Annotated in this window: 55 protein-coding genes (2 of these 55 running past the window's edge); 29 read left to right on the forward strand and 26 right to left on the reverse strand. The window is 70.2% G+C overall.

Going from position 1 to position 56,517, the window contains the following annotated elements:
- Positions 1-150, forward strand: partial view of a formaldehyde dehydrogenase, glutathione-independent gene (fdhA, locus tag G401_RS0102870; protein WP_027341318.1) — the 3' end only. It extends 1,065 nt beyond the left edge of the window; only the last 150 of its 1,215 coding nucleotides appear in the window; its start codon lies off the left edge, out of view; its stop codon occupies positions 148-150.
- 413 nt (positions 151-563) lie between these two features.
- Here fdhA and G401_RS0102875 read toward each other — a convergent pair whose 3' ends face one another.
- The 3 genes from G401_RS0102875 to G401_RS0102885 form a co-directional block, all read right to left on the reverse strand.
- Positions 564-977 (reverse strand): hypothetical protein, encoded by a 414-nt coding sequence (locus G401_RS0102875; RefSeq protein ID WP_034590711.1) that lies wholly within the window; start codon positions 975-977, stop codon positions 564-566.
- Between the two features lie 152 nt (positions 978-1,129).
- On the reverse strand, positions 1,130-1,921 hold the full coding sequence (locus tag G401_RS57465) for a hypothetical protein (RefSeq protein ID WP_245601589.1): 792 nt from the start codon (positions 1,919-1,921) through the stop codon (positions 1,130-1,132).
- A 240-nt stretch (positions 1,922-2,161) separates the two neighbouring features.
- Positions 2,162-2,920, reverse strand: a complete 759-nt coding sequence (locus G401_RS0102885) for an ATP-grasp domain-containing protein (protein WP_027341320.1) — start codon at positions 2,918-2,920, stop codon at positions 2,162-2,164.
- Between the two features lie 172 nt (positions 2,921-3,092).
- Here G401_RS0102885 and G401_RS55555 point away from each other — a divergent pair, with 172 nt between their 5' ends.
- Positions 3,093-3,803, forward strand: a complete 711-nt coding sequence (locus G401_RS55555) for an HAD family hydrolase (RefSeq protein WP_157545245.1) — start codon at positions 3,093-3,095, stop codon at positions 3,801-3,803.
- A 139-nt stretch (positions 3,804-3,942) separates the two neighbouring features.
- On the opposite strand, the gene G401_RS43055 is transcribed toward G401_RS55555, so the two are convergent.
- The 3 genes from G401_RS43055 to G401_RS0102910 form a co-directional block, all read right to left on the reverse strand.
- On the reverse strand, positions 3,943-5,181 hold the full coding sequence (locus G401_RS43055; RefSeq protein ID WP_034590617.1) for a VOC family protein: 1,239 nt from the start codon (positions 5,179-5,181) through the stop codon (positions 3,943-3,945).
- Between the two features lie 394 nt (positions 5,182-5,575).
- Positions 5,576-5,824, reverse strand: a complete 249-nt coding sequence (locus G401_RS56600) for a helix-turn-helix domain-containing protein (RefSeq protein ID WP_027341322.1) — start codon at positions 5,822-5,824, stop codon at positions 5,576-5,578.
- A gap of 224 nt (positions 5,825-6,048) precedes the next feature.
- Complete coding sequence (locus G401_RS0102910) at positions 6,049-6,237, reverse strand: tautomerase family protein (RefSeq protein WP_211240658.1); 189 nt, start codon at positions 6,235-6,237, stop codon at positions 6,049-6,051.
- A 76-nt stretch (positions 6,238-6,313) separates the two neighbouring features.
- Here G401_RS0102910 and G401_RS0102915 point away from each other — a divergent pair, with 76 nt between their 5' ends.
- Positions 6,314-7,219, forward strand: coding sequence for a LysR family transcriptional regulator (locus G401_RS0102915; protein WP_027341324.1), 906 nt, complete (start codon positions 6,314-6,316; stop codon positions 7,217-7,219).
- 33 nt (positions 7,220-7,252) lie between these two features.
- Here G401_RS0102915 and G401_RS0102920 read toward each other — a convergent pair whose 3' ends face one another.
- Positions 7,253-7,552: an EthD family reductase gene (locus G401_RS0102920; protein WP_027341325.1), complete on the reverse strand. Its 300-nt coding sequence runs from the start codon at positions 7,550-7,552 to the stop codon at positions 7,253-7,255.
- Positions 7,553-7,761: 209 nt separating this feature from the next.
- Between G401_RS0102920 and G401_RS0102925 the strand changes: the two genes are divergently transcribed.
- On the forward strand, positions 7,762-8,106 hold the full coding sequence (locus G401_RS0102925) for a winged helix-turn-helix transcriptional regulator (protein ID WP_027341326.1): 345 nt from the start codon (positions 7,762-7,764) through the stop codon (positions 8,104-8,106).
- A 226-nt stretch (positions 8,107-8,332) separates the two neighbouring features.
- Positions 8,333-9,178 (forward strand): PhzF family phenazine biosynthesis protein, encoded by an 846-nt coding sequence (locus tag G401_RS0102935; RefSeq protein ID WP_245601590.1) that lies wholly within the window; start codon positions 8,333-8,335, stop codon positions 9,176-9,178.
- 248 nt (positions 9,179-9,426) lie between these two features.
- Here the strand turns inward: G401_RS0102935 and G401_RS0102940 are convergent, their stop codons facing one another.
- On the reverse strand, positions 9,427-9,933 hold the full coding sequence (locus tag G401_RS0102940) for a hypothetical protein (protein WP_027341328.1): 507 nt from the start codon (positions 9,931-9,933) through the stop codon (positions 9,427-9,429).
- Between the two features lie 19 nt (positions 9,934-9,952).
- Complete coding sequence (locus tag G401_RS43060) at positions 9,953-11,194, reverse strand: MFS transporter (RefSeq protein ID WP_051366058.1); 1,242 nt, start codon at positions 11,192-11,194, stop codon at positions 9,953-9,955.
- Positions 11,195-11,291: 97 nt separating this feature from the next.
- Here G401_RS43060 and G401_RS0102950 point away from each other — a divergent pair, with 97 nt between their 5' ends.
- Positions 11,292-11,807, forward strand: coding sequence for a winged helix-turn-helix transcriptional regulator (locus tag G401_RS0102950; protein WP_027341329.1), 516 nt, complete (start codon positions 11,292-11,294; stop codon positions 11,805-11,807).
- Positions 11,808-11,885: 78 nt separating this feature from the next.
- A complete protein-coding gene (locus G401_RS43065) occupies positions 11,886-12,323 on the forward strand; it encodes an SRPBCC family protein (protein WP_034590620.1) in 438 nt (145 codons plus the stop codon).
- Positions 12,324-12,407: 84 nt separating this feature from the next.
- Here G401_RS43065 and G401_RS43070 read toward each other — a convergent pair whose 3' ends face one another.
- Complete coding sequence (locus G401_RS43070) at positions 12,408-13,739, reverse strand: AI-2E family transporter (protein ID WP_084556756.1); 1,332 nt, start codon at positions 13,737-13,739, stop codon at positions 12,408-12,410.
- Positions 13,740-14,272: 533 nt separating this feature from the next.
- Here G401_RS43070 and G401_RS52275 point away from each other — a divergent pair.
- The 6 genes from G401_RS52275 to G401_RS43090 all read left to right on the forward strand — a co-directional run bounded on the left by G401_RS52275 (position 14,273) and on the right by G401_RS43090 (position 17,938).
- Positions 14,273-14,938, forward strand: coding sequence for an RAD23 family protein (locus G401_RS52275; RefSeq protein ID WP_051366059.1), 666 nt, complete (start codon positions 14,273-14,275; stop codon positions 14,936-14,938).
- A gap of 50 nt (positions 14,939-14,988) precedes the next feature.
- Entirely contained in the window at positions 14,989-15,330 is a 342-nt protein-coding gene (locus G401_RS52280) for a hypothetical protein (protein WP_027341330.1), read from the forward strand.
- Positions 15,331-15,445: 115 nt separating this feature from the next.
- Positions 15,446-16,204, forward strand: a complete 759-nt coding sequence (locus tag G401_RS0102975) for an ANTAR domain-containing protein (protein WP_027341331.1) — start codon at positions 15,446-15,448, stop codon at positions 16,202-16,204.
- 197 nt (positions 16,205-16,401) lie between these two features.
- The gene (locus tag G401_RS0102980) at positions 16,402-16,917 is read left to right on the forward strand and encodes an STAS domain-containing protein (protein WP_169734135.1); all 516 of its coding nucleotides are present in this window, start codon (positions 16,402-16,404) and stop codon (positions 16,915-16,917) included.
- Between the two features lie 39 nt (positions 16,918-16,956).
- Positions 16,957-17,361 carry a LapA family protein gene (locus tag G401_RS43085; protein WP_084556759.1) on the forward strand — a complete coding sequence of 135 codons (405 nt, stop codon included), beginning with the start codon at positions 16,957-16,959 and terminating at the stop codon, positions 17,359-17,361.
- 1 nt (position 17,362) lies between these two features.
- Complete coding sequence (locus tag G401_RS43090) at positions 17,363-17,938, forward strand: DUF5994 family protein (protein ID WP_051366061.1); 576 nt, start codon at positions 17,363-17,365, stop codon at positions 17,936-17,938.
- On the opposite strand, the gene G401_RS0102995 is transcribed toward G401_RS43090, so the two are convergent.
- On the reverse strand, positions 17,925-18,446 hold the full coding sequence (locus G401_RS0102995) for an inorganic diphosphatase (protein ID WP_027341333.1): 522 nt from the start codon (positions 18,444-18,446) through the stop codon (positions 17,925-17,927). The genes G401_RS43090 and G401_RS0102995 overlap by 14 nt on opposite strands.
- Positions 18,447-18,862: 416 nt before the next feature.
- Here G401_RS0102995 and G401_RS0103000 point away from each other — a divergent pair, with 416 nt between their 5' ends.
- The 7 genes from G401_RS0103000 (at position 18,863) to G401_RS0103030 (ending at position 26,274) form a co-directional block, all read left to right on the forward strand.
- Positions 18,863-19,585, forward strand: coding sequence for an ANTAR domain-containing protein (locus G401_RS0103000; RefSeq protein WP_027341334.1), 723 nt, complete (start codon positions 18,863-18,865; stop codon positions 19,583-19,585).
- A 63-nt stretch (positions 19,586-19,648) separates the two neighbouring features.
- The gene (locus G401_RS0103005) at positions 19,649-20,365 is read left to right on the forward strand and encodes a GAF and ANTAR domain-containing protein (protein ID WP_027341335.1); all 717 of its coding nucleotides are present in this window, start codon (positions 19,649-19,651) and stop codon (positions 20,363-20,365) included.
- A 140-nt stretch (positions 20,366-20,505) separates the two neighbouring features.
- On the forward strand, positions 20,506-21,420 hold the full coding sequence (locus G401_RS0103010) for an aminoglycoside phosphotransferase/kinase family protein (protein WP_064741687.1): 915 nt from the start codon (positions 20,506-20,508) through the stop codon (positions 21,418-21,420).
- 145 nt (positions 21,421-21,565) lie between these two features.
- Complete coding sequence (locus G401_RS43095) at positions 21,566-23,800, forward strand: helix-turn-helix domain-containing protein (protein WP_084556761.1); 2,235 nt, start codon at positions 21,566-21,568, stop codon at positions 23,798-23,800.
- A 136-nt stretch (positions 23,801-23,936) separates the two neighbouring features.
- Positions 23,937-24,623, forward strand: a complete 687-nt coding sequence (locus tag G401_RS0103020; RefSeq protein ID WP_034590621.1) for an alpha/beta fold hydrolase — start codon at positions 23,937-23,939, stop codon at positions 24,621-24,623.
- A 14-nt stretch (positions 24,624-24,637) separates the two neighbouring features.
- The gene (locus G401_RS0103025) at positions 24,638-25,468 is read left to right on the forward strand and encodes an alpha/beta fold hydrolase (protein ID WP_027341338.1); all 831 of its coding nucleotides are present in this window, start codon (positions 24,638-24,640) and stop codon (positions 25,466-25,468) included.
- A 146-nt stretch (positions 25,469-25,614) separates the two neighbouring features.
- Positions 25,615-26,274 carry a nitroreductase gene (locus G401_RS0103030; protein WP_027341339.1) on the forward strand — a complete coding sequence of 220 codons (660 nt, stop codon included), beginning with the start codon at positions 25,615-25,617 and terminating at the stop codon, positions 26,272-26,274.
- 26 nt (positions 26,275-26,300) lie between these two features.
- On the opposite strand, the gene G401_RS0103035 is transcribed toward G401_RS0103030, so the two are convergent.
- The 3 genes from G401_RS0103035 to G401_RS0103045 form a co-directional block, all read right to left on the reverse strand.
- On the reverse strand, positions 26,301-27,581 hold the full coding sequence (locus G401_RS0103035; RefSeq protein ID WP_084556763.1) for an MFS transporter: 1,281 nt from the start codon (positions 27,579-27,581) through the stop codon (positions 26,301-26,303).
- 140 nt (positions 27,582-27,721) lie between these two features.
- A complete protein-coding gene (locus G401_RS0103040; RefSeq protein WP_051366064.1) occupies positions 27,722-28,321 on the reverse strand; it encodes a hypothetical protein in 600 nt (199 codons plus the stop codon).
- Positions 28,321-28,896 (reverse strand): TetR/AcrR family transcriptional regulator, encoded by a 576-nt coding sequence (locus tag G401_RS0103045; protein WP_027341342.1) that lies wholly within the window; start codon positions 28,894-28,896, stop codon positions 28,321-28,323. The genes G401_RS0103040 and G401_RS0103045 overlap by 1 nt, the downstream gene beginning before the upstream one ends.
- A 156-nt stretch (positions 28,897-29,052) precedes the next feature.
- On the opposite strand from G401_RS0103045, the gene G401_RS0103050 reads away from it, so the two are divergent.
- Positions 29,053-29,589 carry a barstar family protein gene (locus tag G401_RS0103050; protein WP_027341343.1) on the forward strand — a complete coding sequence of 179 codons (537 nt, stop codon included), beginning with the start codon at positions 29,053-29,055 and terminating at the stop codon, positions 29,587-29,589.
- Positions 29,590-29,600: 11 nt separating this feature from the next.
- On the opposite strand, the gene G401_RS0103055 is transcribed toward G401_RS0103050, so the two are convergent.
- The 4 genes from G401_RS0103055 to G401_RS0103070 form a co-directional block, all read right to left on the reverse strand.
- Positions 29,601-30,107, reverse strand: a complete 507-nt coding sequence (locus tag G401_RS0103055) for a hypothetical protein (RefSeq protein ID WP_157545247.1) — start codon at positions 30,105-30,107, stop codon at positions 29,601-29,603.
- 495 nt (positions 30,108-30,602) lie between these two features.
- Positions 30,603-33,062: an NHL repeat-containing protein gene (locus G401_RS0103060; protein ID WP_027341345.1), complete on the reverse strand. Its 2,460-nt coding sequence runs from the start codon at positions 33,060-33,062 to the stop codon at positions 30,603-30,605.
- Between the two features lie 289 nt (positions 33,063-33,351).
- Positions 33,352-34,833 (reverse strand): SigE family RNA polymerase sigma factor, encoded by a 1,482-nt coding sequence (locus G401_RS54030; protein WP_064741668.1) that lies wholly within the window; start codon positions 34,831-34,833, stop codon positions 33,352-33,354.
- 198 nt (positions 34,834-35,031) lie between these two features.
- Positions 35,032-36,012, reverse strand: coding sequence for a zinc-dependent alcohol dehydrogenase family protein (locus G401_RS0103070; RefSeq protein WP_027341346.1), 981 nt, complete (start codon positions 36,010-36,012; stop codon positions 35,032-35,034).
- Between the two features lie 80 nt (positions 36,013-36,092).
- Between G401_RS0103070 and G401_RS0103075 the strand changes: the two genes are divergently transcribed.
- A complete protein-coding gene (locus G401_RS0103075) occupies positions 36,093-36,452 on the forward strand; it encodes a winged helix-turn-helix transcriptional regulator (protein WP_027341347.1) in 360 nt (119 codons plus the stop codon).
- A gap of 15 nt (positions 36,453-36,467) precedes the next feature.
- Here the strand turns inward: G401_RS0103075 and G401_RS0103080 are convergent, their stop codons facing one another.
- From G401_RS0103080 to G401_RS0103090, 3 genes are read right to left on the reverse strand one after another with little or no spacing between them, the layout of a single operon-like run.
- The gene (locus tag G401_RS0103080; protein ID WP_034590623.1) at positions 36,468-37,118 is read right to left on the reverse strand and encodes a response regulator; all 651 of its coding nucleotides are present in this window, start codon (positions 37,116-37,118) and stop codon (positions 36,468-36,470) included.
- Positions 37,115-38,245 carry a sensor histidine kinase gene (locus G401_RS0103085; RefSeq protein ID WP_027341349.1) on the reverse strand — a complete coding sequence of 377 codons (1,131 nt, stop codon included), beginning with the start codon at positions 38,243-38,245 and terminating at the stop codon, positions 37,115-37,117. Before G401_RS0103085 ends, G401_RS0103080 begins: the two co-directional genes overlap by 4 nt.
- Complete coding sequence (locus G401_RS0103090) at positions 38,242-39,066, reverse strand: CPBP family intramembrane glutamic endopeptidase (protein ID WP_245601592.1); 825 nt, start codon at positions 39,064-39,066, stop codon at positions 38,242-38,244. Before G401_RS0103090 ends, G401_RS0103085 begins: the two co-directional genes overlap by 4 nt.
- 607 nt (positions 39,067-39,673) lie before the next feature.
- Here G401_RS0103090 and G401_RS52285 point away from each other — a divergent pair.
- Positions 39,674-40,090 (forward strand): cupredoxin domain-containing protein, encoded by a 417-nt coding sequence (locus tag G401_RS52285; RefSeq protein ID WP_157545249.1) that lies wholly within the window; start codon positions 39,674-39,676, stop codon positions 40,088-40,090.
- Between the two features lie 86 nt (positions 40,091-40,176).
- Here the strand turns inward: G401_RS52285 and G401_RS0103105 are convergent, their stop codons facing one another.
- Complete coding sequence (locus G401_RS0103105; protein ID WP_034590626.1) at positions 40,177-40,719, reverse strand: YbhB/YbcL family Raf kinase inhibitor-like protein; 543 nt, start codon at positions 40,717-40,719, stop codon at positions 40,177-40,179.
- Between the two features lie 148 nt (positions 40,720-40,867).
- Between G401_RS0103105 and G401_RS0103110 the strand changes: the two genes are divergently transcribed.
- Positions 40,868-41,713, forward strand: coding sequence for a helix-turn-helix transcriptional regulator (locus G401_RS0103110; protein ID WP_027341352.1), 846 nt, complete (start codon positions 40,868-40,870; stop codon positions 41,711-41,713).
- Between the two features lie 74 nt (positions 41,714-41,787).
- Here the strand turns inward: G401_RS0103110 and G401_RS0103115 are convergent, their stop codons facing one another.
- Genes G401_RS0103115 through G401_RS0103130 form a run of 4 tightly spaced genes read right to left on the reverse strand, consistent with a single transcriptional unit; the run spans position 41,788 to position 44,559 of the window.
- The gene (locus tag G401_RS0103115; protein WP_157545251.1) at positions 41,788-42,609 is read right to left on the reverse strand and encodes an ABC transporter permease; all 822 of its coding nucleotides are present in this window, start codon (positions 42,607-42,609) and stop codon (positions 41,788-41,790) included.
- Positions 42,575-43,345 (reverse strand): ABC transporter permease, encoded by a 771-nt coding sequence (locus G401_RS0103120; protein WP_027341354.1) that lies wholly within the window; start codon positions 43,343-43,345, stop codon positions 42,575-42,577. Before G401_RS0103120 ends, G401_RS0103115 begins: the two co-directional genes overlap by 35 nt.
- Positions 43,342-44,280, reverse strand: a complete 939-nt coding sequence (locus G401_RS0103125; protein WP_027341355.1) for an ABC transporter ATP-binding protein — start codon at positions 44,278-44,280, stop codon at positions 43,342-43,344. The genes G401_RS0103120 and G401_RS0103125 overlap by 4 nt, the downstream gene beginning before the upstream one ends.
- 60 nt (positions 44,281-44,340) lie before the next feature.
- The gene (locus G401_RS0103130; protein ID WP_034590627.1) at positions 44,341-44,559 is read right to left on the reverse strand and encodes an MbtH family protein; all 219 of its coding nucleotides are present in this window, start codon (positions 44,557-44,559) and stop codon (positions 44,341-44,343) included.
- 110 nt (positions 44,560-44,669) lie between these two features.
- Here G401_RS0103130 and G401_RS43110 point away from each other — a divergent pair, with 110 nt between their 5' ends.
- The 5 genes in view from G401_RS43110 to G401_RS0103155 are tightly spaced (at most 5 nt apart) and all read left to right on the forward strand, a layout consistent with a single transcriptional unit that may run on beyond the window.
- On the forward strand, positions 44,670-46,064 hold the full coding sequence (locus G401_RS43110) for a diaminobutyrate--2-oxoglutarate transaminase family protein (protein ID WP_084556768.1): 1,395 nt from the start codon (positions 44,670-44,672) through the stop codon (positions 46,062-46,064).
- Complete coding sequence (locus tag G401_RS0103140; protein ID WP_027341357.1) at positions 46,061-47,254, forward strand: class-II aminoacyl-tRNA synthetase family protein; 1,194 nt, start codon at positions 46,061-46,063, stop codon at positions 47,252-47,254. Before G401_RS43110 ends, G401_RS0103140 begins: the two co-directional genes overlap by 4 nt.
- A 5-nt stretch (positions 47,255-47,259) precedes the next feature.
- Entirely contained in the window at positions 47,260-48,252 is a 993-nt protein-coding gene (gene sbnA, locus G401_RS43115) for a 2,3-diaminopropionate biosynthesis protein SbnA (RefSeq protein WP_211240660.1), read from the forward strand.
- A gap of 3 nt (positions 48,253-48,255) precedes the next feature.
- The gene (locus tag G401_RS0103150) at positions 48,256-54,834 is read left to right on the forward strand and encodes a non-ribosomal peptide synthetase (RefSeq protein WP_027341358.1); all 6,579 of its coding nucleotides are present in this window, start codon (positions 48,256-48,258) and stop codon (positions 54,832-54,834) included.
- Positions 54,834-56,517, forward strand: the 5' portion of a protein-coding gene (locus G401_RS0103155; RefSeq protein WP_027341359.1) for a non-ribosomal peptide synthetase. 1,445 nt of this gene lie beyond the right edge of the window; only the first 1,684 of its 3,129 coding nucleotides appear in the window; the start codon lies at positions 54,834-54,836; its stop codon lies off the right edge, out of view. Before G401_RS0103150 ends, G401_RS0103155 begins: the two co-directional genes overlap by 1 nt.

Consider the following 56,517-nt stretch of genomic DNA (forward strand, 5'->3'; position numbering starts at 1 on the left):
ATGGCGATTCTGAGCGGACGCACCAACATCGCCCGCAACGTGAACGCGACGGTGATCTCACTCGATGAGGCACCGCAGGGCTATACCGACTTCGACCACGGCATGGCCAAGAAGTTCGTGCTGGATCCACACGGGCTGGTCCGCTCCTGAGGCAGGTTCACGGATTCGCGTACGAAACCGCCGCCGTCGAGGTCTGCGACAACGTGGCCAACCGTCGGCCGCGCTTCGATGTCGTCGTCCAATATAGACTGACCCGCTCCGCTCAGTGGCCAGCCGAGGCCGGCGCGGTCGCGTCGGCCCGCTCCGTCGTGGTCCGCCAAGAAGATGCCGACTCTTGATTCGCCGAAAGCCCGGCTCGATGAGCTGGGCTTTCGTGTCTGTTTACGGTGTCGCTCGCCTGATTCCTGAAGTACGCATGGTCGCGGAGAGCTGGTCGTCGAGGTCGCCATTCTTGTAACGACCGTCCCGAATTCCCAGCCGGAGTTGGCGGCGCGGTCTGTGGCCGAGCGTGTTGCGAGACGGAGAAACCGTTCGCCTTTGGGCGTGCCGGAGTCGGCCGCTGGTCAGTGCTCTGGCGCCCGCAGTTCCTCGATCAGCGCCACGATCGCGGGCTCCATCTGCACTCGTAACTCAGCGGGACGCGTGATCTCGTCGCCCTGAGGGTCGTAGATGGTGAGGCCGTGCCGGCGGGCGAGTTCGTCGATCAGCTGCAACGCAGCGTCGCCGCGTTCACTGAAGGTCAGATGCATGCCGACGTGGTCGATCCCGACATTCAGTGGCATGTCCATCCACGGAGAATCAGGACCGTAAGGCGGGAAGTCCGGGTAGCGAGCGCGCAGGCTCTCGTAGAACCCGACGATGCGCTCGTCCAACTCGCCCTCGCGATGATGAAGACTGCCGCAGTGCTCCGCCATGACCCGTACCTCGGCGTCGGTCGCGCCAGGATCGGCAGCCAGCATGACAAGACCAAAGCTCATGCGCATATGGTGCCCGATCGGCGCGGCCGCCGAGCAAAGCCCGTCATCCCCTCAGCGCGGTCTTCGAAACCGGGGAAGATCAACCAATCCGTGAAGCGGAGAAAATACCGACGTGCACAGTCTGATCTGTGGGGAGATGTTTGACGTAACGGCTACCAGCAGCCGCCCTGCACAAAAGGTCGCACAGCCCAGGAGCGAGCGGCGTCCGCCGGCACCGAGTCGACGGCGAGAACCCATTCGTCGCCGAGCACACCGACAACGAGGTCCCGCTTGTCGAACCGCAGCACGAGACCAGCGGCGACCGCGTCCCCGTCGTGGCCGACGATCACAGCGCCGTCGGTGAGCCGGGCGCCGACAAACCCGGACAGCACATCCGGAGGCTGTGCCGGGCCGACCCTGGCCTCTCCAGACTCGCCCATGTCATAGGACCCGTACGGATCCTCCGCCGCAAGGAGGAGTTGATCGCCATGGCCGTGCAGACCGACCGGCATCGCGTACTCGAAGAACAGCCAAGCGTGCAAGAGGCTCTCGGCGTCCGGTTCGCGCCGTCGCCCGTACCAGTGCCGGGCCTCCGTCACGGCGTCGAGCCGACGGCCCACCATCCCCTTCAGCCACGAGGCGACCATCGCCGAATCGTTGAAGTCCACGTACGACGTCCGGTGCTCGACGCGCAGCGCCTGCCACACAGCGCGGGCAGTGGCCTCGTAGACGTCGCCCACGCTGGTGTCGGCCCCGGCCGTGACCACGCCGGTCACGATCACCCTCGCCGCCACGGGTTGTCCACGCAGAGCACGCCGAGCGCCCAGTTCCGCCTCCCACCGGTGTTCTTCCACCACGACGGCGGTCACCTCCACCTCGGACCGGCTCGATGCCGTGACCTCGACGGTGACCTGGGCGAACCGCGAGGAGCGATTCGTCTGCTGCAGCAGGCGGAAGGTCGTCATGACTCTGATCGTTCCAGGCGGATTCCCGGCCCGAGGGATGGTCCCTACCTGCTGCCTACCAACCTGGCAATATCTGCTTCTCAGCCGTAGTACAGGTAACGGTCGTGCAGTTCCGGCTGATCTACGAGGCGCTCCATCGATCGCCCCGGGCAGAACGTCGACGACGACCGGTAGCTTCACTTTCGGCGCCGCCGGGCAGATGCTGACCAGCGCTAGTCTGCACGGTCAGGTTGGTCGGTCTCACGGAACGGCGACGTGGTTACGCACGAACGGTCTGTCCCGGTCGAGGACTCGGCCGGCTGGCAAGGCGGCACGAAGCACCACATCGAGCACCTGTTCGGGGGCAGCTTGGTAGCAACCGCTGGCCCAGGCCGCATTCGGTTCGATGACCGCCCACCCGTCTTCGGTATCGCCGACGTCGATGACCACCGCGCTGGGAAGGCTCGCGCCGACCTCGGCCAAGAGTTCGACACCGAAGGCGAGCGCATCGGCAGGCGCCTCGGCGATGTGCAGGCGACCGCCCTCGGCGTACTGGCTGGCCGCGTGGATCTGCCCGTCGAGGATGAACAGCCGGTGTTCGCTGGACAGATCGATCAGGTCGCTGACCAGCACCACGGTGTCAGCATCCACGGCGTCGGAGCCAGGCAGCCGGGTCCCGTCGCTGTAGATCATCGCCTTGATGTTCTTGTCGTTAGGTGACTTGATGAAAGCGGGCGAGCGTAGCTGCCACGCGTGGCTGATCGGCACCGCCTCGACTCGGCGGCGGACCAACGCGCGCGGCAGCCGGGCCAACCAGTCCGCCGGCGCCTCCAGCAGCGCGATATCCAGCTTGCCGGCGACAGCATCGGCGAAACCAGGTCCGGCGTGCAAATGCTCAGCGGTCAAACCAGCTGGAACAGCGAACGTCGACAACTGCACGGTCGCCAATCCCCGCTGCACCGCAGTCGCTCGGATCGCCTCCGCGGATGCAGTCAGCCGGGGCGGAAACACGATGGTCACCAGCCGAATCATGCCCAATCGTCGGCAGACTCACCAGGGAGTTCCATTCCTCTCGGGCCGACGCCGCTGACGGGAAACCTGTTGAAGCCGGGCACGGACTCCTGTCATGATCTTGCAGGTTGGCAGGATCCACGGAACGACTCATTCAGTTCCAAGGTCGGACGGGGTGGTCATGGCTGATGTCGATCCAGGGCAGCCGCGAGTACGTCCTCACGTCGGCCGGGCCGTCAACCGCGCGCGCCGCGTACTCCTCGACTTCGACGGTGTGATGTTCAATGTCCGCGACTCGCTGGGACATGACCGCCGGGAGCAGGCGGTCGCCGCGTTGCTGGCGAATCGGGACTACCGCCCCCGACCGGTGCCGATCACCTTTGCCTGGTTCGGCGTGCATCAGACATTGGCGTTCCTGGCAGAGCGTGAGCCTGACCATGCCATCGAGGCGGAGGTAGTCATTTCGACACTCGAACTGGATGCCGCCCTCACGGCCTGCCCCGCACCCGGTCTGCAGCAGCTCCTTGCCGCCTGCACGGCCAGCGGCCGTGACGTCGCCGTGATCAGCGATCTCTCCGAGTCCGCTGTCCTCGCAACGCTGCAGGCACATGGCATGAGCGGACGTATTGCAGCGGTGGCGGCCCGGCAAGGACTCGACCTGTCAGCATGCGACGCTTCGCGTACTGCTGAGCGAGCAGCTGGCTTGCTCGGCGTCGGCGTGGCGAACTGTCTCGTCGTCAGCGGAAAGGCCGGGGTACTCACCGCCGCCCACCGAATAGGCGCCAACGGTCTTGGCTGCGAGTGCGGCCGGGACCGGCGAAAACATCTCGCGCAGACAAAGGCTCCCGTCGTATCCGGCCTCGTAACCCTGACCCAAGCACTGCTGAGCTGATGACCAGCCGCAGGACTCGGCGCCGGTACCACGCTGTCGTGCCAACGCCCGGTCATCAGGCTGAGTGCAGGCAGTCAGAGGCCGACCGCGTCGCGCGCATTGTGGTAATGCCGCACGTTGATCGCGTTCGGTGAACTGTCTACGCCCGGCGGAAGGAAACAATGTCCACTTCGTTGCCTTCCGGGTCGACGAGAGTGCAGCACTCCGGAGCATTCTCGTTGACGATCCGGCCCCCGGCTGCCACAGCCGCATCGATGCGGGCTTGGGCCTGATCGTCAGGGACGAAGAGCTCGAGGTGGACACGGTTGCGATGCTGCCGCCGGTCCGTGTCCGACGCGTCCATCGACTGGAAGAACAGGACCGGATTGAGCCGCCGTGGATCGTAGATGTCGGTCACGGATGCGCGAACGTCGTGCTGGTAGCCGAGTACGGACGTCCAGAAGGCTCGCAGCATGGGAACGTCGACCGCGTCCATTCCGAGCTGGACGAAGCGCGGACGCGTTGCGTCCGCAGACAGCCCCAGGTTTCGGGCTGCGGTCTGGATCCGGCCGGCCAGGTCCACGAACCGGCTGGTGGCAGACCCCTCCCCGTCCTCCCACTGGTCCTTCCCGCTGTCGATCGTGACACCGTCGGGCCGCAGGTCCACCATCAACGGCAAGCCTGCGTCGTCGGCCAGGCCCGCGACAGCCGACGCGAGTTCACCCGCTCGGGCAGGCGAATCGGCGGCGTAGAACGCCATCGCGCCGAACAGCACTTGCCAGTCGGCGGTCTCCGGCCCTTCCGACAGCATGTCACCGGGAACCAGATCGACCACGTTCCCGTCGTCGTCGGCGAGCGCGACCCCGTACGCGCCGAACGGCTGCTGTCCGACCGCGGCCCTGACTGCTTCCACCGCGTCCGACGCGCGGACCACGTCGACATGGATCCGATCGCGTAGCGGCCGGGGCCGGCTCTTGTGGAACGAGAACACGGGATCTCGTCGCGACGGATCCCCGATCCGGCTGGCACCGACGGGCTCGTAAGCGAGCACAGTCTGCCAGAACGACACGAGCGACGGCTCGTTCCCGGACTCGATCACGAGCCGCACGGTCTGGAGTACCGACGGGTTCGCAGCCAAACCCAGGTCGTTGGCTGCCGCCGAGATCGAACACGCGAGCTCAACCTCGGCTCGGGTCAGATCCCCCACCGGGGCGATCCGCACGCGTACCCCGCCGGGTCGCAGGTCCAGGTCCGGCAGACCGGTGGTTGCCGTCAGCCCGGCGATGCGGCGGACGAGTGCTGCACCTGCGGTCATCGACGGCGCATCGAACCAGGCACTGGCGCCGGTGTCCAGGACGCGCCAGTCCCCGACACCATCGGCTTGCTGGAACTCGGTCATTGTGACTCGATCCATCGGCTTCCCTTCAACGTCCGGCCCGCGACACCAGCACCGCCTCGCATCGCGATGCGCCGATCCGCGAGGTCGGCAACGGCGCCTCAGGCATCGAGGGTAAGCCCCGGCCGTCGATTCACAGACGTCCGTCTGTCGGCGTACGCGGATTCATGCGTGGCCGACGGCGTACGACCAGTGAGATCGTGAGCGTCCCAGCGCTCTGACCGGAGCCTCGCCCGATCGCCCGGCGCGTCACAGCGCCGGGCGATCGGCGGCCGGCTCGACGGGAAGGACGTGCCCGCGGGCCTGGGCATGGAGGATGGCCTTGGCGGTCGGCGCGAACGATCGGCTTCGCATCAGTGCCGCACACCCGCGATCAGGCGTCAACACATGTCAATGGCTATTCGGCGAGGTCCATGATGGCGCGCCGCTCGGGACCGAGCAGCCCGCAGGCGTTGAGCCAGCCGTAGACGAGCCGGCCCGGGATCGGCTGGTCGCCGCCTTCGACGGCCGCGATCTCGGCGGCAGTGATGCGCAGCCGGCCCGCGAGCTGGTCGGTGGACAGCTCTGCCTGCTCCCGCTGCTGCCGCAGCAGGGCGGCGAGCTCCCGCCGCGTCGCCTCGCTGCCGTGGCCTTCGGTGTCCCCCATGCCCTTCGCCCCCGTTGCCGTGCCCGTCCAGGACGCCCGGAGGAGCGGTTGCCTGCCACTGGGCGGCAATGCCCTTGGCGACACATAGTACCAACGTACGCCCGGCAATTCGACCATAACGACACTAACCATTAAGAAGCTCGCCCCGATCTCGGGCATGCCAGGCGAAGAGGGTACGCATCATCAGAAGGGCCCGGGATTCGTGTCGACGCTGCGGGCCGTATCTACGAGGGGTCGGTATCCGACTGCAGGCGACCTCCGATCGCCCAGTTGTCCGTTGTGACGTCCCGCAGGACGATCCACACCCCGGATCGGTCGCCACCGCAGGTCTCGAGGAACACATCGGTCAACTGGCGGACGAGCGCCTTCTTCTGCTCGTCGGTACGCCCGGCGCACATGTCAACGGTAATCATCGGCATGACCCCATGCTCCATCGAGCGATAGGAAAGGTCCAGTTGCAGTTACTTCGCAAGATCGTAGGATTTGCTTATGCTTGACCTACGGCGGCTTCGCCTCCTGCACGCCTTGTCGCGGTATCAGACGATCGCCGCGACGGCCCAGGCGCTGCACCTGACCGGGCCGGCGATCTCCCAGCAACTGGCCGCGCTCGAAAAGGAAGCGGGCGCACAGTTGCTCGCCCGCAACGGCCGGCGGCTGTATTTCACCGAGGCGGGCGCCGTCCTCCTCGCGCATGCCGAGATCATGCTGGACCAGATGGCCACGGCCGAAGCCGCCCTGGCCTCCCTCGGCGACGAGATCACCGGCACCGTCCGGGTCGGTATCTTCCCGTCCGCAGCGGTCGCACTCCTGCCGACGGTGTGGGCCTCGGTACGCGCGAACCACGGAGAGCGCTTGCGTCTGCAGGTGACGGAGCTGGATCCCGGTGACAGCCTGCGTGCGCTCACCCGTGGAACTGTCGAACTCGCGGTGGCTCACTCCTATGACCTGCTACCGCGTACGCTTCCCCCGAACTGTGTGGCCGAACAGCTGCTCACCGATCCTGTGCTCGTTGCAGTTCCCCAGACTCACGCGGCCGGCCCGATCGACCTCCTCGATCTCGCGGAACTGGACTGGATCACCACAACCGCCGGCTCGTCCTGCCACGAGATGATCCAACGGGCCTGCGGCGTCGCCGGTTTCGTCCCGAACATCACGGCGAGCTTCAGTGACTATCCGGCCATTCTCGCCATGGTCGGCGCCGGTGCCGGTGTCACGCTGCTGCCCCGCCTGGCCGCCGAGCACCTACCCGACGGCGTGTCGGTCCGCGTACTGCGTAACCCGGTGAACCGGAACATCTTCGCTGCGATGCGTGCCAACGGCTACCACGCGCCTGCGGTCCGAGTGGTCCTGGACGAGTTCAAGGCGGCCTCTGCCGTACGAGATCAGTACCCGTGAGCCATCCGCCGGGGTTCAGGATCAGCCGGTGCCTTATTGCACCGCATAGTGGATGACGACCGCACCGCCGGTGGCGTAGTTGGCGACATCGGCGGACACCTGCAGGCCCTGCGGAGACGCCCTCGCCGCGGTCATCGCCGCAGCGTCAGCGAACTCGGCTTCGAAGACCGCGAAGTACGGCGTCTGACCCTGCGCCGCCGTGACGTCGAAGCTGTAGCGCCACGCGAGCAGGCCGGGCAGGCGCGTGACCAGCGGGAGGTGATTGGTCACGTAGTAGTCGCGGAAGTGGTCGGGATCGACGGGTGTGGGATACAGGACGACCAGCTTGTGCATGACAACCTCCGTTGAGGTGATCCAATGCCGAGAGTCGGCACTCGTTCGATTCCCTTGGACCACCACGATCGGCAGGTCAGTACCCATCCGGTCAGGCAGCGCAGTGCGTAGACGCCTCACAACGCCACCCCTGCCGCTTCGGAAATCGAATCATCTCACCGGACGCTACTGTATCGAAGATCGAAGCATCAAGAGGGGTGGCACAGGCGATGACGGTACCCAGGCCAGGACAGCCCGTACGCGGATCGAGTACCGGCCGGCCCCTCATGGCCGCCCTCGACCTCTTCGGCCGCCGCTGGAACCTGCGCGTCGTCTGGGAGCTGCAGCATGGGCCGGTCGGGTTCCGCGACCTGCGGCAGCGTTGCGACAACATGTCGTCCAGCGTCCTTCGGCAACGGCTGACCGAACTCCTTGACGCCCAGCTGGTTGTTCAGCAGCCCGACGCGGCCTACACGCTCACCGACCTGGGCCGCGGCGTCTACCAGGCATTGCGCCCGCTTGCCCGCTGGTCCGACGCGTGGGCCTCCGCCCTGGGCAAGGACGGTAAGGACTGAGCCCTGGAAGTGCCGCCCCTGGCGCTTCGGAAACCGAACCGCTACGGTGCTTCTGATGTGCTTCTGAATCCGAACCGCCTGGAGGGATGGCCATGGCTCGCATCCCAGCGCCCGAACCGCCGGCCACGGCGGACGTGGAGGTAACACTCGCCACGATGGACGCCCTGCACGACTCGTGCAACGTCGACGTCGCGGCCGCCTGATGGCCGGCCCACCGGTGGCAGTGGTGAACGCCTGCACCCGCGACGGGGAAGGCGGCAGCCCCACCGCGATCGTGATCGACGACGCCACGCTCACCGACGACGACCGTCACGCCATCGCCCGAGGATCCGGCACCTCCCACACCGCGTTCATCGACACCCGCACAGCCGACGCACCCATGGTGCGCTTCTTCACCAGCGCCGGGGAACTCACCAACTGCGGCCATGGCACCATCGCCGCGCAAGCCGTCCTGCTGCACCGCAGCGGCGCCGCCGAGCAGCACGGCAGCCTGCGCACTGCAGGCCGCACCTTCGCCACGACCGCCATCCGCCGCCACAACGGCATCGAAGTCTGGTTCGACCAAGGCGCCATCGTCTTGGCCGACCATGCCGAGGCCGCCACCGGCGGCATCATCGCGGCCCTCGACCTGCGACGAGCGGACATCGCCGCCGGCGTACGGGTCGCCTCGCCCGGCACGCCACGACTTCTCGTCCCCGTCCGGGACAACCTGACGCTGCTGTCCCTGCAGCCCGACTTCGAGCGGCTGGCAACCGAGTGCCGCCGACTCGGGTATCTCGGCTGCTTCGCCTACGCACTGTCACCGGACGCAAGGACGGCAGCGGCCCGCATGTTCGCCCCCGCGATCGGCGTCAACGAGGACATCGCGAACGCCAACAGTGCCGGCTGCCTTGCCGCCCACCTGCTCGACACCTCCGGCGACGGCCAAATCGAGATCCACCAGGGCGACACGCTCCGGAGGCCGTCAGCGATCTTCGCCGACGCGACACGCACGGGATCCAGCATCGTCGCCAGGATCGGCGGAATGGTCGACCCCGGCCCGTCCATCGATCTCAGCGCCCCAGAGCCGTAGAGCCACCTTCCTTCCGCGATCGGCAGATCCGGGCCTGGATGCGATCATGGGACGCATGCGGGCCCATGTCGCTGTAGTGCACCCGGGCGTGCCGACGATGGTCGACATCGTGGCGGCTGGAGTACCACTCCGCGGCGAGTGGGTCGGCCCGCCGCCCAACGCAGGCGAGTTCGTCGAACTGCAGGACCAGGAGCTCCTGACGGTTCGGATGGCCGACGGGATTCCCCGTACCAGGTCTGGTTGCGGGATCAGACGATCCTGGTCCACATGGTGACCCAGTTGAGGTCGTCCCAGGTGGCGCCGCCGTCCCAGGAGAACCGTTGGGCCCACCGGACCTCGTCGGCGCTGAGCCGATCCCACTCGTAGCGTACGAGGATGGGCGTGCCGTCGAACTCGTCCGGGCCCTCGAAGATCCCGCGATCGCCCTCGAAACGGCCTTCGACCGGCGCATCCAGGACTCCCGGCAGCCGTGACGACATCCACCAGATACGCCACGTACGCGTCGACGGGGTGAACAGGCGCAAGGTCGCCCCCTGCACGGTCTGCCCGCCGGGATGCATGACCGCGGTCTCGAAGTTGCCCAGTCCCGCCAGGATCGGGCCGCAGTCGCAGGTCGCCTCGAACTCGACCCACTCGGTGCAGTTACGGTCGGTGACGTCGGCGAGTTTGCGGATCGCGCCGTGCCACCGGCCGAAGAAGAAGTCGAAGTCGGCCCGGCCGTCGGCGCTCGGTTCCACGGTGATCTGTTCAGTCATGCCCGGACGCTATCGCCGGTCAGCTGACATCTTCTGTCAGGAGACTGCGGCCGCCTTCCACCGCCGACAGCCGGGGCGAGACCGGACGGGTCGGGCGGATTGTCACCGTGACCACGGCAGCCACGACGATGGCGGCGGCGGTGATCGAGGTGGTCGCCGCCCAGCCGAACCACGCGACGGCCGCGGCGCCGAACATCGTTCCGAGGCTACCGCCGACGAAGTAGGCGACCATGTAGGCGCTGTTGAGTCGCGCGGGCGCGGCCGGGTTGAGGGCCAGCACCGTGCTCTGGTTGGCGACCTGGGCCGCGAAGAGTCCGGCGTCGAAGACCGCGAGGCATACCAGGGTGGCCACCGTGTTGTGGAGCACGAACCCGCTCAGCAATGCGGCGGTGCCGGCCAGCGCCAGCCCGGCCAGGATGACCTTCCGGGCACCGACCCGGTCGGTCCAGACCCCGGCGATCTGGGTGGCGGCGATGCCGGACAGGCCGGCCAAGGCGTACAGGCCGATGCGTTCTGCGGGATAGGAGTACGGCGGCTGGGACAGGGCGACCGCGAGGCCGGCCCAGACGGCGCAGAAGCCGAAGAACCACAGGGCGCCACGGAAGGCCGCCAGCCGGAGCGCGCGATAGCGGGCGAACAGGCCGGGAAGCGTACGCAGGCCGGCGAGGTAGCCGCCGGTCACCTGGCCGTGCGCGGTGGGAAGGACGGCGAGGCAGCATGCGGCAAGTACGCCGCAGGCGGCGGCGAAGACGAGGAGCATGGTACGCCAGCCCAGTTGGTCGGCCAGCCAGCCACCGACGATCCGGCCGGCCAGGATTCCGGCGGAGATGCCGGCCGTGACGATGCCGAGACTCGTCGCCCGCCGGTGTGCGGGGGCGAGCCGGCCCGCCATGGAGCTCATTCCGGCGCCCACCACCGAGCATGCGCCGATGAGGGCCGTCAGGACGGCCAGCGGGATCACGTGCCGGGCGGCGGCCGCGGCGGCCAGCGCGAGTGCCAGCACGGCGAACTGGCCCGCGAGTACGCGTGCCGGCGGCCACCGGTCGACCAGCGGGACCAGCGCCAGCAGGCCGAGCATGTAGCCGACCGGGCCGGCGGCGAAAGCGATGCCGACCAGGGCGACACGCGTGTGAGTGGATGCGGCGACGTCGGCGACCGAGGGCTGCAACAGGTAGATGGTCGACGTACCCAGCGCGGCGGCCACGGCCATGAACAGCACCACGGCGATGGGCAGCCCGGACTCGTTCCTGTGCTCGGTCATCGTGTTCCCTCCGCTCAGTGAGGTTCGTTTTCCGAACCCGAGTGACGCTACCATGGCTCGGGTCTGTTTTCCGAACTCGGAGCTAGACTGGGGAACCATGGCAGGCACGTACGAAGCGCAGAACTGCACGCTGGCCCGGGCGCTGGAGCTCATCGGCGAGCGCTGGACGCTGCTGATCATCCGCGACGCGTTCTACGGCGTCCGGCGCTTCAACCATTTCCGCGACCATCTCGACATCCCGCGGGCCGTTCTCGTCGAGCGCCTCGCGACGCTGGTCGACAACGGCCTCTTCGTCCGTGAGCAGGATCCCGACCACGCCGCGCGGCACCTCTACGACCTGACGCCGCTGGGCCGCGACCTCTGGCCGGCGCTGCACGCCCTGCTGTCGTGGGGCACCCGCCTGGCCGGCCCCAACCAGCTGCGTTTCGTGCACGTCACCTGCGGCACCGAGATCGACGACCATGGCGACTGCCCGGCGTGTCACGTCAACCCTCCCCCGGCGGACATCGCCACCGAGCCTCGCGACGGCAAGGCCCGTGGGCGTACGGACGCGGTCGCCGTCGCGCTGCGCCAGCGGCATACGCTGCTTCAGCCGCTCGACGCCGTCCTGTGAGCCCAGTTCCGCGACCATCCACTGTGTCCTCACGCGAAGTCCGGCCGCCTGGGCCCGGCGCGGTGCGATGATGACCGCATGCGCCGGATCAGTGCGACGACAGTGGTGGACGCCCCCGCGGCGGCCATCTTCGAACTGCTCGCCGACCCGGCGCAGCACCCGCTCATCGACGGTTCGGGGACGGTGCGGGCCGCCCGCCGAGCCCGCCGCCTCGAACTCGGGGCCTCCTTCGACATGGACATGCGCATCGGCGCCCGCTACAGGATCCGCAACACCGTCGTCGAGTACGAGGAGAACCGCCTGCTGGCCTGGCGCCACTTCAACGGCCACCGCTGGCGCTGGCAGCTCGAACCGCTGGACGAATCGCGTACGCGGGTCACCGAGACGTTCGACTGGACGACCGCCCGGCATCCGTGGGCGATCATCCTGCTCGGCTTCCCTCGGCGTAACCGGCGCGCGATCGACCGCTCACTCGCCCTGCTGACCGCCCACTTCGCACAGCCGTCGGACCGGTGAGGGAGCGCTCCGAACCCGGTAGCGGTCCGCCGCCGAACGAGCCGGCACAGCAGGAGGCAGCTCCAGTCACCAGCTGGAATCGCGCTATGCGGTGTGTCCGGCGGTCGCCACGACCGGTGGACGATCGGTGTCGGGCGGCGCGTCCTGTGTGGCGGGTTCGACCTTGGCCTGGTCGTCGTCCGTGGGATCGGTACCCGGTGGTGGACGGTCGGCCGTCGGCTCGCCGGACGGATGGGCGGCGAGGTACCGCACCGCCGTATTGGCCACCGCCAGCAGAGGTACGGCGACCAGGCCGCCGATGATGCCGGCGGTGACGACTCCCGTGGCGATCGCGAGGATCACCGCGAGCGGATGCAGGGCGACGGCGCGACCCATGATCAGTGGCTGAAGGACATGGCCCTCCAGTTGCTGGACGCCGATGACGACGCCCAGGACGATCAGTGCGGTCACGGGTCCCTGCGTGACGAGGGCCACGAGCACGGCCACGCCACCGGAGAGGGTGGCGCCGACGACGGGGATGAACGCTCCGAGGAAGACCAGGGCCGCCAGCGGCAGGGCCAGCGGTACGCGGAGCACGAAGAGGCCGATCCCGATCCCGACCGCGTCGACGAAGGCGACGAGGACGGTGGCGCGTACGTAGGAGCCGAGTGTGACCCACGAGTAGTGCCCGGCTCGTGCGACCGGTACCTGGGCGGCGCGGGGTAGGAGGCGGCAGAGGAAACGCCAGATCTGGCCGCCGTCGCGCAGGAAGAAGAACAGGGTGAAGAGCACGACGAAGAATCCGGCGACGACCTCGGTCACGGTGGCGGCGGTGCTCAGCGCCCCCGAGGCGAGCGCGCCCTGGTTCTTCGTCACCGCCTGCTGGATCTTGTCGACCTGCGCGTTGAGCTGGGCCTGGGACAGATGCAGCGGCCCCTGGGCGAGCCACGTCTGTATCTGGGTGATCGCCTGGCCCACCTGGGCGGACAGCGTGTCGAACTGGCTGATGAACGTCCGGACGATGAGGCCGAGGCCGCCGGCCACCACCAGCAGCCCGGTCACCAGCACGATGCCGGCGGCGAAGGACCGGTTCACCCCGCGTCTGCGCAGGGCCACCGCGGCCGGTTCGAACAATGCCGCCAGCAGCAGGGCGACGGCCACGGGAACGATGACCACGCTCAGGAGCGCGACGACCTTCAGCACCAGGTACGCGGCGACGGCGATCAGGATCAGACGCCAGGCCCAGGCGCCCGCGAGGCGTACGCCCCGGGGAATGTGGTCGTCGACGGTCGGCGCGGATTCGACCATGAGCACCGAACCCGTGGCCGTGTCGGCACCATCGGCGTCGTCGAGGGGCAGCGGCGGCAGCGGGCCGGCCTGCTGGGCGTTGATCAAGCGCGTCCGCGCCCGCTGGCGTACTTGGCTGACCCAGTTCATCGCAGCACCCTTGATCCCTCGGATCCGTTACATCGATCTCGTGTGGCGTACCCAGCGGGAGCGGCCGCCGGAAAAAGAGATCGCGGGGTCCGAGCGATCGTGAGGTGATGACACCTCGGGTTACACCGGCCGATTACCCCACGCTCAGCACGCAAAACGTCGCATCGACGGCCCCGACGCGATCGAGGAGCAGGCCGACGGGGGTACGCGTACGCCGATGAGGAAATGTCGGCTGTATGTGGTTAGTCGACCCGCGGGCGGGTATGACGACTTCTGTAAGCCCTGCTGTCGCCCGCAGCGACGGCCGACGCCCGGACCCGCGGCCACCGATCGGCGAAACACCGCGGCCGGTTCCTCGCCCCACGACCGATCGGTACGCGCGGTCACAGCGCCTCGGCGACCCGGGCTTCTCTCGATGCCGACGCCGATGCCGACGCGCCCGCGCGGCACCACTCTCGACGGCCGGCGCGTCCTCGCCGTCCGCGCCACTCAGGACAGACCTCCGCGCCACCCTCCAGACAGGACGGCCCAACATGGCGGACATCTCCGCTCGTTCCACCGGCGACCCCGCCGGTTCCCCGACGCCCGGCACCACCGTGCCGGGCACTCCCGTGACCGGCCCTCCCCTACCCCCCGAGCGCACCCCGACCGGGCGTACGCCTGTCGATCCGACGACGGAAACGCCGCCGTTCGCGACGGGTGCCCCGACGCCGGCCACGACCGACGCCACGGGACCGGACCCCGACGGCACCGCGGACGAGGGCGCCGAGCACGGCGTCCAGGAGCACGGCGGCGACCTGGCCACCGAGACCGGCCGCCAGGGCCGCACTCTCTACGAGGAGGCTCGCTCCCAGGTCGGCGAGCAGGTCGTCGCGCAGCAGAAGCGCCTCGTCCACGGCCTGTACGCGCTCAGCGGCGAGGTCGGCAAGATGGCCGAGGACGGCGGCCGGACCGGGCCCGCCGCGACGCACCTGGCCCGGCAGGCGTCGGACCGGATCGCCGATACCGCCCGGTGGATCGACGATCGTGATCCGGGCCAGGTGGTCGAAGACGTCAAGGCGTACGCGCGACGCCGGCCGGCGATGTTCCTCACCGCCGCGGCCTTGCTGGGTGTGGTCGCCGGGCGGCTGGCCCGGAATCTCGGCGGCCGGTCGAAGAGCAAGAAGTCGGCTGGGCGTACCGGAGCCGACCGCTCGTGACCGGGCCGGCCGTCGACGGGGGCACTTCGATGAATACCTGTCCCGATCAGGTGAGCGACGACCTCCGGCGTACGCCTGCCCATCTCAGCGGTGACATGGATGCCGTGGCGCACAAGACGAGTCCGGGCCGGGCGGTCCACGATCGCGTGAGCCGGACGCTGGGCCTCCTGTACGGTGCCCGCGACAGCGTGAAGGGCGGCGCCTCGGCGACGTCCGACCCGGCGTCCGAGTCCACCGACCCGGTACGCAGGACCGCGCCGGGCAACCCGATCGCCGCCTCGGGGGCCGGACTGAACGCGAGCCCCGAACCGGCTCCCCGGAGCACCGTCCAGTCACGCGTCGCGGCACTTTCGGACGCGTTGTCCGGCGAATCCGGTGAATGTCTTCCTTGACTGTTTCCCCGTTGTTCGCTCCGGGTAGAGGCTGAGGCACCTTCTCAGCTCCGTCGCCCTGGACCCCGGCGACACCAGGTGTCGGCGCAGTGTCGACCAAGCCGGAGTGTCCGACATGTCAGCTGTGGTCCCCGGCTCCAGCCGGCAACTCGCCGAGGTCCTGCTGGACTCCCTCGACACCCTGGTCGACGACTTCGAACTCGCCGACTTCGCCCAGATGCTGACCGACCACATGACGGCCCTCGTCGGACCGGTGACGCTCGGAATCACCCTGGCCGGACCCGGCCGGCGGCTGCGGTTCATCGCCGCCCAGCACACGACCCTCGCCGTCCGGGGGCTCGGCGGCGCCCTGGAGTACCTTCAGATCGACTTCGGCGAGGGCCCGGGCCAGGACTGCTTTCGCACGGGCGCGGCGGTGGTGAACGTCGACCTGCGCACGGCGGCCCAGCGCTGGCCACGCTATGCACCACTGGCAGTCGCCGCCGGTCTCCTGACCGCGCATGCCTTTCCGCTACGGCTGCGACATGAGTCCATCGGTGCCGTCACCGCCGTCGGCGGCCGGAGCACGCGGCCCCTGCGGCTCGACGACGCGTACACGATCCAGGCACTCGCGGACCTGGCGGTGCTGACCCTGCTGGGAGATCAACCCCATGCCGACCGGGCCCGGTCGCGGCAGCTGCGCGCGCGGCTGGGCCGCCGGGTGGTCGTCGAGCGGGCCACCGGCGTGGTCGCCGCACTCCTCCACCTGCCCGTCGACGAAGCCTTCATCCTCATCAGCCAAGCGGCCCGCCGTCGTGATCGCCGTCTGTACGACCTCGCGAGCAGCCTCCTGGCCGACCGGTCCATGATCGACGACCTGACCTGGAACGCCTGACCTCGTGCCCGCGGTCGCGAGCGGATCTCCGTATCGATTCGGCGCTATGGCCTAGGGGAGGACTCCGAGCTGCGGCTAGACTGGCGGCAGGCCGTTGACGTATCCGCGGCCGACCGGATGACCGTCCGGCCCCTCGGGCCCAGCCTTCGCCCGCCATTGATGCATTCATGCTCAATCGAGCGGTTGGAGGACCAACTGTGTCCCAACCCGACCTTCAAGCGGCGCATCCCGGTCTCGTGCGGATCGACGTCACACCGGTGGATGACGGATCCTCCCGCCCGCGCGTACGGGCGAGCGTCACTGGTGAGCTGGACATGTCGAATTCTTCCGTCCTGCAGGCATGCCTGCTCACGGTCCTGCGTGACAGCCGTCCCGAGGTTCTCGACCTCGACTTCGCCGGCGTGCGGTTCATGGACTGCGCCGCGGTCCGTGTGCTGGTGCGGGTCCAGACGGCCGCCGAGCTCGCCGACTGCCGTCTGCGCCTGATGCACCCCCGGCAGATCGTCGTCCGGGTACTCGTGGCCCTCGGCCTGTTCGAGACGTTCCACACGACGCCCACATTCGACGCTTCGTCGATCGACCTGTCGATAGACCTTGAAATGGACCTGTCGATAGACCTTGAGCAGCCTGATTCCCGGGTTGCCCGGCGCGCTTTGCGGCCCGAACAGGCGTACGGTGGAGGTATCCCGGAATCGACGACATCCCGCCCGTGAGGTGTCAGCCACACCGGCTACCGCTCAGAGCGGATCGTCATGGCCCTTCTCCAGCGCCCGCCCAACCAGGCGCCCGGCTCCCATCGCCTTACATCGGCAGATACCAATGTCGATGCCATTCCGGCGCGGGAGCGGCCCGCCCCGGCGCGGACTCGGACCGGGGCCACCTGGTTCGGCATCTGCGTCGCCGCTGCCACCCTCGTGGTACTCATCGTCTTCATGCTGCAGAATACGCGCAGCGTCGAGATCAGCTTCCTGTGGCTGCACGGCAGCGTTCCGCTCGCCCTCGGCCTGCTGATCGCGGCGGTCGGAAGCGCGGTCGTGGTGACGGTGATCGGCACGGCCCGCATCACCCAGCTGCGCCGGCGCAGCCGCCGCCAGCAATTCGCGGTACGCCGGGACGACAGGCCCGAGTCCGGCTCGTACCTCGCGGATGGGAGCTGACATGACGGCGACCATGAACGCGCATACCGTCGCCGCGGCGAGCACGCCGCCGTCGACGCCGCGACTGCAACTGGAGCCCACCGGCTCGCGGCTTTCCCTGCTGGACGGGGGATGGTGGCCCCGGTCGACCGATCCCGTCGCCGAGCTTCCCGGCCTGGTGCTGGCCATAGACAAGCTGCGCGGCCTGGTGTCACGCCTCGTCCTGAACGCCGAATTCTGGGACAGCCGGCCCGGCCGGCTGCGGGTCGCGGACCGGGTTCTGCGCCTCGGCTACTTCGCCAGCCAGCCGGTCAGCCTGCTCACCGCGTTGTGTGACAACGGAGAGCGCGTGGATCTCCTGGTCGTCGCGCCCGGCACGGACCCCGGGGCCGCCCGCGCCGCCCTGCTCACCTCGGCCACCACCGGTAACCTCGTGCACGCGCAGAGCATCCTGGGCAGCCTGGTCCGCCCGGTCGGCCTCGACGCTCCCGCGAAGACCGACGACGAGGACGGCGTCTGGGAGGACGACGGTGGCCGGATGACCACAGCGAAGCCGGGCCAGCTGGTGGAACGGCTGGTTCCCATCAGACGGCCGTGAATTCCGTTCCCGCGGTGGCCGTCCGCTGATGGCGCTGCAGAGAACGGCTGATCTCGGCCTCGGCGGCCGGCCGGCCGCTCCAGTGGCCCGCCGTGGTGTGAAGCCGCCGCTTGCCGGGTTCGAGGTCTGTGTAGATCTCGAAGAAGTGCTGGATCTCGAGGCGATGAAAATGTTCAAGATCGTCAATATCTCGGACGTGCGCCTGGCGGGGATCCGCCGACGGTACGCACATCACGGTCGGGTCGGGGCCGAATTCGTCGTCGATGAGGAACATGCCGATCGCGCGGCACCTGATCTGGCAGCCGGGGAACGTCGGCTCCCGGACGAGGACCAGGGCGTCGAGGGGATCGACGCCTTCGCCCAGGGTCTGCTCGATGAAGCCGAAGTCGGCGGGGTACTGCGTAGCTGTGAAGAGCATGCGGTCCAGCCGGAGCCGGCCACGGGCCCGGTCCATCACGTACTTGTTGCGAGTCCCTTGAGGACTTTCGACCGTCACGTCGAACTCCATGGCCTACCCCACTTCTCCTCCCCGGGCCGCCCGGCGGCGGCGGTCGCGCCGATCGGGCACGTGATCTGGTTCGGGGGTCCGTGAATCCCTGCGGGCGCCGGCCACGCCACCGGGGTCTCGGGTGACAAGGTCACCATACGCCGAGGCCAGCCGGTCCGACCAAGTCCGCACGCTCCTCGTCCGGCGTCACGTGGCCTCGGGCGACTCGGAGGCGCCGCCGGAGGGAAAGAGCCCGCGCTACGGTTCGGCGACCTCGGCAAGGGGTACGCTCCTCGGATAAGCCGCCTGGGAGACGGCCTTCGACTCGGTTCCGCCCGATGGCGGCAGTCAATTGCGGCCTCACGGACCGTGAAGGTATCGGAGGCGTTCGTCGTGCGTACGAGATCCGCCGATCGTCACGTGGCCAGGTGTGTCCGATGACCGCGCAGCGCCGCATACGTCTGTGGACCCGGGTCGTCGAGGTGGCCGATGGCGGGCGGGTGACCCTCGGCACCGTGTGCACCGCGCTGATCGAGGCGGCCGGCGTGGACGGCGCCTGGGCCAGCGTGCTGCTGCCCGCGAACCTCCGCGAGACGGTGTACGCCAGCGATGCGGTCGCCGAACGCCTCTCGGACCTCGCGCTGACCCTGGGCGAGGGGCCCGGCGTGGACGCCTCGGGTGGGACACCCGCCCTCGCCGCTGATCTCCTCGACATCGATTCCCAGGCCCGCTGGCCGGTGTTCGCTCCCGCCGCGGTGCAGGTCGGCGCGCGAGCCCTGTTCGCCCTGCCGCTGCAGGTCGGCACGATCCAGGTGGGCGTTCTCGACCTCTACCGGGCCGCCCCCGGCAGCCTCGACGACGACCAGCTTGCCGACGCCCTGCTGCTCGCGGACACCGCCTGCGCCATCCTGCTGGACGCCGGGGGCATGGATATCGGATCCGCCTCCCGTCCGCACCTCGACGCGCACCATCCCGAGGTACACCAGGCCACCGGAATGCTGATCGTCCAGCTGCGGGTCACTGCCTCGGTCGCTCTGGTCCGCCTTCGCGCGTACGCGTACGCCCACGACCTTCCGCTGCGCGACGTGGCACGCAGCGTGGTGGCACGACGCCTGCGGTTCTCCCCGGACCCCGACATCGGGGACGGTGGGCTGCAGTGAAGCTGATCTGCTACTTCCAGCCGTACGCTCGGCGGGACTACTGTTGGGTGAAGGGTGAGTGAGATGGCCGAGCTCCAGCTAGCCGACGTGTTGGTGGAAATGGCCGATACGCTCGTCGACGACTTCGATGTGATCGACTTCCTGCACGTGCTGACCGAGCGCAGCGTGCAGCTTCTCGGCGTGTCCGCCGCGGGCCTGCTGCTCACCGACGGGCGGGACACGTTGCAACTGGTGGCCGCGTCCTCGGAGCGGACCCGCCTGCTCGAACTGTTCCAGCTGCAGTCCGATGAAGGCCCGTGCGTGGACTGCTTCCGCACCGGGCGGCCGGTGTCGGTCGCGAACCTCGCCACCGCGACGCGATGGCCCCGTTTCACGGAGGCCGCAGCGGCCGTGGGCTTCGCCGCCGTGCACGCCGTGCCGATGCGGCTGCGTACGCAGGTGATCGGGGCGCTCAACTTCTTCGACACCGCACCGGGTTCACTGGACCCCGACAAGCTGCGCAGCGGCCAGGCACTGGCTGACGTGGCGACCATCGGACTGCTGCAAGAGCGGGCCATCCGCCGCCGGGACGTGCTCACCGAGCAGCTGCAGGCCGCGCTCAACAGCCGTATCGTGATCGAACAGGCCAAGGGCGTGCTCGCCGAGCGCTGGCATGTCGACATGGATGAGGCGTTCGGCCTGTTACGCAGGCACTCCCGGAGCGGAAACCGCCGGCTGTCGGAACTCGCACGCGCCATAGTGGACGGCACCGAGCAGATGCCGAGCCCGGCCGTTCCGTAGACCGCTTCCCCGGAACCGCCGCGCATGGCGGGTTTGCCTATGTTGCGGGTGACCGTGGTCCGATCGCTCCTACGACGTGGCCGCACCACGATTCCGGATGAACCATTTTTCGGATTCCGATGGGACTATCGTGGGTGAGCATGGCCGTACCCACAGCCGACGCCGCCGCGATCAGCGACTGGTGCGCCGAGCACCTCGGCAGTCCGCTGAGCGAGACGCTGTTCGTCACCTCCCACCTGTCGCAGGTGGTGGGAGTCCGACTGGCGGACGGCCGCGACGTGGTGGTGAAGGTACGCGCCTGGCGGCCGGAGCTCGGCTCCTGCGCAGACATCCACGAGAGCCTCTGGGCCGCGGGGTTCCCCTGCCCGCGCCTGCTGACCGGACTGAACCCGCTGGCCGGCGGCTTCGCCAGCGCCGAGGAGCTGATGGACGCCGGGGAGATCCTCGCCCCGAGCGCCGACGATGCCCCCGCGCAGTACGCCGCGCTCCTCGCCGACCTCGTCCGCCTCGCCCCGCCGGCGGACACGATCGAACCCTTTCCGCCGCCGCCGTGGGTCCACTGGAACCATCCGTCCGACGACCTGTGGCCCCCGCCCGACGACGTCGACACCGACCTCAACGCGGACGCCGAGCCCGCCTGGATCGACCCGGTCGCCCGCAGCGTACGCGCGCGCCTCGCCGGGCTCACGCTGCCGCTCGTCGTCGGCCACGCCGACTGGGAGGCCCGGAACCTGCGCTGGCGCGACGGGCGCCCCGCGGCGGTCCACGACTGGGACAGCGCCGCCGTCCTGCCGGAGGCCGCCCTGGCCGGGCACGCGGCGGCGGTGTGGACGGCCGGAACCGAGGAGGGCGAACCGGACATCGACCGGTCGGCCGCCTTCCTCGACGCGTACCAGCGGGCGGCGGGGCGGGCGTTCAGCACGGAGGAGGTCGAGGTCTCCTGGGCGGCCGGGCTGTGGACCCGGGCCTTCAACCTCAAGAAATGGCACCGCGACGGGTACGCCGGCCTGAGCCCTGCGGAAGCCGCCGAACGCCTCCGCAGGGCAGGCTGCTGACCGGCCGCTGCGCACCCTGACCGGCCGCGGCGGACGTCATCTGCTGGACGGCCGGGGAGACCTCCCGGTGGCGTACGCGCCGAGGCCAAGGGCTTGCGCTCCTCGGGGGATCTTGGACCGGCGCAGCCTGAGCGATGATGGACGGATGGAGGCGTCGGGTTCATTCGCGGGAATGCTGCGCAGCCAGCGCCATCGGGTCGGCTTGACGCTCGAGGAACTGGCCGAGGCGTCCGGGGTCAGTACGCGGGCGCTGAGCGACATGGAGCGCGGGCGGGCGCTGGGGCCGCAGCGGCGTACGGTTCTGCTGATCGCCGACGCGCTGAAGCTGGAAGCGGCCGGCCGGGCGGAGTTCGTGGCGCTGGCCAAGGCGGGCCGGGCACGGTCGGCTTATCTGGCGGCGGCGCCGGGGTTGTGTGAGCTACCCGGGTCGATCGGGGACTTCACCGGGCGGGCGGCGGAACTCGCGTGGCTCTACCGCCTGGCCGAGGAGCCGGTCGACGGGCCTCATGTCGCGATCGTCTCGGGCGGAGCCGGGCTGGGCAAGACGACGTTGGTCGTCCGGGCGGCGCACGGGTTGCGTGACCGGTTCCCGGGCGGCGTGTTGTTCGTCGACGCGCTGGGCATGAGCCGGCGGCCGGTCGCCAGCGATGAGCTGCTCTCCCGGCTGTTGCGGGCGCTCGGCGTGCGGACGCAGCACATCCCTGATGACGCCGCCGAGAAGGCGGGACGATACCGCCGCCTGCTGAGCGAGCGGCAGGTTCTGGTGATCGTCGACGACGCCCAGTCGGAAGCGCAGGTACGCCCGCTGCTGCCCGGAGACGGCCGGAGCCTGCTGCTGGTCGGCAGCCGCCGGCTCCTGTCGGGGCTGGAGGCCGCGCGGCGGCTGCATCTGGATCCGATGCCCGTTCCGGACGCGCAGGATCTGCTCGGCCGGATCGTCGCGGAGCGGTTCGATCCACGCGATGAGGATCTGACCGGGCTGGTGGAGCTGCTGGGCGGGCTGCCGCTGGCGCTGCGGATCGTCGGCAACCGGCTGATTTCCCGGCCGGGCTGGAGCGCGGCGGACCTGGTGGACCGGTTGTCGGCGGCCGAGCGGCGGCTGGAGCAGCTCAGCGCCGGTGATCTGAAGGTGGCGGCCGCCTTCGGGATGTCGTACGAGCAGCTGCCGGCGGCTACCCGGCAGATGTTTCGCCGGGTATCGCTGGTCGCGGGGCCGGACTTCGGTACCGCGCTGGCGGCGGTGGTCGGTGATGTCGGCGTCCACGACGCCGAGGATCAGCTCGACGACCTGGTTGACCTGAGCTTGATGGGCACCGCTGAAGGCGGCCGTTACCGGTTCCACGACCTTGTCCGTCTCTATGCCCACCAGCGCCTGGAGGTGGACGAGCCGTCCGGGACGGTGACCGCCGTGCGGGACCGGATGGTCGCCTGGCTGCTGGAGACGATGACCGCGGCGGGACTGTGGTTCGAGCCGGACGGCGCGCAGTCCCGGTTCGCGTCTGCCGAGGAGGCTGATCAGTGGCTGCGCGTGGAGTCCGAGCACTGGCTGCCGGCGCTGGGTGCGGCGGCCCTCGCCGGTCGTCATGACGCGGTCGTACGGGCGACCAGTGCGCTGCACTGGTACTCCGACCGCTGGGTGGACTGGCCGCGCTGGGCGGAGGTGTTCATGCTCGGCCACGACTCGGCCGAGCGCCTCGGTGATCCCGGCCGGCAGGCAGAGTTCCTTAACTATGTCGCCTGGACGCATACCCTTCCGTGGCGCGACAAACGCAACGTCCTGCCGTACGCCGAGCGGGCACTGGCCTTGGCCCGCGCCGCCGGCGACCTGCTCCAGGAGGCGTGGGCGCTGGCTTACACGGCGCGGGCGCTGGGCCCGCTCGGTGAGGCCGCCGCCGCGATGACGGCGGTACTGCAAGCGGCGGACCTGTTCGAGCAGGCCGGCGACGTCGACGCCAGCTGTCAGGCGTGGATCGAGCGCGGCGACCTGCAGCTGCGCCTGGGCGACCCGGACGCGGCCCTGGCCAGTTTCCGCCGGGCGCAGCAGACGGTCGACGACCCGGCGTCGGGCATGACCACGACGATCGCCGACTACACCCGGCCCCACGTGCTGATCTACCTGGGCAAGGCACTGGGCGTGTCCGGTCAGGCCGAAGCGGGCCGGGCGATGATGCAGCAGGCGCTGGACATCCTCGAACGCGAGCAGCAGCCGCTGGAGTACGCGGTCGCGCTGCAGGCGCTGGCCGCCCTGTACGACGACGGCGCCGTCGAGGCCCGCGACAACCTGCTGCGCGCCGCCGAACTGTACGACAACGCCGGCCTGCCCGACGCCGCGGCGCGGATGCGGGCCGCGGCCGCCGAACACGGCCCGGCGCCACGGTAGTTCCGCGCAACCGCAGTTCTGCGCAACCGTAGTTCTGCATGGTGTTCTGCCTGGGACCGAACGGCGTACGGCGATTGCATGGAGTGCGAAGCGGCAGGTGAACGGCCTGCCGCCCGGCGCTGGAGGAGAGCACTCCATGATTCGCAATGTCGTGCTGGTCCACGGCGGGTTCGTCGACGGATCGGGCTGGCTGGGCGTACACCGGCTGCTGACCGCCGACGGGTTCACCGTCAAGATCGTGCAGAACCCCACCCTGTCGCTCGCCGGGGACGCGGCCGCGACCCGGTTCGTCCTCGACGCCCTCGACGGGCCGGCCGTCCTGGTCGGCCACTCCTACGGCGGCGCGGTCATCAGCGAGGCCGGTACCCACGGCAACGTGGCGGCGCTGGTCTATGTCGCCGCGTTCGCGCCGGACAAGGGCGAGTCGGTCGACACCCTGATCGCCGACCCCTCCCCCGGTGACCCGGTGCCGCCGATCCTGGCGCCCCGCGACGGGTTCCTGTTCCTGGACCGCGACAAGTTCCACGGCTCGTTCGCCGCCGACCTGCCCGCCGACGAGGCCGCGTTCCTCGCCGACTCGCAGGTGCCGTGGGGCGTCGAGGCGCTCGCCGGCACCGTCACCGAACCCGCCTGGCGTACCCGGCCGGCCTGGTATCTCGTGTCCACACAGGACCGCATGATCCCGCCGCACGCCCAGCGGGCCATGGCCGCCCGCGCCGGCGCGGTCACCGTCGAGGCGATCGGCAGCCACGCCGTCTACGCCTCCCAGCCCGGCGCCGTCGCCGACCTCATCCGCCAGGCCGCCGGATCCGCCGACCACTGACCTTGGAGCAGACCATGAACCCGTCGCTTTCCCGGCGTACCCTCGTCGCCGGTATCGGTGCCGCCGCCGCTGCCACCACTGCAGGCATCGCCCTGGGCAGCCCCGCCAGTGCCGCCGACAGCTCGCCGGCGGCCAAGCCGACCATCGTGCTCGTGCACGGCGGCTACGCCGACTCGTCGTGCTGGAACGACACCATCGCCCTGCTGCAGAACCGGGGCTACACCACGATCTGCGCCGCGAACCCGCTGCGCGGCATCCCGACCGACGCACCCTACGTCGCCAGCCTGCTGGACTCCATCCCCGGACCGGTAGTGCTCGTCGCGCACTCCATGGGCGGAACGGTCATCACCAACGCCGCCGCCGGCAAGAGCAACGTCAAGGCGCTGGTCTACATCGCGGCGTTCGTGCCCGAGGTGGGCGAGACGCAGGGCGAGCTGATCGGCAGGTTCCCCGGCAGCGAGGTCGGCCCGGTCAGCGTCGGGGTCCCGTACACCAAGGCCGACGGCACGACCGGTATCGACCTGTACCTGAGCAAGGACGGCCAGGCGGCCTTCGCCGCCGACATCTCCACCAGCGCCTTCCGAGTCCTGCAAGCCACGCAGCGCCCGTTCGACGCCGAGTCGTTCATCTTCCCGACCACGGCCGCCGCCTGGAAGACCATCCCGACCTGGGGCCTGGTCGCCGGTCAGGACAAGGCCATCCCGCCCGCGTGCGAGCGCTGGATGTACAGCCGCGCCCACGCGCGCAAGGTCGTCGAGGTACCGAACTCGTCGCACGTCGTCATGCTCAGCCACCCCCGGATCGTCGCCGACCTCATCACCGACGCCGCCAGGGTCGCCTGCTGACACTCCCGGCGCCCCGGTCCGTCACCGCGTACCGGGGCGCGCGCTTCGTGTCCCCCCGCTCCCCACATCATGGGGTACGCCGATCCGATCGGGTCGCGCCCGTCAAGGACGGCCGAAACCATGAGATACCGGTCGGGGAGGCCGCGATGGATGTCTACGAGGCGGTACGCACACGACAGTCGATCCGACGATTCACCGATCAGCCCGTGCCGCACGACATGCTCGTGCGAGTCCTGACGGCCGCGGCCGACGCGCCTTCGGGGAGCAACCTTCAGCCCTGGCACATATACGTGCTGTCCGGTGAGACGCTGCGACAACTGAAGCGTCGGATTGCCCAGCGGGTGAGCGCCGGTGATCGCGACGATCCCGAGTTCGCGATCTACCCCGCCGAGATCCGATCCCCCTACCTCGAACGCATGGCCGTCCTGGGAGAACATCGATACGGCGCGCTCGGTATCAACCCCGGCGACGCGGCGGCGCGGGCCAGCGTACGCGCCGAGAACTGGAACTGCTTCGGTGCCGGCACGGCCCTGTTCTGCTATCTCGACCGGGACATGCCCGCACCGCAGTGGGCCGACGCGGGCATCTATCTGCAGACGGTCATGCTGCTGTTGCGCGCCGAAGGACTGCACAGCTGCACCCAGATCGCCTGGACGGAATACCATCGCAGCGTCGCCGAGCAGATCCCGGCACCGCCTCGGCAGGTGTTGTTCTGCGGCATGTCGATCGGCTTCGCCGACCCGGCCACGACGCATCCGCGTATCCCCCGCGCCCCTTTGTCGGAAACCGTGACCTTCCTCGGCTGATCAGACCAAGAATGTGACGACATATTTCAGCCGGCGGCGAGGCGGAGCCCCCACCGATCGGCGCTTTCGGTGACTTTGCCTACCACCAGCGGAATCACCGAGATCGCCATGATGACGGCAGCGACGGTCAACATCGGCCGGCTGCCCAGCACGGCGCCGCCGTATCCACCGACGATGCCGCCCAGTGGGATCGATGCGTAGACGAGAAACCGCCGTGCGGCGTTGACCCGACCGAGCATGTCCCGGGGCGTCGCCAATTGACGCATGGTCAACTGGCCGACGGCGTACACCGCGCCGGAAAAACCGCCCACGAGCTGCCCCACCCCCACCGAGACAGCGGGCGCCACACCGAACGGCGCCGCCAGGAGCGCGATCGCCACCGCGCTCGCCAGATTGGCCGCCATGACCGAACGGCCGAACCCGAAACGAGTCGTCGCCCGATCCGCGAGCAAGCCGCCCGCGATACCGCCCACGCCGGCCAGCATGGCCAGGAGCCCGACCAGCGTCGCCGAGAAGCGCAACTCACGCACAAGCGCCAGGACCAGCGACGCATCCCGTATCGCCACCGCGAACGCACCGACGCCGGACGAAAGACACAAGGCAACCAGTACGCGGTCCGTGCGGACGTAGACCAGGCCGCTCTTGATGTCACGGAGCATTCCCCGCCGGCCCGTGATCGATGCGGCGACGAGCTCCGGCGCTCGCAGGAAGAACAGGAGAACACCCGACAGGACATGGGAGACGGCGTCGACGGCGACGGCGGAGACAGCTCCGACGAACTGGACCAGGCCACCACCCAGTCCATTGCCGACGATCCCGGCGACCGAGCTGTTGACGGAGATCGCACTGTTGCCGGCCGCGAGCATCCCGGCCGGCAACACCTTCGGAATGACGGAGGTGGAAGCCAGGTCGTTCACCACTGTCTGCGCCTGCACAAGGAAAACGACGCAGTACAGGACGGGCATGGACAACAGATCGAGCATGCCGAGGACCGGCACGATGCCCAGACAGATCGCCCGGCCGAAGTCCGTCACGATCAGCACGGGACGCTGAGGCAGCCGGTCGACGAGTACACCGGCCACGAGGCCGAGCAGCACATGCGGTACCGCGCTCACCGCGGTCAGGATGCCGACCGCCGTCGGCGAAGCGCCCAGGACGACCGCCGCCAGCAGCGGAATGGCAAGTCCGGTCACACCCGAGCCCAGAGTGGAGACCAGATGGGCACCCCACAGATGCCGGAAGTCCGATGAACCACGCAGCGCCGAAACCCACCGTGGCCCGTTCACCTCACCGCACAACCTCTCCACATACGATCAGCCCGACTGATCCGCCGACCTTACAAGGGAAACCGGCCGCCGGGCCAAGCCAACAGCGGTGACGACGATCCTCGGGCACCTCCGGCGGGCACCCAAGGGATCGTCGTTCTGATGGTGCAGCGGCAAGTAGGTCAGACCGGATCGGGTACGCGCCACAGCCCCACCGCGAGCCAGACGCACCCGGCGAGCATCAGGACGCCGTGGCCGATCCGGACGGCCTCGCCGGTGAAGAACTGCGGAAGGAACAGCGCGAACCCGGCACCGAACAGAACCCCCGACAACCTCGGCAGTACGCCGCGCCGCCAGACCGCGACCGCGGCCCAGACCGCGCCCACACCGAGGAGCACCAGGCCGACGGCGAAGGTGGCGATCGCGACCGGGTGGTAGCGGATGCTGTCGGAGAGGTCCAGCAGGTCCAGCTGCCGGCCGTCATTGATCTTGCCAGCCAGCGTGTTGAGAGCGAAGTCCTCCGCGCCGTAGTACGGCAAGGTCAGGCCCGCGCCGATCCACATGATCGCGGCGGCGACCTTGTCGACCCGGAAGAGCGCGAGCGGCACCAGGATGAAGCCGATCATCGCGAACAGGTGGGTCGCCACCCACCACGGCGATCCCATCGCATGGAGGGCGCCGGCGGCGGTGGACTCGTCCGCCCACGGCCGCAGGGCCGGATAGAGGAAGAAAAGTACACCGGAAACGGCGAGGGTCAGCGCGGCGAGGCGGTTGCGGGACATCAGGACTCCTGAGCAGCGTGCGTGAGGGGAAGAGAGGTCAGGTACATCTGGATGAGAAGTTCGTAGGACTCGTCGAGGTCTTCGGGCAGGCCGAATCCGCCGGCGGACTCCAGGGAGGCGAAGCCGTGCGTGATCACCCTGGCGGCCCGCATGGTGTGAACCATCTGGGCGTCGGACAGCCGCCAAGGCCGCAACGCCGCCCGCATCACGTCGAGCAACCGCTGTCCGGCCGCGGCGTACTCCGGCTGGTGCAGCGGGTCGACCGGCATCGCGGCATAGCGGGCGGGGTGGGCGACCGCGTAGTCGCGATACGCCCGCATCACCGAACCGACCGCGTCCGGACCGCTGCGCCCCATGGCGGCGGCCGCGAGCCGGTCGGTCATCTCCGCCAGCACGCGTACGCCGACGAGTGTGCGTAGATCCGCGAGGTTGCTCACGTGCTTGTAGAGCGACGGGGCGGCGACGCCGCAGCGTTCGGCGACGGCGGCCAGCGTCAGCGCATCGAGCCCGCGGTCGTCGACCAGGGAGATCGCGGCGTCGACGACCCGATCGGGCGTCAGACCGGCCCTAGGCATCGGAACCGTCCGCTCGGCCCGCCAGGCTTTGGCTATCTATCATAGCTAGAAAGCTAATACACGTAGCCAGATCATGTCAAGATCGCCGAGGGTGGCGACTCCAACATTCCGAAATGAGCTGGGCAGCCACCGCCCGCCCAGCTAACCTCAGCGATCATGGCGGCGTTCGACCCAGAGAAGGACGACGGAAGCGACCCCGCGTTCCGGCTGATGTCCAACACGTTCGTGACGCTGTTCTGGCGTCCCGAGCTTCTCGACCAGACCACTGCCCGGCTGTCCGAAGCCGGCTACCAGGTCACGCGCATGGACGCCGCCGGCTGGGCAACCGAACACGACCTGCACCGTGAGATCGCCCAGGCACTCGACTTCCCCGACTACTACGGGCGCAACCTCGACGCGCTCAACGACTGGATGCGTGACGTCGTCGCCGGAGATTACGGCTGGGCCGCCGCCGACACTACCGGTCTTGCCCTGGTCTTCACCCGCTACGACAAGTTCACGCGCCACTGCCCGCGCGCGGCGCAGATCGTGCTCGACATCATGGCTGACCAGGCCAGACGTGCCCTTCTGTTCGGCCGGCGGATGATGTGCCTGGTGCAGTCCGACGACCCGCAGATTCGGTTCGAGCCGGTCGGCGCGATGCCGGTGATGTGGAACGACGCGGAGTGGCTGGACGCGAGGCGACGGCCATGACCGCGAGTCGATCAGATCAACTCGACCGTGTCATCAACGCGGTCGGCAAACGGTTCGGCCCGCAGGCCGACATCGAAGAGATCCTCGGGTACCTGCGGTCCGAAGGGCTGACGATCATCGACTCGATCAGAGCGGTGATGCAGCTCCGTAGCATGGGACTCGATAAGGCCAAGCGTCTGGTCCATGTCAGTCAGGCCTACGCCGACCAGCGCGCCGCACATGAGGCGTTCCACAATGACCTTGCCGAGGCGGTGTCTCCCGCGCGTATCGCCGAGCTTGATCTGCGCGAGGCCATTGAGCACGCGTACGCCGTGTTCGGCTCCCATCGCCGGCCCGACAAGATCGAGTTCTGCGACCATTGCGTCAGTGCTGAGGAGAACTCGATCCTGCTGTCGGTTCGCCTGCACGCACTGACCGGCCGGCAGTTGGAGCGATACGCGTGGAAGGCCATGACCACGTGGGGAACCGAAGCCGACTTCAAGCACTTCCTGCCGAGGCTGTTGGAACTGCTGGTACATGGACTCTACGAGGACAACTCCGCGCTGCCGCAGAGCCTCATCCGTAGAGTCAGCTGTCACAGCGCGGACTGGTCGCGCGAGGAGCGGGATGCCGTATCGGCCGTGTTCCTCGCGTGGTGGCAGAACACACTCGCCCGGTATCCGGCCGCGCACGACGCAGCCACCGTACTGGACGCGCTCTCCGAGACCGGCGCCGACGGCAATATCTACTTGTCGGCTTGGTGGCACGGATGTGGCGAGCCTGCCGCTCAGCACCTCGCCGACGTCCTCGACGACTGGATGATGAGCGCCGGCACTGGTGATACCTGGTGCCAGGCCGTTGACGACTGGATGACCAGCACCACGCCGGGCGACGTACTCGAGACCGCGACGCTCGCCGCAAGCACGCCCGAGATCGCGATCCGCCTCTCGAAAGCATTACGAGTCGGCAGTTGCCATCCGGCGCAGTCCAGATCATCCAGAGTCAGACGGGCAACCGGCGCTGAAACTCTAGGCTCAGGGCGCGTACCGGTAGAGCCGCCCGCCGAGGTAGTCGTAGTAGTAGAGATTGCCGTAGCCGTCGACGGCCAGACCGTCGACGGTGCTGCCGGTCATCAGGTTCGTCTTGACACCCGCCGGGTCCAGGGCGAACAGCGCGTCGCCGACGGCACCGAAGAGGACGCCGGGGTCCTGCGGGTCGGTGACCAGCTCGGCGTCGTGCCAGGCGGCGGTCGCGGTACCGAGTGTGTTCACGTCGTAGAGCTTGCGTACCAGCGTAGGTTTCACCGCGCCGGGTTCCAGCGTGAACAGGTAGCCTTCGGCGATGCCCCAGAGCTTGCCCTGAAACACCGCGAGCGCGGTGATCGACCACCACACCTTGCCCACGACGGCGGGCAGGTGGTACGCCGCGAGCTGCGCGCCGGTGGACGCGTCGTACGCGTAGAGCGTGGCGTCCCGGGCGGGCGGGTTGGCCGGCGCGGCCGAACCGAGCCCGCCGCGCAGCGAGGTTCCGGCGTAGAGCACCCCGTCCCGGTACGCGAGCGCGGTCACGGATTGGTCGACCGACCAGGTGACCGGGGTCGCACCGGGGCGCCACATGGTGACCGATCCGTCGTAGCGGCCGTACGGCGCGACCGTGCCCATGAAGACCGCCCCGTCGTCCGCGCCGGCCAGTGCCATCGGGCGGTCCTGGCCTGGCGCGGCGGCGAGCAGCTTCGGTGCCCAGGTTCCGGCGGGGTCCTGTTCATAGAGGGAGGCGTTCGGGTACGTGGCGAAGTAGACCTTGCCGTTGGCGGCCAGGATCCGGTCGGCCTGATGCAGTCCGGGCTGGAAGGCCGAGATCCCGTTCATCGGGTCGTACTGCGCCACGCCGCCGGTGACCATCCCGCCGGTGTACACCGCGCCGTCCGGATCAGCGCCGACCGCGCTCACCTGCACCGGCTGCTCGGGCGTTCCGATCACCTCGCGGTCGCGGAACGCGCCGGTCGCCGGGGCGTACTTCAGGGTGTGCGTGCGGTTGTCCAGCCCGCCGACGACCACCAGGGTCTCGGCGGTCGACGGGAACGTGGTGTCGCCGCTCAACGTCACCCAGCCGAGGCGGGTGGGTGCGAGAGCCATCGCCACGCCGGTCGAGGTGACCGTACGCGTGGCGATGTCGTAACGCTTCAGCTCACCACCGGCGACCAGGTAGACCGCGCCGCCCCGCGCGTCGGAGATCGGGAACGCCACGCCGGGTATCGTCGCCTCCTTGGTGGCCACGCCGGTCGCGGTGACGGCGTACACCAGCAGGGTGCCGTTGATGTTGGCGAACAGCCGGCCGCCGGTCCAGGTGAGCCCGCCGACGGTGGTGCCGAGCGCTTTGTCCTGACTGGACAGCAGATCGACGGTCGCGACGGCACCCGTGTTGTCGTAGCGCAGCAGCCGCGCCTGGTCGGTGCCCAGACCGAGGTAGGTCACGTTGGCCACGGGATCGTTGGCGATGGCGCGCACGTACTGGGCACCGGGCGCGGCCGGCTTCGGCCCGATGGTGGTGAAGCTCCCGCCGTCGTACTTGAAATAGCCCGCCTGATTGGACGTACCGCCGTAGACCTTCTTGTTCGCGCCGGCGGCCAGACACCACACGTAGTTCTCGCCCGCGATCGGCTGTCCGAGGTCGGTGACCGTGCCGGCGGCGTACCGGAACAGCTGCCCCGAGGCGTAGGTGCCCAGATACACCGCGCCGTCGGTGGCGGTGGTCGCCGCCCAGCCGCCGAGCGCGCCGGGCAGCGGGTCGGTCTCCACCACCGCGTCCGTGTTCGCATCGATCACGGCGAGGCGGGGTGCGGCGGTGGCGGTCCCGGCGTACACCCCGAAGATCTTGTTCTGGTCCGCGCCGACGCCGAACGTGGTCGCGTTCGGCGCGGAGTTCGTCGGTTGATATCCGAGGTCGGTCACCCCGGCGACGGTGATCAGGATGTCGTCCCAGTACGCGGTGCCGGTGCTCGCGACCCCGGAGTACAGCAGGGCGGTGACGCGGGTCGTCGCCGCGGGCGCGGTGGCCTTGACGGCGATCCTCCTCCAGCCGGCGGCCGGAGCGGACAGCAGCGTGTGCTGGCTGCCGAGGATGGTGCCCGTCGAGTCGCTGAAACGCAGGTAGAAATCGGCCGTGCCGGACTCCAGCCAGACTGAGGCGTACGCCCGGTATCCAGTGCCAGCGGTCGCGGCGATCGGCGCCGACTCCAGCCCGACCGGGGTCGTGGTACTGGCGTCGTCCAGCCGCGCGCTGGCGACGCCGCGGTGGGCGTGCACGGCGCTCGCGCTGATCCCGCCTGTGCCGTGGGACTGATGCCAGCCCGTGAGCCCGGCCTCGAAGCCGTTGTTGCCGAACACTTTGTCGGCAGCGCGGGCCGGATCGGGGGCCACCAGCGTACCGGCCAGCAGGATACCGGCGAGGAGTGCGGCGGCCGTACTGAATCTTCCGAACTCGCGACGCTGCACGACCGCCTCCGGTCCGATGGCTGGGAACGGTCGTGACCATATTTTGACCGTCCACATTGAGTCAAGATCTCCACGCGCCGGCGCGGCGGGCCGGTCGGTGCGGCGCGACGACTCGGCGTGGCCGACCTCGGATGGTCGACGCTTGTCGTCAGCGGACAGCCACGATGCGAACAGCCACCGATGTGATGGAGGTCGACTGGAGACACGGTCATGGGGTGGGATCGTGCGCGTACGCCGGTCGGCGAACGACCCTGTTGGTTCCAGCCGATCCCACACCCGGCCGCTCCGGTCAGCAGGTCACGGCGAACGGCACCCACACCCGCCAGGCGCCGCTGACCACCTCCGGAGTGACGACGACCGTGAGCCGGTTGCCGGTCGACGGCGGCATGGCGAACGTCACGTAACTCACCGTTTTCTCGCTGTCGTAATCCCACCTGGTCAACGTCAATGCCGGTTTGCCGTTCGCCGTGACATGCAGCGTTCCCGGAGTCTGCATACTCCAGCAGACACCCACGCTGTCGTCCAGCACCCCCGGCCACTCCGCCGTGACGGACACCGGCGCGCCCGGGTCTCCAGGGATCGACTCGATGACCACCCCGGTGAAGCGCTCCGCGATCGCGGGCAGCCCTCGCAAGACCGCCGGCCGCGCCGGGAACGGATAACTCGCCCACGCCACCGGCTCGGTAAAGGCCAACGCCACCTGAGTACCGGGCGGCACCGCGGGCCTACGCGGACGGGAATCAAGCGGTTCGTCATCGGTCTCCCCCGTAAGTCGTAGCACGACGGAGATGGCTCCATCCGCGGGAATCCCGTACGTCGCGCGATACGCGGCGGGGAGGACCATGCCCGCCTCCGTGTCCCCGCTGCCGTTGAGCGTGAGCGGCGTCGCGGCGCCGTTGAACGTCATCACTACAACTACCCCGCTGTGCGCGGGGACGCTGAACCTCACGTGCATGTGGACATCGCCCGGCGGGATCTTCCACACCAACGACGCCTGCCGGCTCTCGCTCGACAGCAGTGCCGTCGAGCTGAAATGCAGGCCGTCGCCGTAGTCCCCGAACGCCTGGCTCGTAGGTGACGGCGACGGCGTCTGCGCGGGGGTCGGCGCGTGACGGGAGGTCGTGCTCAACGCGTACGCGAGAAGGAGAGCCATAACGACGGCGCACGCACCGGCCACGGCGATCCGCCGACGGCGGCGCTGCTCGACCCGCTGACGGACGGCGACGACCCGCGAGCCGCCGGCCGGAGGCTCGACGTCGGCGCCGAACGCCGCGGCGGCGATGTCGGGGTCGACGCGGAGGCTGGCCATCGCCTTGTGCGCGTGGCTCTTCACCGTTCCCGGCGAGATGCCGAGCGTGTCGGCGATCTCCGCCTCGGACAGGTCCTCGTAGTAGCGCAGCACCAGTACCGCGCGCTGCTGTCTGGGCAGTCGGCCCAGCGCGCGCATCATGAGGTCGCGGTCCTCCAGTGTCCCGGCCTGCTCCGCCGCGCTCTCAGGCAGACTCTCCGACGGCCGCTCGTGCAGCCACCGCTGCCGCCACCAGCGCGAGTAGGTGTTGACGAGGACGCGCCGCACGTACGGCTCCGGGTCGCCCTCGACCCGCCGCCACGCCGACCAGGACTTCGCGAGCGAGGTCTGCAGCAGATCCTCCGCCAGCGCCCAGTCCCGCGTCAGCAGGTACGCCAGGTGCAGCAACCGGGCCGACCGGCTGGCGACGAACTCGGCGAACGTCGCGTCGTCGGTGACCGGGTGGTCCTTGAGCAGGCTCACGCTCGACGGCTCCTTGGGAATAGGGTCGGGGTACCACTATCGACTCAGTAGCCTCGCCCTGGGTGCACCTGCCGTCGAAGAATTTTTGAGCTTGCCGAACCGTTCCGCGCCGAAGCGATCATCTTGAGCATCGTGGCGCCATCTTGAGGATCGTGGCGTGACGGTGACGGCGACCGCCTCGGCGGTGTCGGGGCGGCGTCATACCGTCACGATGATCTTGCCAGCTGGCGTTCCCTTCTCCAGGTAGCGATGCGCTTCGACGATCTCCTCCAGGCCGAACACCCTGTCGATCGTGGGCCGCAGTACGCCGGTACGTACGCCCGCGGCCAGGAAGGCGGCGACGCGCGTGACGGTCTGCGGATCGGCCATGTCCGCGAATGACATGTAGCGGTGGATGGTCAGCGACGGGTTCGCCGGGAAGGAGGCCGGCCTCGGGTCCAGCCAGCCCACGACGGCCAGAGTGCCGCCGAGCCGGGCGGCCAGGGACAGTTCGGCCAGGCCCGGGCCCATGACGGCGTCCAGGATGATGTCGGCGCCTGCCCCGGCGGTGTGCCGCCGGGTGGCCTCGGCCACGTCCTCGCGGTCGGTGGCGATGGCCGCGGCGGCACCGGCGGCGATCAGGCTCTGAAGTTTCGAGGTGTGCCGGGTGACCGCGATCGGAACGGCACCGACCTGGTTGGCTATCTGGATCGCGGCTCGGCCGACACCGCCCGACGCCGCGGTGATCAGCACATGGTCACCAGGCCGCATCCCGGCCCGCTCGACAAGCGCGCCGTACGCGGTGAAGTACGTGACCCAGAACGCGGCCGCGTCGGCGACGGACAGTCCGGCGGGCCGGGGTATCACCTGGTTCGCCGATACCGTGACGTACTCGGCGTAGGCGCCCCTGGTCGCGAAGTCGGGAAGAGCGGCGAGGATGACAGGATCGCCGACCGACAGCCCGGTGACGCCGGGACCCAGCGCGTCGATGACACCGGTTCCCTCGATACCCAGCCGGGCGCGCGGCAGCTGCACCGGCCGCGGGGACTGGCCCGCGCGGACCATCTGGTCGAGCGGGTTGACGGCGAAGGCCTCGATCCGGACGAGTACCTCGCCCGCAGCGGGTTCGACGACCGGCTCCTCGACGATGCGCAGGACTTCCGGACCGCCGGTCTCATCGAACACGACTACCCGTGGCATGGCTGGCTCCTTCTGCTTCCAGTGGGGTTCGAAAGCAACGCTACGGAGCCGATAGGAACCTGCTGGTAACTTTTGACCTTGTGCACAACACCCCTGGACAGGTCTTCCTCGCCGACTGCCCCACCCGCCTGGCAGTCGAGATCATCGCCGAGAAATGGGTGGTGATCGTGCTGTTCGCGCTCAGCCTCGAACCGCAACGGCCGAGCGATCTGGCCGAACTCATCGGTGGCATCTCCCGCAAGGTCCTCACCCAGACGCTGCGCCGGCTGCAGAACTACGGCCTGGTCGAACGACACGCGTACGCCGAAGCGCCGCCCCGGGTCGAGTACAGCCTCACCGAACTCGGCACCACCCTGGTCGAGCCGATCAAGGTGCTCACCGACTGGGCACGGGACAACGGCGAGGCGATCGTCGACTTCCAGGAGAACAACCAGATCTGATTGCTGGTGGCGCGGTCAGGTGACCAGACCCCGGCGGTACGCGTACACCACGGCCTGGACCCGGTCGCGCAGGTCCAGCTTGGTGAGGATCCGCGAGACGTACGTCTTGACCGTCTCGTGGCTGATCACCAGGGTCGCCGCGATCTCGCTATTGGACAGGCCGTTCGCGATGAGGCACAGCACCTCCAGTTCGCGTGCGCTCAACGGCATGTCGTCGGGGGTGTTCGCGGTCGGGCGGATCCGGGCCGCGTACCGGCCGACGAGCTGGCGGGTGACCTCGGGGGCGAGCAGCGCCGCACCGGCCGCCACGGTGCGGATGCCGTGCAGCAACTGCGCCGGCGGGGCGTCCTTGAGCAGGAAGCCGCTGGCACCGGCCCGTAGCGACTCGTAGACGTACTCGTCGAGGTTGAACGTCGTCACGACCAGCACCTTGACCGGATGCGGTACGCCTGCGCCGGCCAGCTGGGCGGTGGCCTCGATGCCGCCCAGGCCCGGCATGCGCAGGTCCATCACCACCACGTCCGGTTCGAGTTCGCGGGCGAGCGCGACCGCGGTGTGGCCGTCGCCGCAGTCGCCGACCACCGCCATGTCCGGCTGGGCGTCGATGATCGTGGCGAAGCCGGTCCGGATCAACGGCTGATCGTCACAGACCAGCACCCGGATCACGCGCCCACCCCGACCGGGATCCGTGCGGTGACCAGGAAACCGCCCTCGGCCCGCGGGCCCGCGGTGAAGTCGCCGCCCAGCGTACCGACGCGCTCACGCAACCCGGCCAGGCCGCGGCCGCTTCCACCGGGTGACGCCGTACCCGACCCTGATCCGTCCGTGCTGACCCACACGTCGATCTCCCCCACCCCGTAGCGCACCGTGACGCTGGTCCGCGCGCCGTAGTCGTACTTGAGGGCGTTCGTCAAAGCCTCCCGCGCGACGCGGTAGACGGTGGCGTCCGTGCCGCCTTGGGTGTCCGGCGACCTGCCCTGCTCCACCAACTCCACCGGCTGCCCGGCCCGGCGGGTCTGCTCGACCAGCGCCCGCAGCTCATCGCCATGAACGGGGTTGAGCAGGTCGAGCAGGTGCCGCAGGTCGGCGATCGCGTACCGGCCGGTGTCCGACACCGCGGTCAGCGCCTCGTCAAGCCGCTCCGGTGCCGCGGTCAGGTACCGCGCCGCCTCGGCCTGCACCACCATCGCGGTCACATGGTGGGTCACCACGTCGTGCAGTTCCCGCGCGATCCGCGTACGTTCGGCGGCCCGCGCCGCCTCCGCCACATGCCGGCGGTGCTCCATCTCGGCCAGCCGGTTGCGCCGCAACCCGGCCCCCACCGCCCACATCGAGGCCAGCACCGCGTAGAACAGCAGCGCCGAGTCGAAACCGAGTTGCCCCATGCGAGCCAGTACGCCAGCCAACGCGAGGTAGCCGACCGACGCCGCGATCACCGTCGCCCGACGGTGGTGCGCCAGGTGGATGCCCGCACTGAACAGCGCGAGCGACAGGGCGGTGCCGCCGAGCGTGTTCCAACCGCAGAGCTGGTCGGCCGTGAAGCCGGTGAACACCAGGACCAGACTGGTCATCGGGCGTTTGCGGCGCATCGCCAGCGGCAGGCATTCGACGGTGATCGCCAGCACGCCCCAGCCGTCGAACGGCCGGGCCGGCACCAGGTCGGCGAGCTGGGTGCCGTGCCCGTGCCAGACCGGGACCAGGGCCACTGCGGTGAGCAGGAGCGCGAGGGGGAGGTCTTGGACGGTGACGTCAAGACGGCGCCACCGGTCCCGTAGATCGGCGAGGCTGGTCACTGGGCGAGTTTAGAGGCAGGCTCGGCGGGCCGGCCCAGCCCGGTGGGCCCGGCTTTGCGACGCATCGGCACCAGGTTGCCGCGCCGGCGGGCCAGCCACAGGAACGCCGCCGTGGCCAGAACGCCGGCCAGCACGGTGAAGATGCTCGCCTCCGGTCCGAACTGGCCACCGCTGATGAGCGCGTTACCGGTCGACTGCGAATCCAGGATCGCTTGCTGTGCGCCACTTCCGGAGACCTCGGAGCCGAAGATCGCGGACTGCGCGTAGTTCCAGCCGAAATGCAGGCCGATCGGCAGCCACAGGCTGCGGGTGGCGACGTACGAGGAGGTCAGCAAGCCGCCACCGGCGATCGCGACGCAGAGCGCGCCCCACAACGTGGCGTCCTTGTTGACCAGGTGCAGGCCGCCGAACACCAGCGCGGACGCCAGAAGAGCCACCCAGGTACCGGTGAGCTTCTCCAGATGCCGGAACAGCACGCCCCGGAAGACCAGCTCCTCGGTCGTCGCGGCCACCGCCATCAACCCGATCAGGCCCACCGCGTTGAACGGGTCGTCGCCGAGCCCGACGATCCGGTAGCCGCCGCTGACCGCGATCACTCCGATCACCGCCGCGAAGATCGCGACGCCCAGCAGCGTGCCTTTGATCAGCCCGGACGCTGCCTCCCGACCGGACGCCTCGGTCACCTGACGTTTCTCGGTGGCCCTGACCACGCCGTAGTAGGCCGCCATCGCAAGGCACGCGACGACCACACCTACCGCCAGCGAAAGCCAGACACTGCCGTCCGCCAGACGGACCGCCTGACCGGCCAGGAACGAGGCCACGACCACCGTGACGAGCTGGAGAAAGAACCGCATGACACACCCTTCGCAGAACCGCGGCACGCCGCCGCGGCTGAGAAGAAAACTACGGATCTTCACGACGGAAAACGTCACCGCTGGGCGGACACTTGCGTGTAGCTCGGCCGAGCTACACGCGGCGCATATCTGTCCATTCAGGACATCTGGCCCACGGCCACTCGACCGCCCTCGGCCGATCGATTGCTTGATCTATCAGACATTCACCGGCAGTCGGCGAAACCGATGGCCACGGCGGCTGAACCTCTACACAATCCCCTCAGACACGTCTCATGTGGAGGGTCAGTGGCGAGCAGTAACGGGCACGGAGTTGGAACAGCAGGACTCCGGAGCCGACACCTTCACCACGATGGCGTACTCGTGCTCGCTCGACCCGTCGACCACCACGAAGCTCAAACTCACCCGGGTCAAGGCGTGAAGCCGCTCCCCGACCGTGGCAGTCCGGCCGGGAGAAGGCCACAGGATATGTGCCAACCGTCCCGCAGCCCTTCCCGATAACGGAGTAAAGGCACACAAAGCCTCCCGCCGTCGTAGATTGTCTCCGAGGAGCGCATGAGCATCGACGGGGGTCGCCATGGGAGCGCTACGAGGCAGGTCCACGGCGTTGCTGTGCGCCCTGGTGGGCACGGCGATGCTGGTCGTGGGCTGCGGCGGAAGCTCGGACACCGGCGGCAGCGGCGGAAATACGCCGGCCACCTCGGCCTCGGTGGCCGGGACGAAGGTGACGGCGACCGAGAAGGAGTACTCCATCAGTCTGTCCACGATGACGTTCGCTCCGGGCGTGTACACGTTCGAGGCGCAGAACGCCGGAACGATGCCGCACGACCTGACGATCGCCGGACCCGGTGTGACCCAGCAGTCGACGCCGACCCTGCAGCCCGGGGACACCGCCCCGCTCACGGCGACCCTGCAGCCGGGCACCTACGAGCTGTGGTGCTCCATCCCCGGCCACAAGGAGCTGGGGATGGACGTGAAGATCCAGGTCAGTTGAGCGTCATGACCGTCGCCGGTTCGGGTCGAGTGCCTGTGTGAAGGGCGGACCGCTTGATCCGCCCTTTCGTGCATGGGGAGTGATCCTCAGGCGGGCGTCTCGGCGGTGGCCACGATGGTGGCGCGGCCGAGCGTGTGGCCCTCCATGATGACGGTGAAGACGGCGGGAGTGCCTTCGGTGGACACGCCGATGTCCTCGACATCGAGGGCGTGCACGGTGATGAAGTAACGGTGCCGCCCGTGGCCGGCGGGCGGGGCCGCGCCGATGTACTGCGGCAGGCGGGCGTCGTTCGGCAGTTGGATCGCCCCCTGCGGCAATCCTGATCCTGCGGCGTCGCCGGCTCCTGCGGGCAGTGCCGTCACGGTGGCGGGGATGTTGGCGACGGCCCAGTGCCAGAAGCCCGACATCGACGGGGCGTCGGCGTCGAAGACGGTCACCGCGAAGCTCCTGGTGCCGTCGGGCGCGCCGGACCAGGTCAGGTCCGGGGAGATGTCCCGGCCGCCGGGGATGCCGAAAGCACCGGACATCTGCGGCAGGAGCAGGGGCCGGCCGTCGGCGACCGCGGTGCTCTCGACCTCGAAGCTCGGCACCTGCGCGAGACGGGCGAACGGGTTGTTGGCGGCAGTCATGGCGATTGCGCTCCTCGAATGGGTGGACTGCGAACGCCGGTAAGCCTGCGACCCGCGACAGCGGGCAGGGAGATCCTGGGCATCCTGGTGCTCGCAGTGCCACCTTCCATGGTCGACGCGCGGCAACGCCACGTAGCAGACTGGGACGGTGCCAGCGCCCAGAGCCACGAACCGGCCCGAACTGTCCGCGTTCCTGCGGGCGATGCGGTCGCGCGTGCGACCGGCGGACGTGGGCCTCCCGGACATCGGCCGCCGCCGGACGCCGGGCCTGCGGCGCCAGGAGGTCGCGCAGCTCGCGGCCGTCAGCATCGACTGGTACATCCGGTTGGAGCAGGGCCGGGTCGGCGTCCCCGGCACCGCCGTCCTGGACGCGGTGGGCCAGGCTCTGAAGCTGTCCGCGGCCGAACGCCACCATCTGCACCTGATCGCCCGGGGCGAAGCGCCGCCTCCCCCGCACGTGTCGGCCCCGGCGAGCCAGTCCCTGCGGGCGCTGCTGCACAGCATGCCGACGACCCCCGCCTGGATCCTGGACTTCCGGTTCGACGTCCTCGCGTACAACGCGGCGGCGGTGGCCCTGTTCGGCCCGGGCTTCGCGGTGGGGACGAATACCGCGGAACCGCTCTTCCTCGATCCCGCCGCCCGCGACTTCCAGCTGGATTGGACCCGGATCGCCCGCGAGTACGTGGGCAATCTGCGAGCCAACCTGACCCGGCACCCGGACGATCCGCGGCTGCGGGCCCTGATCGGCGAACTACGCCGCAGGAGCACCGAATTCGCCACCTGGTGGGACGACCAGACCGTGGAGAAGCGTACGAACGGGACCAAACGCGTCCTGCATCCCACCGCCGGGATCATGACCCTGCGCTACGACGTGCTGGCCGTCCAGGATGGATCCGATCAGCGGCTCTCGGTCATCACTCCGGCGGACACCGACGCGGAGAACGCATTGCGCTCGCTCATCTTCCAGCGGAACGGCCTGCGCGCGGTGAAGTGAAACCAGCTGCCCGCCGAGGGCCGACCAGCCGTCGCGGCTTCCCTGACGGCGGACACCACACCGCTGTATGTGCTTCAGAGAAGGTCGTCGGCGCCGAGCCGTCGTGCCCGGCGGTCCTGGCGGGCCAGCAGGAGGATCGCCACGACCGCCCACGCTCCTCCGACGAGTACCTCCAGTGCCGCGTCGCCCAGCCACGGCCGGCCGTCGACGACTGCGCGTACGGCGAGAAGTCCGTTGGTGAGCGGGAGGAACCGCGGCAGGTTGATGCCGCCGACGGTGAACACGGTGGTCGGCGCGGCCACGCCGCAGAGCAGGAGCATGGCGTAGGTGGCGAAGTTGACGATGAGGACGTCGGCCCGGTAGGACAGCGCGAACGATCCGACCGCGAGCCCGAACGCGCTGGTGGTCAGGGCGAGCAGGGCGACCAGCGGGGTCGCCGCGAGCAGGTGCAGCAGCAGGTGGGTGCCGCCGAACGGGACGGCCAGCACGAGGATCGCGGTCATCGACGCGCCGAAGCCCTCCGCCGCGTAGACCAGCCAGCGGGCGGCGATCGTGCCGGGAACGGCGAGGACGCCGAGCCGGACCCGGTACATGGTGCCGTGGACGCGCTCGTCGAGGATCGCGTCGGCCCCCTTGGCGACGGTGGCCGTCGTCATGATCTGGCAGGCGGCGCCGATGAAGGCGAAGGTACGCCCCGGTACGCCTGCCGCGTAGTAGCCGAGGTACGCGACGAACGCGGTCTGCAGCAGGACGCGCGGGACGATGGTGAGCAGCATGATGCTCGGCGGGTAGAGGCTCGCGTAGTTGCGCACCGAGATGAGGGCGGCGAAGCCGTAGCCGGCCACCCGGGCCCGGCGGCGGTCAGTAAAGCTCGAGGGTGCCGTCTCGGCGGACACGGTTCACCATCCGTTCGAAGAGCCAGGCGGCCAGTACGCCGTAGGCGGCGGTGGTCGCGGCGAGCATCGGCCACGCGTTGGCGGGCACGGCGGTGCCGGCCGCGGCGGCGCGCAGCAGTTCGGCTCCCCAGTGCAGCGAGACGATCCACGAGATCGGGTGCAGCCAGTCCGGCAGCAGGGACGGCGGGACGACCAGGCCGCCGAGGATGAACACCGGGTACGCGGCCGCCTCGGCGATCCGGTACGCGGCGCGGGTCAGCACGAACAGGCAGCTGACGAGCAGGCCGAAGACGGCCGCGCTGACCAGGACCGCGAGGGCGGCGGCGACCAGGGCGAGCGGGTCCTTCACGGGCACCGGTTCGCGGGAGACGAGCATCGCCACGACGATCGTCGGCACGACGAACAGGGCCGAGCGGATCGTCGACGCGGCCGCTTTGCCGGCGAGCACCGCGCCGAGGCTCGCCGGGCGGGACAGGACCGGGGCGAGGGTGCCCTCGGACTGCTCGCCGCGCAGGACGAAACCGGTCTGCCAGATCGTGGCGCCCCAGAGCCCGACGACGCAGATGCCCAGCGCCAGCGCGGCCGGCTGGACCTGGCTGGCGGGGCCGCGGGCCAGCAGCGTCACGGCGAGGAACACCGCGGGCTGCACGATGCCGATGATGACCAGGACCAGTGAGCGCTGCGTACGCAGCTGGACGACGGCGGAGGCGAAGAAGACGCGGAGGGCGGCGGTCATCGGGTCAGCTGCGCGAAGACGCGCTCCAGGTTGGCCGGCAGGACGCGTACGTCGCCGACTTCGGCCTGCGGCCACAGATCGGCCAGCGCGCGCAGGGACGCCGGGGACCAGTCGCGTACCTCGAAGGTCACGTTCCAGCCGCCGTCCAGCGGGCCGCTGCGCACGACCCGGACGCCGTCCATGACCTCCCCGTTGGTCAGCGGCGGGACGCCCGCCCCCGACACGTTGACCTCGGCGGCCGAGGTGGCCTGTTCGAGGAGGCGTTCGAGCGGCAGGTCGTGGGTGAGCTGACCGGCCTGCAGGATGACGACCCGGCGGGCGAGCCGCTCGATGTCGACCATGTAGTGGCTGGTCAGCAGGATCGTCACGCCGCTGTCGCGCAGCTGCGCGACGGCCTCGCGGACGTGCTCGGCTTCGATGGGGTCCAGGCCCACCGTCGGCTCGTCCAGCATGAGCAGCTTGGGCGTGGTCAGCAGGCCGCTGGCGATGTGCAGGCGCTGCTTCATGCCCTTGGAGTAGGTCTCGACGGCCCGGTCGGCGACCTCCGTCAGGCCGACCTGCGCCAGCACCTGCTCGCCGCGGGCCGCGGCGGCCCGGTGCGACAGGCCACTGAGGATGCCGAAGTAGCGGATGTTGTCGCGGGCGCTGAGCCGGCCGTAGAAGCCGCGTTCGCCGCCGAGCACCACCGACAGCTGCCGCCGGGCTTCGCGCGTCTGTTTCACGACGTCGACGCCGGCGACCCGGACCGTGCCGGAGGTGGGCAGCAGCAGGGTGGAGATCACCTTCAGCAGCGTGGTCTTCCCAGCCCCGTTGACGCCCAGCAGTCCGACGGTCTCGCCGGGCTCCAGTGTCAGATCGACGTTCTTCAGCGCTTGGACGGCCTTGTCGCCACGGCCGAACGAGCGCGAGACGTCGACAATCTCCAGTGCAACCACGGCAGCAGTCTTGCCACCAGGTCGCGGCCTGTCAATACGAGAGCCGCGGCGCGTACCCGCTCACGCCTCGCCCATCTTGCGGCGCAGACTGAGCGGGCGCATGTCCGTCCACACTCGCTCGATGTGGTCCAGGCAGAGCTGCTTTCCTTGCGGTACGCCGACCGTGGCCCAGCCGGCGGGCGGCGCCTGCTCGGCGGGCCAGACCGAATACTGCTCTTCCGCATTCATGACAACGAAATAAAGCAGCTCTTCATCCTCGTCGATACGTCGATCCGGCATGGCTCCGCCCCTTCCCGAACGCCTTGACTCCATTCGATGCGTCCCATAGTGTAGCGACGGTGATCACGAGGCCGCGAGCCTCACCTCTGTAGGAACGGAGGGGTTGTCGGGTGACGTCAGAGCCGATCCTGCGAGGCCCTCGCGTTGGCGGTCCGTTGCCCGGCCCCCGGTCGGCTGCCCTGCTGGAGCGACAGCGGCGCCATGAGTCCAACGCCCGCAGCTATCCGCGCCGACTGCCGGTCGCATTGCGCCGCGGTCAGGGATCCTATGTGGAGGACGTGGACGGCAACGTCTTCATCGACTTCCTCACGGCCGCGGGAGTACTGCCGCTCGGGCACACGCATCCCGACGTCGTCGCGGCCACCAAGGCCCAGCTCGACCTCCTCGTCACCGGCCTGGACTTCCCCACCCAGGTGAAGTACGACTTCGTGGACGCGCACCTGGCCCTGCTGCCCCCCGAGATGCGCGAGCACGTGCGGTTCCAGTTCTGCGGGCCGGCCGGCGCCGACGCGGTCGACGCGGCCCTGAAGCTCTGCAAGACGGCCACCGGCCGCGGCACCGTCCTCGCCTTCCACGGCGCGTTCCACGGCAGCACGCACAGCGCCCTGGCCCTGACGGGATTCGTCGCGCCGAAGGAGCCGCTGGCCAATCTGATGCCCGGCGTGCACTTCCTGCCTTTTCCGTACGCGTACCGGTGCCCGCTGGGGGCCGAGCCGAGCGAGTGCGGGCAGCGCTGCATCGATTACGTCGAGCGCGTCCTGCGCGATCCGGCCAGCGGCATCCCCCGCCCGGCGGCGGTGATCATCGAGGCCGTCCAGGGTGAGGGCGGCGTCATCCCGGCGTCGGTCGAGTTCCTGCGCGGCCTGCGCCGGGTCACCGCGGAGCTCGACATCCCGCTCATCGTCGACGAGATCCAGACCGGCTACGGCCGTACCGGGCACTGGTTCGCCTTCGAGGCCGCCGGCATCACCCCCGACGTGGTGCTGATGTCCAAGGCGGCCGGGGGCATCGGCCTGCCCACCGCGCTGATCGCGTACCACGAGAAGCTCGACCGGTGGGCGCCGGCCGCGCACACCGGGACGTTCCGCGGCAACCAGCTGGCCTTCGCCGCCGGGCTGACCGCGATCAACGTCATGCGGGAGACCGACATCCTGGAGAACGTCGTCGCCCAGGGCAAGCACGCGATGGAGCGGCTCGGCGCGCTGGCCGACGAGGTCCCCGAGGTCGGCGACGTCCGCGGCCGCGGCCTGATGCTCGGTGTCGAGGTGATCGAGCCCGGCTCCGGCCGGCCCGACGGCGACCTCGGCCGCCGCATCCAGCGCCGGGCCCTGGAGAACGGGCTGATGCTCGAGGTCGGCGGGCGGGGCGGCGAGGTCGTCCGGCTGCTGCCGCCGCTCAACATCGACCGGCCGACGCTGGATCTCGCCCTCGACATCCTCAGCGACGCCGTGCTGCACTCCGTATCCACGGGCGGTCCCGGGGCGAGCCGGCCGGACGAACGATGAGCCGGCGGACGATCGCCCTCGACCCGCCGGTCCCCGCAGCGCTCGCCGATGAACTGGCCAAGCGGGTCTACTTCGTCTCCGACACCATCGTCGACTTCGCGCTCGTCCGGTCCGGTCAGGACGTCGTGGCCGTCGACGTCGAGCTGTCGGCCGGCGCCGACGGCACCGAACTCGACCGCAAGCTGCGCTGGGTGGTCGCCAACGACGTGCTGCCCCAGCAGGCGACGCCCGCCCGCGAACTGTGGCGGGCCCCGCGGACGGCCGCCTTCCACGACACCGCCTTCGATCAGCTCGTCGCGAGCGGCGCCGTGTTCGAGGCCGGCGAGGGGCAGCTCGCGGTCGGCGAGCCGGTGCTCGGCCTGATGGACGCGCTGGACGCCCTCGTGCTCGACATCGCCGCCACCGAGTTCGGCGCGGTGCAGTACCGCTACCCGACGCTGCTGCCGCTGTCGGTCCTGGAGCGGTCGGGCTACCTGAAGTCGTTCCCGCAGCAGCTGATGTTCATGGCCCGCCTGCACTCCGATGTGGACGGCTATCGGTCCTTCATGGACCAGGCCGCGGGCGGCGACCGGCTCGACATCCTGGCCCACTGCGCCGGCAGCGAGTACTTCCTGCCGCCGACCATGTGCCTGCACACCTACCACCAACTGCGCGACGCGCCACTGGCCTCACCCTCGCTCGTCGTCACCTCGCGCGGCAAGTCGTTCCGGTTCGAGACCCGCTATCGGCGTACGCTGGAACGGTTGTGGGACTTCACGATCCGCGAGATCGTCTTCGTCGGCGACCGCGAGTTCGTGCTCGACTGCCGCCAGCGGTTCCTGTCCGCGGCGATCGCCCTCGTCGAACGGCTGGGCCTGCAGGGTTTCTGCGAAGTCGCGAACGACCCCTTCTTCCTCGGCCGCAGCGCCGACCACATCTGGTCGCAGCGCCTGCTCGAGCTGAAGTACGAACTGCGCCTGAACGTCACCGAGGACGACACGATCGCCGTCGGCTCGTTCAACTTCCACGAGCGGTTCTTCGCCGACGCCTTCGGGATCGCCGCGCCGGGGCCGGGCCGGGTCCACACCGGCTGCGTCGGCTTCGGGCTGGAGCGCCTCGCGTACGCCTTCCTGTGCCAGCACGGGATCGACCCCGCCCACTGGCCGGACCTCGCGCCCCGCCGCACGCAGCCGGCGCAGCCGCGGGGATGACGGCCGTGTCCAGCCGGGACGACACGCTGCGGCGGCGGGCCGAGGCCGTCCTGAGCCGTCACACGCCGACCGAGGTCGTCCGGCTGCCCCACGCCCGCCTGCAGCTGTTCGCGAAGCTGGAGTCGGCGAACGTGACGGGCAGCGCCAAGGACCGGTCGGCGATCTGGATCCTCGGCGACGCGGTCCGCACCGGCGCCATCCGCGCCGGGACGACGGTGGTGGAGTCCTCGTCGGGCAACTTCGCCCTGTCGCTGGCCACCTACTGCCACGAACTGCGCCTGGACTTCGTGCCCGTCATCGACCCGAACATCAACGACATGACCGAGCGGACCCTGCGGCGGATGTGCCGGCGGGTGGAGAAGGTGACCGAGCGCGATCCGACCGGCGGCTTCCTGCTCAGCCGGCTGGCCCGGGTCGGCGAGCTGGTCCGCGAGATCGAGGACGCGTACTGGACCGACCAGTACTCCAACCCGGCCGGCGCCCGCGGGCACTACGAGCTCACCGGGACCGAGATCGTCGCGCAGCTGGAGCGCATCGACTACCTCTTCGTCGGGGTCGGCACCGGCGCGACCATCAACGGCCTGTCGCGCCGGGTGAAGGAGGCCAACCCGGACGTCGTCGTGGTCGCCGTCGACGTCGCCGGGTCGGCCATCTTCGGCGCGGAGCCGCACCGGCGCCTGATCCCGGGCATCGGGTCGAGCATCCGGCCGCCGCTCGTCGAGGACGCGGTCATCTCCGAGATCGTGACGGTCTCCGAGTTGGAGGAGGTCGCCGGCTGCCGCCGCCTGGTACGCGACCACGGCGTCTACGCGGGCGGTTCGACGGGCGCGGTCTACTCCGCGATCGAGTGCTACTTCGAGGGCTTCAGCGGACCGCCGCCGGTGGTGGCGTTCCTGTGCATGGACCGCGGCGACCCCTACAGCATGACCGTCTACGACGACGCGTGGGTCGCCGCGAACTTCGCACCGTCCCTGGTCACCACCACAGGTCAGTGGTAGGCCATGACGACCGACCTGTTCACGCGCCTCACCGCGCACGCCGCCGCCGACCCGGCGCGCCCGGCGCTGACGTTCCTCACCGGCCCGGCCCGGGTCGAGCTCGGCTACGGCGAACTCGTCGCCCGCGTCGGTGATCTCGCCGGGCGGCTCGCGTACCGCTTCGGCCGCGGGGAGCGGATCCTGCTCGTCCTGCCCGCCGGCGCGGACTTCGCCGTCGCCTTCCTGGCCTGCGTCTCGGCCGGGCTGATCGCGGTACCGCTGCCCGTCCCGACGACGGCATCGGCCCGCCGCCGGCTCTTCGCGGCGGCCGCCGACAGCCGCCCCGCCGCGGTCCTCTCGCTTGCGGCCGTCCGCGACACCGTCACGAAGTCCGCCGAGGAGCACCCGCTCCGCGACGTCGCGTGGCTGCTCACCGACGCCGACGCCGAGGACACGACCGACCGCCGGCCACTCCCGGCCGCTCAGCCCGACGAACTCGCGTTCCTCCAGTACACCTCCGGCTCGACGGCCGCGCCGCGCGGCGTCATGGTGTCGCACGGCGCGCTGCTGGCCAACGAGGCGGCCATCCGGACCGCGTTCGGCGTGACCGCGGACTCCACGATCGTCAGCTGGCTGCCGCCGCACCACGACATGGGCCTCATCGGCGGCCTGCTCCAGCCGCTGTACGCCGGGGCCCGCGGCGTCATCCTCGACCCGCTGGCCTTCCTGCGCCGCCCGGCCCGGTGGCTGCAGGTGATCTCCGACGAGCGGGCCGACATCAGCGGCGCCCCCAACTTCGCCTACGACCTGTGCGTACGCACCATCGACGAGGAGGAGAAGCAGGGCCTGGACCTGAGCCGCTGGCGGGTGGCGTTCAACGGCGCCGCCCCGGTGCATCCGCAGACGCTGCGGGCCTTCTCGGCCGCCTTCGCCGGTGCGGGATTCCGGGCTTCGGCACACGTCCCGTGTTACGGCCTGGCCGAGGCGACCCTGCTGGTGGCCCGCGGCAGCGGGACGGCGACCACGTTCTCGGCCGCCGCGCTGGAGCAGGGCCGCGCCATGGCCGATCCCGCCGGCGACCGCGACCTGATCGCCTACGATCCACCGCCCCACGCCCAGGTACGCGTCGTCGACCCCGCCACCGCCGCACCGGCCGGCGACGGGGAGGTCGGCGAGATCGTGGTGGCGGGACCGAGCAACGGCACCGGCTACTGGGGCGACCCCGAGCGCACCGCCGGCACCTTCGGGCTCGTCCTCGACGGCGCCGGGCCCTTCGTGCGTACCGGCGACCTCGGCTTCGTCCACGATGGACGGCTGTACGTCAGCGGCCGCCACAAGGACGTCATCATCCATCGTGGACGCAACCTGCACCCCGAGGACCTCGAGGTGGAGCTGGCCGACAGCGACCCGGCCGTGCGTACCGGGCGGGCGGCGATCTTCTCCGTGTCCTCCGGTGGTGACGAAGCCGTCGTCGCCGTCCAGGAGCTCCGCCCCGGAACTCCCGCCGAGCGCCACGCCGTGATCGCGGGCGCCATCCGGGCCGCGGTGGCCCGGGCCCATGATGTCGCCGTACGTACCGTGGTGTTGTCGGGGCCCAACAGCGTCGCGATGACCACGAGCGGCAAGGTCGAGCGGCACACGGTCCGGCGCCGTTTCCTCGCCGGGGAACTGCGGCCGCTGTTCGTCAGCGAACTGGCAGCGCCCCAGGCGGCCGTGACGAGGTTGGCGGACCGGCTCACCGGGCACTCCCTGCCGCCGGACACCGAGGCCGTCGCGGTCGCACTCGCGGAGCACCTGCGCGACGTGCTCGGCCTGCCCGAGGTCCCCGCAACCGGCGTGGCGCCCGCGTCGCTCGGTGTCGACTCGCTGCTCGCGGTGCAGCTGCACAACGAGTTGGCCGAGGCGCTCGGCGTCGCGCTGCGCCCGACGCTGATGCTGCGCTCCGGGTCGATCATGGAGATCGCCGAGACCGCCTGCCGCGCCCGCACCGCCGAGGGACGGCCGGAGGCGCCGCAGCCGGACGGCACGCATCTCGGCGACGGCGTCCGGCATCCAGAGTATGGCGACCCGCGGAGCCATGACACGGCCTACGAGCTGACCGAGACCCAGCGGGCGCTGTGGTTCCTGCAGCGCGCCTACCCGGACAACTACAGCTACAACGTGACCCGCGCCTTCCGCCTCACCGGGGCCGTCGATCCCGATCGCGTCGCCGCCGCGCTCGACGCCGTCACCGCCCGGCACCCGAGCCTCCGGCTGGCCGTGCACAGCGTGGACGGCGGGCCACGGGCGACGGTCGCGCCCACCCTGCGGGTCGCGCTGCACCACGTCGACGGCTCCGATGTGGACTCCGACCGGTGGGTGGACACCTTCGCCACCACGCCGTTCGACCTCGAACACGACCCGGTCCTGCGCGCCGCGCTGGTACGCCGCCCGGCGGACTGGCTGCTCGTCCTGTCGCTGCACCACATCGCCTGCGACGTCGCCTCGCTGACCGTCCTCCTGGCCGACTTCCTGCGCGCGTACGCCGGTGACGTCCTCGGGCCCTCGGTCGCCGCGCCGGCCGCCCGGGAGCGGCGCATCCTGGACGACGACGGGGAGCGGCTCTCGGCGTACTGGAAGGAACTGCTGGCCGGGGAACTGCCCTCGCTGGCGTTGCCGCGCCTGGGCGGCCAGCCGCAGGCCGCCGGGCAGCACCGGGGTGCGGGGGCCGCGCTGGCGGCGACCGTGCCGGGCGAGGTGAGCGCGGCGCTGTCGCGCTGGGCCCGCGAGCGCGGCCTGACGCTGCACAACGTGCTGCTGGCGGCCTACCAGGTGCTGCTGCACCGGCTCACCGGCCAGAGCGACCTGCTGGTCGGCGTCCCGACGATGGGCCGCGACGACCGGCGGACCGAGTCCTGGGTCGGCTACCTGGTCAACGCCGTGCCGGTACGGTCGCGCTACCGGCCCGGGTGCGGCTTCGAGGAGTTCGCGCAGCAGACGCAGCGTTCCGTGCTCGACGCGCTCGACCACCGGGACCTGCCGTTGTCGGCGATCACCCGGCTGGCCGCCGCGGAGCGCCCGGACGCCGCCTCGACGCTGTTCCAGGCGATGTTCGAGTACTACACGACCGCGCTGCCGGGCGGAGCGGGCGCGGCGGCGGCCGTCCTCGGCGACACCGGCACCGAGCTGCCGTTGGGCGCCGCCGTGCTGAGCGGCCACCCGCTGCCGGAACGCACGGCGCAGTCGGATCTGTCGATGAACGTCGCCGTCGTCGGCGACCGGGTCGAGCTGCGGATGCAGTACAGCACCGAGAAGGTGACGGCGGAGCAGGCCGGGCAGGTGCTGTCCACTTTCGACACACTGCTGCGGGCGGTCGCCGAGCAACCCCGCCGGGCGCTGCGCAGCCTGCCGGTCAGCTCCGCGGCCGAGCTGCGCCGGTCGGTGGCGCTCGGCACCGGCGCGGTGATCGAGCGCACCGAGCACTACGTGCAGTCGTTCGAGCGGTACGCGGACACCGCCCCGGACGTGGTGGCGGTCGACGACGGGACGACCCGGCTGACCTACGCGCAGCTCGACCGGCGGGCCAACCACGTCGCCGAGCGGCTGCGCGCGTACGGCGTCGGCACGGACCGCACGGTCGTCGTCTGCGCGGCCCGGTCGGCGGCCTACGTCACCGCGCTGGTCGGCATCCACAAGGCCGACGGGGCCTACGTTCCGATCAGCCCCACCGAGGCGCCCCGCCGGGCCGAGGCGATGGTCCGCGCCGTCCGGCCCGCCGTGTGCATCGTCGACGAGACCGGCCGCGACCTGCTGAGCGCCGCGCTGCCCGAGGACCTGCCGGCGTTGGTGGACTTCGCGGAGCTCACCGGCGGCGAGACGGCCGTGCGACCGGGGCACGACTGCTTCGACGAGGCAGCCGGGTTCGTCATCCACACCTCGGGCTCGACCGGCACGCCGAAGTCCGTGGTCGTGACCAACCTCGGCATGACCAACCACATCTGGCAGATGATGGAGCACTTCGGCGCCGGTCCGGGCGACTGCCTGGCCCAGACCGCGCCGGTCTCGTTCGACATCTCGGTGTGGCAGCTGCTCGCCCCGCTCGCGGTCGGCGGCCGCATCCGGGTCGTGACGGAGCCCTCGTCGCTGTCCCCGGCGGCCCTGCTGCGCGCCGTACGCGACGGCGGCGTCACGATCCTCGAACTGGTCCCCTCCATGATCATCGCGCTCCTCGACGCGGGTCTCGCGGCCGATCCGGGCGTCCTTCGGGTCATGATCTCCACCGGCGACTCGCTCACCGACGACGTCGCCGACCGTTGGCGTACCGAGCTGCCGGAGGTTCCGCTGTTCAACGCGTACGGGCCGGCGGAGTGCAGTGACGACGTCACCATGGGACTGTGCGCGCACGGTACGCGTGCCCCGATCTCCCCGTCGATCGGCCGCCCCCTGGCCAACACGTCCGTGCTGGTCCTCGACGACCGGCACGTGCCGGTGCCCGCCGGTGTCGTCGGCACCCTGTGCGTCGGCGGGATCGCCGTCGGGCGCGGATATCTCGGCGACCCCCGGCGTACCGCGGAAGTGTTCGTGCCCGACCCCTGGTCGGCGACCCCCGGCGCGCGGATGTACGTGACCGGCGACCTGGGGCGGGTGGCGCCGGAGGGCGACCTGGCGTTCCTCGGCCGCGCCGACACGCAGATCAAGCTGCGCGGCATCCGGATCGAGGCCGGGGAGGTCGAGGCCGCGCTGCGCGCCGCGCCCGGCGTCGGCGACGCGGTGGTCAAAGTGGAGCGTGGCGCGTCCGGGCCCGTCCTGGTCGGCTACATCGTGATCGGCGCCGAGGAGCCCGGAACGGGACCGGGCGAGACCCGGCTGCTGGACCCGGCCGAGGAGACCGCGATCCGGACCGGTCTCGCGCAGCGCCTGCCCCGCCAGATGATCCCGACCGTCCTCGTCCGCGTCGCCCGCCTGCCCCGCTCGGCCAACGGCAAGCTCGACTACGGCGCGCTCACCCACGCCATGGCCGCCCCGCCCCGCGACGGCGACGACCGCGGATTCGACGACCCGCTGTCGGCGACGGTCCGCTCGATCTGGGCCGACGTGCTCCAGGCGCCCGACCTCGGCTGGCAGGACAGCTTCTTCCACCTCGGCGGGCACTCGCTGCTGGCGCTCACGATGCTCGACACGGTCGGCCGGGCGCTCGGCGTGGACCTGGTCGTGGACACCGTCTTCGCCCATCCGCGGCTCGGCGACTTCGTCACCGCGGTCCGTTCGGCGCAACGCTCGGGGCCGCCGGCCGTGGCCGCGAGCGGTGCGGGCCCGGCGGACGACGTGCCCGCCAGCGCAGCGCAGCTGCGCTTCTGGTACCTGCACGAGCTCGACCCCGACCAGCCGACCTACAACATGCCCGGCGTGCTGCGGTTGCGCGGCGACCTCGACGAGGACGCCCTGCAGGCGGCACTGCGGCACGTCCTGCGCGGCCACCCCGTTCTGACGGCCCGGTTCGGCACCGCCGGCGGCGGTCTGACCTGGACGGCGACCGAGCCCGAGGACCCGCCCGCCACACCGCTCGACCTGCGGGGCCTGCTCGCCGAACTGGGCGACGAGGCGTTCGACCGGTACCTGGAGGGGGAAGCCCTGCGCCCCTTCGACCTGCGCCGCGAACGTCCCCTGCGCGCGGTCCTGGCCCGGCTGGCCGAGGACGACTGGGCGCTGATCATCACCATCGACCACATCGCCTGCGACGGCGTCTCGCTGTCGGTGTTCCTGGGCGACCTCGCGGACGCGTACAACCGGCTCGTGCGGGGGCTGCCACCGGCGCAGCCGACGGCCCGGTACACGTTCGCCGACTTCTGCCGCGAGGAGCGGCGGTGGCTCGACGCCCGCGACCCGGCCGAACCCTCGCCGTGGGCCGAGCTCGCGGCCGGACCGGTCACCCGCTCCCCGCTGCCCCCGGGCACACCCGACGAAGGCAGCGGCCAGCACGTCTGGACCCTGGACTCCGGCGTCTCCCGCGGCGTACGCGACCTCGCCGGGCGTACCGGGACGACACCGTTCCTCGTCTTCGCCTCGGCCCTGTCCGCGCTGATGCACAGCCGCGGCGGCGGACGCGAGACGATCATGCTCGGCACCCTGGTCGCGCAACGGGACCGCGCCGAATGGCAGCACGTCGTCGGGCCGCTGCTCAACGTCTCCGTCGTCGCCTCGCGACTGTCCCTGTCGGACACCGTGGGCGAGGCCCTGCGGCGCGTACGCGACGGCGCGCTGCTGGCGTACCGGCAGCGGCACCTGCCGTTCCAGGACCTCACCGCCCAGCTGCGCACGGTGGCCGACGAGACCGGGGCGCCGTTCGACGTCATGCTCGTGATGCAGCCGCCCACCGAGATCCCGTCGTTCACCGGGCTGGCGGCCGGCCTGACCGAGCTGGAGCCGTCCGGCGCGCCCTATCCGCTGACCGTGGACGTCGAGCCGGGCGAGGACGCGTACCGGGTCTCGCTGCGCTACGACCGCGCCCGGTACGCCGACCAGGACGTCAAGGACCTGGCCGCCCGGCTGGCGGACGTGCTCGCCGCGTTCGTCCGGGCACCGGCCGCCGCACTGGAGACGATCGTGCCGACGGGGGTGGCGTGATGACCGCAGCGCGCAACGTGCTGGTGTGCTTCGACGAGCAGTGCGCCCGCCGGCCGGACGCGATCGCGGTCGTGGACGCCGACGCGTCCCGGACCTACGCGCAGCTCGACGCCGAGTCGGCCGCGTACGCCGCGGCGCTGCGGACCGCCGGGGCCCGACCGGAGACGGTCGTGCCGGTCGTCGCCGCCCGCAGCGGTCGCTACGTCGCGATGGTGCTCGGCGTGCTGCGGGCCGGTGCCGCGTTCCTGCCCGTCGACCCGGAGACGCCGGCGCGCCGCGCCCGGGAGATGTCCACGGCCGTCGGCGCGTCCGTCGTGTTCGCCGAGCCCGGCCGTGAAACCTATGCCGCGCAACTGCATCCGAACGTCGTCACGACTGTGCCCGAGCACGGTGGTGCGGGGCAGGGATCGGTTCACCGCGAGGACGCGGGTCTGGCCTACGTCATCTTCACCTCCGGATCCACCGGTACGCCCAAGGGCGCCATGGTCACCGACGGCGGACTGGCCAACCACACGGCCGCCAAGGTGATCGATCTGGATCTGGGCCCGGACGACGCGGTGGCCTTCACCGCCGCGCTGTCGTTCGACATCTCCGTGTGGCAGGTGCTCACCGCGCTGAGCGTCGGCGCCCGGGTCGTGGTCGCGTCGCCGGTCGACGTCTCCGAGCCGTTCGAGCTGCTGGGCTGGGTACGCCGCCACGGCGTCACCGTGCTGGAACTCGTCCCGTCCTACATGGCCGTCCTCCTCGACGAGGTGGAGCTGGACGGCGGCCTGGTCCGGTCCCTGGCGACGCTGCGGTTCCTCATCGCCACCGGCGAGGCGCTCCCGCTGGCCCTGGCCCGCCGCTGGCAGGCGCATCTTCCGCAGATCGCGCTGGTGAACGCGTACGGGCCGACCGAATGCTCCGACGACGTCACGCATCACATCGTCACCCGGGCGGAATGCGACGCGGGCCGGCCGCCCTCGATCGGCCGCGAGATCGTCCACACGCGCATCTACCTGGTGGACACCGAAGCCGACGGCCCCGCCAGCGGTGCCGCCCTGCCGCCGGGCATGGACGGCGAGATGCTCGTCGGCGGCGACGGAGTCGGCCGCGGGTACATCGGCGACCCCGTCCGGACCGCGCTGGCGTTCGTCCCCGATCACCTGTCCGGCGTACCGGGAGCGCGGCTCTACCGCACGGGTGACCGTGCGCGGCGCGCGGCGGACGGCACCATCGACTTCCTCGGCCGCCGCGACCGCCAGATCAAGCTGCGCGGGCAGCGGGTGGAACTCGGCGAGGTCGAGGCCGAACTCGCCCGCGTGCCCGCCGTGACGGCGGCCGCGGCGGTGTTCGTCCGGCAGCGGCTGCACGCCTTCGTCACCGGCGCCGTGGACGCCGACGCCGTCCTGCGGGCTATGCGCGCCTCCGCGCCCGGCTTCCTCATCCCCCACGACGTCACCGTGCTGGACCGGCTGCCGACCAACGCGAACGGCAAGGTCGACCACGGCGCCCTGGAACGCACCCTCGCACCGCCGGAGTCCGCACAGGACAGTGCTCCGGCGGGGCCGGCCGAGGTCAGTCTGGACGGCGTACGCGCCGCCGTGGCCGAGGTCCTCGACGCCCCGCAGGTCGGACCCGACGACGACTTCTTCGCCGCCGGCGGTGACTCCCTGCTCGCGATGCGGCTGCTGTCGCTGGCCC

The organism is Hamadaea tsunoensis DSM 44101, assembly GCF_000428945.1.
Lineage (GTDB): Bacteria > Actinomycetota > Actinomycetes > Mycobacteriales > Micromonosporaceae > Hamadaea > Hamadaea tsunoensis.

Excerpts from the sequence above, each read along its gene's own strand:
- G401_RS0102940 (WP_027341328.1), bottom strand. The coding sequence starts at position 9,933 with ATGACTGAACAGATCACCGTGGAACCGAGCGCCGACGGCCGGGCCGAC.
- G401_RS0103040 (WP_051366064.1), bottom strand. The coding sequence starts at position 28,321 with ATGTCCCGCAACCGCCTCGCCGCGCTGACCCTCGCCGTTTCCGGTGTA.
- G401_RS0102950 (WP_027341329.1), top strand. The coding sequence starts at position 11,292 with ATGGCAGGCACGTACGAAGCGCAGAACTGCACGCTGGCCCGGGCGCTG.
- G401_RS43055 (WP_034590617.1), bottom strand. The coding sequence starts at position 5,181 with ATGACCGAGTTCCAGCAAGCCGATGGTGTCGGGGACTGGCGCGTCCTG.
- G401_RS52285 (WP_157545249.1), top strand. The coding sequence starts at position 39,674 with ATGGGAGCGCTACGAGGCAGGTCCACGGCGTTGCTGTGCGCCCTGGTG.
- G401_RS0103045 (WP_027341342.1), bottom strand. The coding sequence starts at position 28,896 with ATGCCTAGGGCCGGTCTGACGCCCGATCGGGTCGTCGACGCCGCGATC.
- G401_RS0102995 (WP_027341333.1), bottom strand. The coding sequence starts at position 18,446 with ATGGAGTTCGACGTGACGGTCGAAAGTCCTCAAGGGACTCGCAACAAG.
- G401_RS0102975 (WP_027341331.1), top strand. The coding sequence starts at position 15,446 with ATGTCAGCTGTGGTCCCCGGCTCCAGCCGGCAACTCGCCGAGGTCCTG.
- G401_RS43065 (WP_034590620.1), top strand. The coding sequence starts at position 11,886 with ATGCGCCGGATCAGTGCGACGACAGTGGTGGACGCCCCCGCGGCGGCC.
- G401_RS0103070 (WP_027341346.1), bottom strand. The coding sequence starts at position 36,012 with ATGCCACGGGTAGTCGTGTTCGATGAGACCGGCGGTCCGGAAGTCCTG.
- G401_RS43090 (WP_051366061.1), top strand. The coding sequence starts at position 17,363 with ATGACGGCGACCATGAACGCGCATACCGTCGCCGCGGCGAGCACGCCG.
- G401_RS0103055 (WP_157545247.1), bottom strand. The coding sequence starts at position 30,107 with ATGTACCAGCAGTTCCAACAGCCTCGGCAGGAAGTGCTTGAAGTCGGC.
- G401_RS0103130 (WP_034590627.1), bottom strand. The coding sequence starts at position 44,559 with ATGCCGGATCGACGTATCGACGAGGATGAAGAGCTGCTTTATTTCGTT.
- G401_RS0103010 (WP_064741687.1), top strand. The coding sequence starts at position 20,506 with ATGGCCGTACCCACAGCCGACGCCGCCGCGATCAGCGACTGGTGCGCC.
- G401_RS0102925 (WP_027341326.1), top strand. The coding sequence starts at position 7,762 with ATGACGGTACCCAGGCCAGGACAGCCCGTACGCGGATCGAGTACCGGC.
- G401_RS0103105 (WP_034590626.1), bottom strand. The coding sequence starts at position 40,719 with ATGACTGCCGCCAACAACCCGTTCGCCCGTCTCGCGCAGGTGCCGAGC.
- G401_RS43070 (WP_084556756.1), bottom strand. The coding sequence starts at position 13,739 with ATGAACTGGGTCAGCCAAGTACGCCAGCGGGCGCGGACGCGCTTGATC.
- G401_RS52275 (WP_051366059.1), top strand. The coding sequence starts at position 14,273 with ATGGCGGACATCTCCGCTCGTTCCACCGGCGACCCCGCCGGTTCCCCG.
- G401_RS0103020 (WP_034590621.1), top strand. The coding sequence starts at position 23,937 with ATGATTCGCAATGTCGTGCTGGTCCACGGCGGGTTCGTCGACGGATCG.
- G401_RS55555 (WP_157545245.1), top strand. The coding sequence starts at position 3,093 with ATGGCTGATGTCGATCCAGGGCAGCCGCGAGTACGTCCTCACGTCGGC.
- G401_RS56600 (WP_027341322.1), bottom strand. The coding sequence starts at position 5,824 with ATGGGGGACACCGAAGGCCACGGCAGCGAGGCGACGCGGCGGGAGCTC.
- G401_RS43095 (WP_084556761.1), top strand. The coding sequence starts at position 21,566 with ATGGAGGCGTCGGGTTCATTCGCGGGAATGCTGCGCAGCCAGCGCCAT.
- G401_RS0103005 (WP_027341335.1), top strand. The coding sequence starts at position 19,649 with ATGGCCGAGCTCCAGCTAGCCGACGTGTTGGTGGAAATGGCCGATACG.
- G401_RS0102920 (WP_027341325.1), bottom strand. The coding sequence starts at position 7,552 with ATGCACAAGCTGGTCGTCCTGTATCCCACACCCGTCGATCCCGACCAC.
- G401_RS0103140 (WP_027341357.1), top strand. The coding sequence starts at position 46,061 with ATGAGCCGGCGGACGATCGCCCTCGACCCGCCGGTCCCCGCAGCGCTC.
- G401_RS43060 (WP_051366058.1), bottom strand. The coding sequence starts at position 11,194 with ATGACCGAGCACAGGAACGAGTCCGGGCTGCCCATCGCCGTGGTGCTG.
- G401_RS43085 (WP_084556759.1), top strand. The coding sequence starts at position 16,957 with ATGGCCCTTCTCCAGCGCCCGCCCAACCAGGCGCCCGGCTCCCATCGC.
- G401_RS0103050 (WP_027341343.1), top strand. The coding sequence starts at position 29,053 with ATGGCGGCGTTCGACCCAGAGAAGGACGACGGAAGCGACCCCGCGTTC.
- G401_RS57465 (WP_245601589.1), bottom strand. The coding sequence starts at position 1,921 with ATGACGACCTTCCGCCTGCTGCAGCAGACGAATCGCTCCTCGCGGTTC.
- G401_RS0102910 (WP_211240658.1), bottom strand. The coding sequence starts at position 6,237 with ATGATTACCGTTGACATGTGCGCCGGGCGTACCGACGAGCAGAAGAAG.
- G401_RS0103120 (WP_027341354.1), bottom strand. The coding sequence starts at position 43,345 with ATGACCGCCGCCCTCCGCGTCTTCTTCGCCTCCGCCGTCGTCCAGCTG.
- G401_RS0103025 (WP_027341338.1), top strand. The coding sequence starts at position 24,638 with ATGAACCCGTCGCTTTCCCGGCGTACCCTCGTCGCCGGTATCGGTGCC.
- G401_RS0102875 (WP_034590711.1), bottom strand. The coding sequence starts at position 977 with ATGAGCTTTGGTCTTGTCATGCTGGCTGCCGATCCTGGCGCGACCGAC.
- G401_RS0103030 (WP_027341339.1), top strand. The coding sequence starts at position 25,615 with ATGGATGTCTACGAGGCGGTACGCACACGACAGTCGATCCGACGATTC.
- G401_RS0102915 (WP_027341324.1), top strand. The coding sequence starts at position 6,314 with ATGCTTGACCTACGGCGGCTTCGCCTCCTGCACGCCTTGTCGCGGTAT.
- G401_RS0103150 (WP_027341358.1), top strand. The coding sequence starts at position 48,256 with ATGACGACCGACCTGTTCACGCGCCTCACCGCGCACGCCGCCGCCGAC.
- G401_RS0103000 (WP_027341334.1), top strand. The coding sequence starts at position 18,863 with ATGACCGCGCAGCGCCGCATACGTCTGTGGACCCGGGTCGTCGAGGTG.